This is a genomic window from Pseudomonas sp. LFS074, assembly GCF_047978165.1.
Taxonomy (GTDB): Bacteria; Pseudomonadota; Gammaproteobacteria; order Pseudomonadales; family Pseudomonadaceae; genus Aquipseudomonas; species Aquipseudomonas putida_P.
The window spans coordinates 1,088,925-1,144,866 of record NZ_JBFPFV010000002.1 but is presented as its reverse complement, the minus strand read 5'-3'; the positions used below and the strand labels follow the sequence as shown (position 1 = coordinate 1,144,866).

51 protein-coding genes and 1 tRNA gene (2 of these 52 only partly in view) are annotated in these 55,942 nt (G+C 62.3%); 23 read left to right on the top strand and 29 right to left on the bottom strand.

Translation table 11 applies throughout. From position 1 onward, the window contains the following. The 7 genes from ACNQP3_RS23435 to ACNQP3_RS23405 all read right to left on the bottom strand — a co-directional run. Positions 1-746: the 5' portion of a DUF4917 family protein gene (locus ACNQP3_RS23435; RefSeq protein WP_264316512.1), read on the bottom strand. The gene continues 265 nt to the left of window position 1, outside the view; only the first 746 of its 1,011 coding nucleotides appear in the window; the start codon lies at positions 744-746; the stop codon falls past the left edge of the window. A gap of 83 nt (positions 747-829) precedes the next feature. Then, a complete protein-coding gene (locus ACNQP3_RS23430; RefSeq protein WP_060494229.1) occupies positions 830-2,536 on the bottom strand; it encodes a SulP family inorganic anion transporter in 1,707 nt (568 codons plus the stop codon). Positions 2,537-2,748: 212 nt separating this feature from the next. Further along, a tRNA-Gly gene (locus ACNQP3_RS23425) sits at positions 2,749-2,822 on the bottom strand. Between the two features lie 111 nt (positions 2,823-2,933). Next, positions 2,934-3,821: a (R)-3-hydroxydecanoyl-ACP:CoA transacylase gene (gene phaG, locus ACNQP3_RS23420; RefSeq protein ID WP_012273953.1), complete on the bottom strand. Its 888-nt coding sequence runs from the start codon at positions 3,819-3,821 to the stop codon at positions 2,934-2,936. Positions 3,822-4,269: 448 nt separating this feature from the next. Then, positions 4,270-4,962, bottom strand: coding sequence for a pseudouridine synthase (locus ACNQP3_RS23415; protein ID WP_060514031.1), 693 nt, complete (start codon positions 4,960-4,962; stop codon positions 4,270-4,272). A gap of 8 nt (positions 4,963-4,970) precedes the next feature. Then, a complete protein-coding gene (locus ACNQP3_RS23410; RefSeq protein WP_012273951.1) occupies positions 4,971-5,183 on the bottom strand; it encodes a cysteine-rich CWC family protein in 213 nt (70 codons plus the stop codon). Next, positions 5,176-6,657: a sensor domain-containing diguanylate cyclase gene (locus ACNQP3_RS23405; RefSeq protein WP_264316511.1), complete on the bottom strand. Its 1,482-nt coding sequence runs from the start codon at positions 6,655-6,657 to the stop codon at positions 5,176-5,178. Before ACNQP3_RS23405 ends, ACNQP3_RS23410 begins: the two co-directional genes overlap by 8 nt. Positions 6,658-6,869: 212 nt before the next feature. On the opposite strand from ACNQP3_RS23405, the gene ACNQP3_RS23400 reads away from it, so the two are divergent. Then, positions 6,870-7,319 carry a hypothetical protein gene (locus tag ACNQP3_RS23400; protein WP_012273949.1) on the top strand — a complete coding sequence of 150 codons (450 nt, stop codon included), beginning with the start codon at positions 6,870-6,872 and terminating at the stop codon, positions 7,317-7,319. A 45-nt stretch (positions 7,320-7,364) separates the two neighbouring features. Here ACNQP3_RS23400 and ACNQP3_RS23395 read toward each other — a convergent pair whose 3' ends face one another. Beyond that, the gene (locus ACNQP3_RS23395; protein ID WP_012273948.1) at positions 7,365-8,471 is read right to left on the bottom strand and encodes an enoyl-CoA hydratase/isomerase family protein; all 1,107 of its coding nucleotides are present in this window, start codon (positions 8,469-8,471) and stop codon (positions 7,365-7,367) included. A gap of 126 nt (positions 8,472-8,597) precedes the next feature. Between ACNQP3_RS23395 and ung the strand changes: the two genes are divergently transcribed. Then, positions 8,598-9,290, top strand: coding sequence for a uracil-DNA glycosylase (gene ung / locus ACNQP3_RS23390; protein ID WP_012273947.1), 693 nt, complete (start codon positions 8,598-8,600; stop codon positions 9,288-9,290). Between the two features lie 58 nt (positions 9,291-9,348). Here ung and ACNQP3_RS23385 read toward each other — a convergent pair whose 3' ends face one another. The 5 genes from ACNQP3_RS23385 to ACNQP3_RS23365 form a co-directional block, all read right to left on the bottom strand. Continuing rightward, the gene (locus tag ACNQP3_RS23385) at positions 9,349-10,380 is read right to left on the bottom strand and encodes an AbrB family transcriptional regulator (protein ID WP_012273946.1); all 1,032 of its coding nucleotides are present in this window, start codon (positions 10,378-10,380) and stop codon (positions 9,349-9,351) included. Continuing rightward, positions 10,373-11,887, bottom strand: coding sequence for a tripartite tricarboxylate transporter permease (locus tag ACNQP3_RS23380; RefSeq protein ID WP_012273945.1), 1,515 nt, complete (start codon positions 11,885-11,887; stop codon positions 10,373-10,375). Before ACNQP3_RS23380 ends, ACNQP3_RS23385 begins: the two co-directional genes overlap by 8 nt. Positions 11,888-11,890: 3 nt before the next feature. Next, on the bottom strand, positions 11,891-12,349 hold the full coding sequence (locus tag ACNQP3_RS23375) for a tripartite tricarboxylate transporter TctB family protein (RefSeq protein WP_012273944.1): 459 nt from the start codon (positions 12,347-12,349) through the stop codon (positions 11,891-11,893). 184 nt (positions 12,350-12,533) lie between these two features. Further along, positions 12,534-13,514 carry a Bug family tripartite tricarboxylate transporter substrate binding protein gene (locus tag ACNQP3_RS23370; RefSeq protein WP_012273943.1) on the bottom strand — a complete coding sequence of 327 codons (981 nt, stop codon included), beginning with the start codon at positions 13,512-13,514 and terminating at the stop codon, positions 12,534-12,536. A 46-nt stretch (positions 13,515-13,560) separates the two neighbouring features. Continuing rightward, positions 13,561-14,850, bottom strand: a complete 1,290-nt coding sequence (locus ACNQP3_RS23365; RefSeq protein ID WP_012273942.1) for an OprD family porin — start codon at positions 14,848-14,850, stop codon at positions 13,561-13,563. Positions 14,851-15,050: 200 nt separating this feature from the next. Here ACNQP3_RS23365 and ACNQP3_RS23360 point away from each other — a divergent pair, with 200 nt between their 5' ends. Continuing rightward, positions 15,051-15,722: a response regulator gene (locus ACNQP3_RS23360; RefSeq protein WP_012273941.1), complete on the top strand. Its 672-nt coding sequence runs from the start codon at positions 15,051-15,053 to the stop codon at positions 15,720-15,722. Next, the gene (locus tag ACNQP3_RS23355; protein WP_060514034.1) at positions 15,715-17,094 is read left to right on the top strand and encodes a sensor histidine kinase; all 1,380 of its coding nucleotides are present in this window, start codon (positions 15,715-15,717) and stop codon (positions 17,092-17,094) included. Before ACNQP3_RS23360 ends, ACNQP3_RS23355 begins: the two co-directional genes overlap by 8 nt. 25 nt (positions 17,095-17,119) lie before the next feature. Here the strand turns inward: ACNQP3_RS23355 and ACNQP3_RS23350 are convergent, their stop codons facing one another. Together ACNQP3_RS23350 and ACNQP3_RS23345 are read right to left on the bottom strand one after the other, a co-directional pair. Then, entirely contained in the window at positions 17,120-17,926 is an 807-nt protein-coding gene (locus ACNQP3_RS23350) for an HDOD domain-containing protein (RefSeq protein WP_041166581.1), read from the bottom strand. A gap of 55 nt (positions 17,927-17,981) precedes the next feature. Then, a complete protein-coding gene (locus tag ACNQP3_RS23345; protein WP_179027028.1) occupies positions 17,982-18,923 on the bottom strand; it encodes a YgfZ/GcvT domain-containing protein in 942 nt (313 codons plus the stop codon). Positions 18,924-19,056: 133 nt separating this feature from the next. Here ACNQP3_RS23345 and ACNQP3_RS23340 point away from each other — a divergent pair, with 133 nt between their 5' ends. Beyond that, positions 19,057-19,311 (top strand): succinate dehydrogenase assembly factor 2, encoded by a 255-nt coding sequence (locus ACNQP3_RS23340; protein WP_003252043.1) that lies wholly within the window; start codon positions 19,057-19,059, stop codon positions 19,309-19,311. Beyond that, the gene (locus ACNQP3_RS23335) at positions 19,295-19,759 is read left to right on the top strand and encodes a protein YgfX (RefSeq protein WP_264316510.1); all 465 of its coding nucleotides are present in this window, start codon (positions 19,295-19,297) and stop codon (positions 19,757-19,759) included. Before ACNQP3_RS23340 ends, ACNQP3_RS23335 begins: the two co-directional genes overlap by 17 nt. A gap of 82 nt (positions 19,760-19,841) precedes the next feature. Here ACNQP3_RS23335 and nadB read toward each other — a convergent pair whose 3' ends face one another. After that, positions 19,842-21,446 (bottom strand): L-aspartate oxidase, encoded by a 1,605-nt coding sequence (gene nadB, locus ACNQP3_RS23330; RefSeq protein WP_264316509.1) that lies wholly within the window; start codon positions 21,444-21,446, stop codon positions 19,842-19,844. A 435-nt stretch (positions 21,447-21,881) separates the two neighbouring features. On the opposite strand from nadB, the gene rpoE reads away from it, so the two are divergent. From rpoE to pdxJ, 10 genes are all read left to right on the top strand, one after another. Continuing rightward, the gene (gene rpoE / locus ACNQP3_RS23325; protein ID WP_003252049.1) at positions 21,882-22,463 is read left to right on the top strand and encodes an RNA polymerase sigma factor RpoE; all 582 of its coding nucleotides are present in this window, start codon (positions 21,882-21,884) and stop codon (positions 22,461-22,463) included. 31 nt (positions 22,464-22,494) lie between these two features. Then, positions 22,495-23,085: a sigma-E factor negative regulatory protein gene (locus tag ACNQP3_RS23320; RefSeq protein ID WP_003252050.1), complete on the top strand. Its 591-nt coding sequence runs from the start codon at positions 22,495-22,497 to the stop codon at positions 23,083-23,085. A 12-nt stretch (positions 23,086-23,097) separates the two neighbouring features. Beyond that, complete coding sequence (locus ACNQP3_RS23315; RefSeq protein WP_012273931.1) at positions 23,098-24,063, top strand: MucB/RseB C-terminal domain-containing protein; 966 nt, start codon at positions 23,098-23,100, stop codon at positions 24,061-24,063. 209 nt (positions 24,064-24,272) lie between these two features. After that, positions 24,273-25,673 carry a DegQ family serine endoprotease gene (locus tag ACNQP3_RS23310; protein ID WP_375774327.1) on the top strand — a complete coding sequence of 467 codons (1,401 nt, stop codon included), beginning with the start codon at positions 24,273-24,275 and terminating at the stop codon, positions 25,671-25,673. A gap of 181 nt (positions 25,674-25,854) precedes the next feature. After that, entirely contained in the window at positions 25,855-27,654 is a 1,800-nt protein-coding gene (gene lepA, locus ACNQP3_RS23305) for a translation elongation factor 4 (protein WP_041166580.1), read from the top strand. A gap of 5 nt (positions 27,655-27,659) precedes the next feature. Then, entirely contained in the window at positions 27,660-28,514 is an 855-nt protein-coding gene (gene lepB, locus ACNQP3_RS23300; RefSeq protein ID WP_012273928.1) for a signal peptidase I, read from the top strand. 163 nt (positions 28,515-28,677) lie between these two features. Then, the gene (rnc, locus tag ACNQP3_RS23295) at positions 28,678-29,367 is read left to right on the top strand and encodes a ribonuclease III (protein ID WP_060514037.1); all 690 of its coding nucleotides are present in this window, start codon (positions 28,678-28,680) and stop codon (positions 29,365-29,367) included. Continuing rightward, positions 29,360-30,262, top strand: coding sequence for a GTPase Era (era, locus tag ACNQP3_RS23290; RefSeq protein WP_012273926.1), 903 nt, complete (start codon positions 29,360-29,362; stop codon positions 30,260-30,262). The genes rnc and era overlap by 8 nt, the downstream gene beginning before the upstream one ends. Before the next feature lie 124 nt (positions 30,263-30,386). Further along, on the top strand, positions 30,387-31,070 hold the full coding sequence (gene recO, locus ACNQP3_RS23285) for a DNA repair protein RecO (RefSeq protein ID WP_071984657.1): 684 nt from the start codon (positions 30,387-30,389) through the stop codon (positions 31,068-31,070). 61 nt (positions 31,071-31,131) lie between these two features. After that, the gene (pdxJ, locus tag ACNQP3_RS23280; RefSeq protein WP_218580762.1) at positions 31,132-31,854 is read left to right on the top strand and encodes a pyridoxine 5'-phosphate synthase; all 723 of its coding nucleotides are present in this window, start codon (positions 31,132-31,134) and stop codon (positions 31,852-31,854) included. Positions 31,855-31,900: 46 nt separating this feature from the next. Here pdxJ and ACNQP3_RS23275 read toward each other — a convergent pair whose 3' ends face one another. Beyond that, positions 31,901-33,283 (bottom strand): heavy metal sensor histidine kinase, encoded by a 1,383-nt coding sequence (locus tag ACNQP3_RS23275; RefSeq protein ID WP_264316507.1) that lies wholly within the window; start codon positions 33,281-33,283, stop codon positions 31,901-31,903. Further along, a complete protein-coding gene (locus ACNQP3_RS23270; RefSeq protein ID WP_060514040.1) occupies positions 33,280-33,954 on the bottom strand; it encodes a heavy metal response regulator transcription factor in 675 nt (224 codons plus the stop codon). Before ACNQP3_RS23270 ends, ACNQP3_RS23275 begins: the two co-directional genes overlap by 4 nt. A gap of 239 nt (positions 33,955-34,193) precedes the next feature. Between ACNQP3_RS23270 and ACNQP3_RS23265 the strand changes: the two genes are divergently transcribed. Beyond that, positions 34,194-34,397, top strand: coding sequence for a hypothetical protein (locus ACNQP3_RS23265; protein WP_003252072.1), 204 nt, complete (start codon positions 34,194-34,196; stop codon positions 34,395-34,397). Between the two features lie 69 nt (positions 34,398-34,466). Here ACNQP3_RS23265 and cmoB read toward each other — a convergent pair whose 3' ends face one another. Together cmoB and cmoA are read right to left on the bottom strand one after the other, a co-directional pair. Next, a complete protein-coding gene (cmoB, locus tag ACNQP3_RS23260) occupies positions 34,467-35,423 on the bottom strand; it encodes a tRNA 5-methoxyuridine(34)/uridine 5-oxyacetic acid(34) synthase CmoB (RefSeq protein ID WP_264316506.1) in 957 nt (318 codons plus the stop codon). Continuing rightward, on the bottom strand, positions 35,420-36,163 hold the full coding sequence (gene cmoA, locus ACNQP3_RS23255; protein ID WP_264316505.1) for a carboxy-S-adenosyl-L-methionine synthase CmoA: 744 nt from the start codon (positions 36,161-36,163) through the stop codon (positions 35,420-35,422). Before cmoA ends, cmoB begins: the two co-directional genes overlap by 4 nt. 202 nt (positions 36,164-36,365) lie before the next feature. Here cmoA and ACNQP3_RS23250 point away from each other — a divergent pair, with 202 nt between their 5' ends. From ACNQP3_RS23250 to ACNQP3_RS23240, 3 genes are read left to right on the top strand one after another with little or no spacing between them, the layout of a single operon-like run. After that, positions 36,366-36,809 (top strand): hypothetical protein, encoded by a 444-nt coding sequence (locus ACNQP3_RS23250; RefSeq protein ID WP_264316504.1) that lies wholly within the window; start codon positions 36,366-36,368, stop codon positions 36,807-36,809. After that, positions 36,763-37,557: an alpha-xenorhabdolysin family binary toxin subunit A gene (locus ACNQP3_RS23245; protein WP_264316503.1), complete on the top strand. Its 795-nt coding sequence runs from the start codon at positions 36,763-36,765 to the stop codon at positions 37,555-37,557. Before ACNQP3_RS23250 ends, ACNQP3_RS23245 begins: the two co-directional genes overlap by 47 nt. 1 nt (position 37,558) lies before the next feature. After that, positions 37,559-38,494 carry an alpha-xenorhabdolysin family binary toxin subunit B gene (locus tag ACNQP3_RS23240; RefSeq protein ID WP_264316502.1) on the top strand — a complete coding sequence of 312 codons (936 nt, stop codon included), beginning with the start codon at positions 37,559-37,561 and terminating at the stop codon, positions 38,492-38,494. A gap of 6 nt (positions 38,495-38,500) precedes the next feature. Here ACNQP3_RS23240 and ACNQP3_RS23235 read toward each other — a convergent pair whose 3' ends face one another. The 5 genes from ACNQP3_RS23235 to ACNQP3_RS23215 all read right to left on the bottom strand — a co-directional run bounded on the left by ACNQP3_RS23235 (position 38,501) and on the right by ACNQP3_RS23215 (position 47,672). After that, on the bottom strand, positions 38,501-38,893 hold the full coding sequence (locus tag ACNQP3_RS23235; protein WP_069942734.1) for a protease inhibitor I42 family protein: 393 nt from the start codon (positions 38,891-38,893) through the stop codon (positions 38,501-38,503). A gap of 108 nt (positions 38,894-39,001) precedes the next feature. Then, a complete protein-coding gene (lon, locus tag ACNQP3_RS23230) occupies positions 39,002-41,419 on the bottom strand; it encodes an endopeptidase La (protein WP_069942735.1) in 2,418 nt (805 codons plus the stop codon). A 210-nt stretch (positions 41,420-41,629) separates the two neighbouring features. Continuing rightward, a complete protein-coding gene (locus ACNQP3_RS23225) occupies positions 41,630-44,041 on the bottom strand; it encodes a glucose/quinate/shikimate family membrane-bound PQQ-dependent dehydrogenase (RefSeq protein WP_060493342.1) in 2,412 nt (803 codons plus the stop codon). Positions 44,042-44,070: 29 nt separating this feature from the next. Beyond that, positions 44,071-45,405 carry a carbohydrate porin gene (locus ACNQP3_RS23220; protein ID WP_012273914.1) on the bottom strand — a complete coding sequence of 445 codons (1,335 nt, stop codon included), beginning with the start codon at positions 45,403-45,405 and terminating at the stop codon, positions 44,071-44,073. A 218-nt stretch (positions 45,406-45,623) separates the two neighbouring features. Then, positions 45,624-47,672, bottom strand: coding sequence for a TonB-dependent receptor (locus ACNQP3_RS23215; protein ID WP_264316501.1), 2,049 nt, complete (start codon positions 47,670-47,672; stop codon positions 45,624-45,626). Positions 47,673-47,836: 164 nt separating this feature from the next. Here ACNQP3_RS23215 and ACNQP3_RS23210 point away from each other — a divergent pair, with 164 nt between their 5' ends. Next, the gene (locus ACNQP3_RS23210; protein WP_003252112.1) at positions 47,837-48,058 is read left to right on the top strand and encodes a VF530 family DNA-binding protein; all 222 of its coding nucleotides are present in this window, start codon (positions 47,837-47,839) and stop codon (positions 48,056-48,058) included. Between the two features lies 1 nt (position 48,059). Beyond that, positions 48,060-48,695, top strand: a complete 636-nt coding sequence (locus ACNQP3_RS23205) for a Pr6Pr family membrane protein (protein WP_264316500.1) — start codon at positions 48,060-48,062, stop codon at positions 48,693-48,695. Positions 48,696-48,752: 57 nt separating this feature from the next. Here the strand turns inward: ACNQP3_RS23205 and ACNQP3_RS23200 are convergent, their stop codons facing one another. From ACNQP3_RS23200 to ACNQP3_RS23190, 3 genes are all read right to left on the bottom strand, one after another. Further along, a complete protein-coding gene (locus ACNQP3_RS23200) occupies positions 48,753-49,514 on the bottom strand; it encodes a siderophore-interacting protein (RefSeq protein WP_012273911.1) in 762 nt (253 codons plus the stop codon). Further along, a complete protein-coding gene (locus ACNQP3_RS23195) occupies positions 49,507-50,052 on the bottom strand; it encodes a PadR family transcriptional regulator (RefSeq protein WP_012273910.1) in 546 nt (181 codons plus the stop codon). Before ACNQP3_RS23195 ends, ACNQP3_RS23200 begins: the two co-directional genes overlap by 8 nt. An 89-nt stretch (positions 50,053-50,141) precedes the next feature. After that, on the bottom strand, positions 50,142-53,291 hold the full coding sequence (locus ACNQP3_RS23190) for a transglycosylase domain-containing protein (RefSeq protein ID WP_264316499.1): 3,150 nt from the start codon (positions 53,289-53,291) through the stop codon (positions 50,142-50,144). A gap of 420 nt (positions 53,292-53,711) precedes the next feature. On the opposite strand from ACNQP3_RS23190, the gene ACNQP3_RS23185 reads away from it, so the two are divergent. Beyond that, positions 53,712-55,130 carry an amino acid permease gene (locus tag ACNQP3_RS23185; protein ID WP_012273908.1) on the top strand — a complete coding sequence of 473 codons (1,419 nt, stop codon included), beginning with the start codon at positions 53,712-53,714 and terminating at the stop codon, positions 55,128-55,130. 40 nt (positions 55,131-55,170) lie between these two features. On the opposite strand, the gene ACNQP3_RS23180 is transcribed toward ACNQP3_RS23185, so the two are convergent. Further along, positions 55,171-55,942: the end of an FMN-binding glutamate synthase family protein gene (locus ACNQP3_RS23180; protein WP_060493338.1), read on the bottom strand. The gene runs 848 nt beyond the window's last position; the window shows 772 of its 1,620 coding nt (coding positions 849-1,620); its start codon lies off the right edge, out of view — the gene reads right to left on this strand; the stop codon is at positions 55,171-55,173.

Genomic DNA, 55,942 nt, shown 5'->3' with positions numbered 1-55,942 from the left:
GCCAGCTGCCCCAGGCACCAGCTCAGGTAGTCCGAGTGGCGGATGGCACGCAGTTTCTCGTCGCTGCGGTCTTCGTTGACGAACAGCGGTACTTCACCTGGGATGTTCACGGCAAACCCATCGAGCAGCTCGGCGCTTTCGGCGCTGCGTTGGCGGGTGGTGCCGTCGGGCAGCTTGAGCAGGTGCAGGCCGCCATGCAGGTGCAGCACGCGGGTGCCTTCGCTGCGGGTGCGGCGCACGTCGAAGTAGCCTTGCTCGTCGAACAGTTCGGCGAAGCCCTGCGGGGCGTATTGCACGGCCCACGGCAGCAGCAGGTCGTAGTTGCTGGTGTAGACGCAGCGGTAGCCGCGCAGGGCCTGGTTGAGCGCGGCCAGGGTGGTGGCAGGCATCAGTGGCCAGGGCAGGTGCACGGTACGCACGGCGTGGATCAGCGCTTCCTTGATCGAGTAGTAGCGGTTCAGCGGCGCGGTGGAGTTGATGGCCAGTGCGGCGTTGGCGCGTACTGTGATGTTGAGGGTGCTGAGTACGGGCTCGAACAGCTCCGTGCCCAAGGATTTGAACAATGCCTGGTCGCTGACCGCCAGGCCTTTCTTGCGGCCGGCGCGTTGCGCTTCCTCGAACAGCGAGAAGTAGCCGAACGGTTTCCACACTGCGCGGCTGGCGCCGTTGCCCAGCAGCAGGGCGTCGCAGGGGTGGCGGGCGGCGAGTGCTGGCCAGGAGGTGAGGGTGGCGTCGAGTGCAGGCATGCTGGGGTCCGTTGGGTGGAGCGGGGAACGGGGCGACTTTAGCATGTCGAGCGAGGTTCTCGAGAGCCGCTGTCCAGTTCCCGTCAGCGCTGTTCAGCTGTTTGCACACTTCGATTTCTGTTGCGCCAAACCCGATACGCCCGAATGCCTGCCCGCACCGAGCCGAACAGCAGTTTGTCTTCCATCTCCCGCGCCATCCCCGAGCGCACCAGCATGCGCAGGAAGGTACCCCGCGCGCGCGCGATGGCGAAGAAAATGCCCTGGGCGGCCAAGGTGTCGCGCACTTCGCGCAGGGCGGCGATGCCGCTGACATCGATGCTGGTGACGGCTTCGGCATCGAACAGCACGGCCTTTGGCTGGTTTTGGCTTTGCACGGCTTCTAGCAGGCGCATCTTGAAGTAGTCGGCGTTGAAGAACAGGATGGCGTCGTCGAAGCGGTACACCACCAGGCCAGGCACGGTGCGCGCGTCCTTGAATTTGCGGATGTCGACCTGGCCTTCGGTGCCCGGCAGCCAGCCCAGCACGGCATCGGTGGGCTGATAGATGCTGTAGAGCAGGCGCAGGATCGCCAGGGTCACGGCAAACACGATGCCGGGCAGCACGCCCAGGCCCAGCACTCCCGCCGTGGTCAGCAGGCACAGCCAGAACTCGAAGCGGCTTAGGCGTCGGATACGCCCCAGCGACTTGATGTCGATCAGCCCCCAGCCGGCCATCAGCAGCACGGCGCCCAGCGCCGCTTGCGGGATCCACGCCATGGGCGCGGTGAAGAACAGCAGGATCAGGGCAATCACCAGTGCAGCGATGATGCCCACCAGCTGGCTTTTGCCACCGACCATGTCGTTGACCGCCGTGCGCGAGTCGGCGCCGCTGATGGCAAAGCCCTGGGAAATACCGGCCGCCAGGTTACTCACACCCAGGGCGACGAATTCGTGGTTGGCATTGATCGCATAGCCATGCCGGGCGGCAAAGCTGCGTGCAGTGAGCATGGCGCTGCAGAAACTGACGGTTGCGATACCCAAGGCATCGCGCAGCAGGCTTTTCATTTCCGCCAGGTTGCTGTGCGGCCAGGCCAGTTTCGGGATGCCGGCAGGCACCGGACCGAGGATGGCAACGCCAAGGCGGTCAAGGCCGAACAGGCCGACCAGCAGCATGAACAGCGCCACCACCGTGAGGGCTGCAGGCAGGCGCGGGTAGCGACGTGGCAGCCAGATCAGCAAGCCCAGGGCGGCCAGGCCGATGATCAATGTTACCCAGTGGATTTCGCCCAGGCGCTGGAAGAAGTTGATCAGGCTGAGGATGAAGCCGTCGCCCTCGATCTTGAACCCCACTACCTTGGACAACTGGCCGGCGATCAGGCTGAGGCCGATACCGTTGAGGTACCCGATCAGGATTGGCCGCGAGAAGAAGCTGGCGATGAAACCGGCCCGCGCCAAGCCTGCGGCGATCAACATCACCCCGACCAGCACCGTGACGATAACTGACAGCTCGGCAATCCGCTGCGGATCGCCCATGGCCAGCGGCGCCACGGCGCCGGCAATCATCGCGCAGGTAGCGGCGTCGGGGCCGACCATCAATTGGCGTGAGCTGCCGATCAGCGCGTAGACCATCATCGGCAGCACACAGGCGTAAAGGCCATATTGCGGTGGCAGGCCGACGATCTGTGCGTAGGCGATGGCAATGGGGATCTGGATCGCGGCTACCGACAGGCCAGCTTGCATGTCGGCGTGGAACCACTCGCGGCGGTAATGCAGCAAGTTGGCAAGGCCTGGTAACCAGCGGGAGAGAAACATGCGTTGTCCTTTCGAAATGTTTCACGAATCCATTGAGCATATCCGCCAAAAGCCGTTTCGCTTGCACGCGCATACGCCCGCTGCGCATTGAAGCGGATCGGCGGGTAAATGGCCATGGGCCAGATCAAAGCAGAGGGGGAGAAACGAAAAAAGGAGCCATGGCTCCTTTTGACTGCGATGACGTTGCTGGAACGCCATGCGGGAATGCGATGTGGAGCGGGTAGAGGGAATCGAACCCTCAACTAAAGCTTGGGAAGCTTTCGTTTTGCCACTAAACTATACCCGCATCTGAGCTCGACTTTTTACCAGAACCCTCAACGAATTAGAAGCCCAAGTTATAAAAAAGCTTGTCGGCGCCCCATGGCTTGCGGGTGTCAGCTACAGGACGCCGAGCTGCTCAGATGGCCAATGCATGCTGCCCCTGTTGAACAGGCTGGTAACGTTGACGGGGTTCACGCACGGCTGGCTTGAGGAACCCCAGCATCACACTGCGGGTATCCTCGCAGGCGACCTTGTTCTCCATATCCAGGAAGTGGCCCGCATCGCGGATCACGCTGAACTGGCTTCTGCCCACGTGTTTGCTGAACTGCCGTGCATCTTCCACCGTGGTGTATTCGTCGCGTTCGCCGTTGATGAACAATACCGGGATGTTGATATTGCGCGCGCCATCCAGTGCACGTTCCAGGTCGTGATGCAGCACCTGGTTGATGTGGAAGTGCATCTGCGCGTACTCGTGGCTGTCCAGGCTGCTGACGTGGCGGTAGTTGAAGCGCTTGAACAGTGACGGCAGGTGCTTGCCGATGGTGTCGTTGACCAGGTTGCCGACCTGATAGCGGTCGCAAGCGGCCAGGTACTGGCAGCCACGGTCCAGGTAGTCGCGCATCGGCTCGTTGATCACGGGCGAGAACGAACTCACCACGGCCTTCTTCACGTACCGCGGCTGGTGCGCCAGCGCCAGCAGCGTACTTGCACCTCCCCACGAGAAGGACATCACGTGGTCCGCCTGGAAGTGCTCGATCAGCTCCAGGAGGATATGCGCCTCGGTCTCCTTGCTGATCAGCCGTTCCTGACGGTTGTGTGGTTTGGACTTGCCGGCATACGGCTGGTCGAACAGTACTACGTTGAACTGCGGGTGCAGGTTACGTACCGTTTGGGCGAACGAGGCCGTGGTGGCCAGCGAGCCGTTGATCAGGATGATCGTATTCTCGGCCGCATCCGCGCGATAGAACTCCGTGTAAACCCGATACTGACCTTGGATATCAAGTACAGCGATTTCTGGCCTCATGTCATCGACTCCTGGCGCAAAAAGGGTATTCGCGTCACCTAGGGTGCACGTTCTTTATGACAGGTAGGCATTTGCCTGAAGAGAAACCGGGGGCCCTGTGTCGATCCTTGGCACGTGCGTCGACGGTATTGTTTTTGGCGGGCAATTCGCCGTGCCCCAAGGCATCGAGGCCTTGGGTGGCCGGCAAAAAGGTGTCTTCGACTGCGGTCGTGACTTGGTAGTCACATGCAGACTGACGATTTGGATTCAAGCAGTGGGTCGTGGATCGCGCAAGTGCCGTTCGGGGAGAAATGTGACTTTTGTCGCTGAGCGGTCGTATGACGACTCCGCGCCGTCTGTTCCGGCCTCTTCGCGGGTAAACCCGCTCCCACAGGTATTGCACTGTACCCAATGACAGTGGACCTCCTGTGGGAGCGGGTTTACCCGCGAAGAGGCCAGAACAGGCAGTCTAGACAGTGGCTATTTCATCAGCCGTCAGTTCACGAAACTCCCCGGGCGCCAAACCAGGGTCCAGACAGATTGCCCCCATGCTTTCCCGGTGCAACCCCACCACCTTGTTGTTGAAGTGCCCGAACATGCGCTTGACCTGGTGATAACGCCCTTCGACGATCGCCAGCCGGGCCTGGCGCGGGCCGAGGATGTCCAGCTGGGCAGGTTGGGTGGTGAGGTTTTCGAAGGCGAAATAGAACCCCTCGCGAAACCTGGCCACATAGTGCTCGCCAATTTCGTCCTCGGTGTCCACCAGGTAATGCTTGGGCAGCTTGGTGGCAGGCTGGGTCAGGCGCCTTGACCACTGGCCATCGTTGGTCAGGATCATTAGGCCGGTGGTGTTGAAGTCCAGGCGCCCGGCTATGTGCAGGTCATCCCGCAACGCTGCAGGCAGCAGGTCGAGCACGGTCGGGTGCTGTGGGTCTTGGGTGGCGCTGACGCAGCCAGTGGGCTTGTGCAGCATCAGGTAGCGGGCCGGGCGGCCGGCCTGCAGCAGTTGCTCGTCCAGCTCCACGCGGCTGAATTCACGCACTTCGGCCAGTGGGTCGCTGACAATCTGGCCGTCCACCCGCACGCGGCGTTGCGCCAGCATCAGTCGGGCTTGCTGGCGGTTGTGGCTGGGCAGGTTGGCGAGAAAACGGTCAAGGCGCATGGAAACAGTCAGTGGTCAGCGGGTGAGCGGAGCTGGTCTTCGACAGCGGCGCAGCGCGGGCACAGGCAAGCCTTGTTGCGCAATGCGTCAGGCAGGGCCTGGATCACGGCCGGGTCGATGCTTACGCTGTAACACCAGCAGGCCTGTGTGGCGCGGCGCGGGTCGGCCAGGGCACATTGGTTGAGAGCGCCGCAAGCGGGGCAGTGTAGGCTGTCATTCATGGTTGGCATCACTGCAGACACGGTTGCGGCCTGCCTGCTTGGCACGATAAAGCGCACGGTCGGCGCGGGTCAGCAGGGTGTGCAGGGTATCCTCCGGTTGCAGGCTGCTCAGCCCGATGCTGGTAGTCAGGCGCAACGGCTGGTCGTCGTAGCTGAAGGTCAGTTGTTCGGTGCGCCGGCGGATCTTTTCCGCCACCTCGACCGCCTGCCGGCCTTCGGCTTCACGCAGCAGTACGATGAATTCCTCACCGCCCCAGCGGCACAGTATATCCGACTGGCGCAGGCTGCCTTGCAGCACATTGGCGAATTGGCGCAGCACTTCGTCGCCTGCCAGGTGGCCGTGGGTGTCGTTCAGTGCCTTGAAGTGGTCCAGGTCGATCAGCAAGGCCACCAGCGGGCCACTGTCGCGCTGGGCTTCGTGCAGTGCCTGGGCGGCGAGCAGGTCGAAGCTGCGCCGGTTGGGCAGGCCGGTGAGGCTGTCGAGGGTAGCCAAGGCTTCGGTGCTGGCCTGGTGGCGGCGGACCATGGCATGCACCAGCGCCAGCACCACCAAGGTGATCATGGCGCAGATCGCCAGGTTCAGGTACAGGGAGTGACGAATGCGGTCGAGGGCGCCGGTTTCGCGTTTGTCCACCAGCAGGTACCAGTCCAGTTCGGGCAGGTGGCGCACGTTGAGAAAGTGGCTTTGGGTTTCGCTGTCACGGTACTCGTGGCTGCCTTCGCCTGGCACTCGCTGCTCGGCCAGCACGTCATTCAGTTCGGGGTTGTCGCGCAGTGACTGGCCGACCCGCAAGCCATGCGGGCCACCTTCGGAGCCGGTCAGCAGCACCTTGCCTTTGGCATCGGTGAACAGCACCGCCCGCTGGTAGCGGCGTTGATACTGGTCGATCAGCTTGACCACCGACGATACGCTCAGCCCTACGCCTGCGGCGCCGATGAAGCGCTGTTGGTAGTCATGCACCTGGTAGTTGATGAACACGGTCAAGCTGTCGTGGTTGGCCATGTCCAGGTCGACATTGATCTCATAGGGGGCCTTGAGGTCACGCAGGCGGAAATACCAGGCATCGCGCCAGGTGCCCGGCTCGACATGTTTGAGTACGCCCTTGGCCTGGTAATAGGTCAGCGTGCGGTCGGACACGAAAAATGAGGTGAAGGTGTCCTGCTTGCCCATGACTTCGCCCAGGTAGCGGGTCATGCGCCCGGTATCCTGCTCGCCGGACAGCACCCAGTCGCGCAGGAAGGTGTCCTGGGCCATCATCGAGGCAATCAGCACCGGGCGAATCAGGTCTTTCTGGATTTCCGAGTAGACCGTGTCGGAGGTCAGTGGCAATTCGGTATTGACGATGCCGTCGCGGATGGCGCTGCGCGAGGCGAAGTAGCTGAGCAGTGAAGTGGCGAGGAAGCCGCAGGCAAGCAGCAGCAACAGGGTAAAGATCAGCGAGCGCTGCGAGAACAGAGCGGAACGTAATGGCATGATCTTCCCGTGATGTGTGCCCAGCCGCCCATTCTAGTGAGATGACCGGCAAATGACTGCAAGTTTTTCAGGGGTATTGCACCTGTATCAAATTGTTGCAGAAATGGCACTGCACCTTGGCGCCACTGTCTTATTCAGTGTCGATGAACGCATTTCGCATCGACGCTCGCCAGCGCCGCTGTTCGGGCACTCCAGCGGTCCAGGAGGCCGCCATGTCCTATCGAATTCTGTTGATCGCCCTGCTGGGGCTGATGACTTCTGCCTGCGCCCCTTATTACGAGAGCGGGGGCTATTACCGTTCGGACTACTACTCCACCGATCGCTATGTAGCGCCGGGGTATTACCGCTACGACCGCTACTACGTGACGCCACAGCCGCGCTACTACTACCAGCCGGCACCACGTTATTACTATCGGACGGCACCGGCGCCTTATTATCGACCGCATCCGCAGCCAGGGATGAACCAGTGGCACGGTAACCCGCGTTATGACTATGGCAACCGCCAGCGGCAAGACTACGGTCAGGACCGCGATCGCCATGACTATCGCAATAACAGCCAGCGTTACCAGCATGGCGACTGGCACTCCAATGGGCAGAGAAATGACGGCGGGCGCTGGGAGGGTCAGCGGGGGCAGGGCCGGGGAGGAAACTGGCAGCGGTAGGTAAATCGAAGCGGGGGCGCCTAGCGCCCCTGTCGCGACACAAGGCTATGCCAGGTCTGCCAACGGGTGCCGCCCCTCCCACGCCTTGGCAAAATGCGCCTCGACCACCGCTGCCGGCACCTGCGCCACATCCGGCCAGTGCCAGCGCGGCTGGTTGTCCTTGTCCAGCAGGCGGGCGCGCACGCCTTCGCTGAATTCAGGGTGGCGGCAACAGTTCAGGCTCATGCGGTATTCCATCTGGAACACTTGCGCCAACGACAGGTACCGCGCCCGGCGGATCTGCTCCCACACCAGGTGTGCCGTCAGCGGGCAGCCTTCGTGCAGGCGTTGGCCGGCAGTTGCCAACAAGGGGTCGTCATGCTGCTTGAGCCTTTCCAGCGCACACCAGGCCGAGGCCGCATCGGGCACGTCGAGCAACTGATCGATCTCCTGCCGTCGCGGCAGCCACTGGGCCTCTGGCAGCTCGGCGCAAGCTCGATGCTGCTCGGCCTTGAGCAGGCTGTACAGTTGCACGGCAGTCTGTTCTTGCCAGTTAAGTTGCAGTAATTCCTCGATCAGGGCTTCCTGCTGGTGCTCACCCAAAAAACGGTCGGCCAGGCCCAGATCCAGGGCGTCGCGCGCATTGATCGGCGCACCGGTCAGGCCGAGGAACAAGCCCAGCTTGCCTGGCAGCCGGGCCAGGAACCAGCTGGCACCGACGTCCGGGTACAGGCCGATGCTGATTTCCGGCATGGCCAAGCGGCTACTGGGTGTGACGATACGCACATTGGCGCCCTGCAGCAGCCCCATGCCACCGCCCAGCACATGCCCATGGCCCCAGCACAGCAATGGTTTGGGGTAGGTGTGCAGGGCAAAGTCCAGGCGGTATTCGGCGGCGAAGAAAGAGGCCGCCAGCGGTGGCACGCTGCCGGGGTGGTCGCGGCAGGCTTGCACCAGCGCCCGTACATCGCCACCCGCGCAAAAGGCTTTGGCACCGTTGCCGCGCAGCAGCACGCAGACGACGCCCGGGTCGCGGGCCCAGGCATGCAGTTGTTCGCCCAGTACTTCGATCATCGGCAGGTTCAGGGCATTGAGCGCCTTGGGCGCATCCAGGGTGGCAATGCCGATGCGGGCGCCATCGACGCCGGTAAGTACCTCGCAATGAATGGCCATGGACTACCTCTCGCAAGTCATCGCTCAAGTATGGCTGGCCTGGCCGATCATGCCGGTCGTCGGTCGGATCGTTTGACAAGCGGGAAGGGCTTACCTAGTGTCGCGCCATTGTTTACGGAAGGCCCCATGACTGACGACGATCGCATCAAACTCGAACCCAGCTGGAAGGCCGCATTGCGCGGCGAATTCGACCAACCCTACATGCATCAGCTGCGCGAGTTCTTGCGGGGTGAGTATGCTGCCGGCAAGGAGATCTACCCACCAGGGCCGCTGATCTTCAACGCGCTCAACTCGACGCCGCTGGACCAGGTGAAGGTGGTGATCCTCGGTCAGGACCCTTACCACGGGCCGGGCCAGGCACATGGCTTGTGCTTCTCGGTGCAACCGGGCGTGGCCACGCCACCGTCGCTGGTCAATATCTACAAAGAGCTGCAGCGCGACCTGAACATCCCGATTGCCAGCCACGGCTACCTGCAGAGCTGGGCTGAGCAGGGCGTGCTGCTGCTCAACACCACCATGACCGTGGAGCGTGCCAATGCGGCATCGCATGCCAAGAAGGGGTGGGAGTTCTTCACCGATCGCGTCATTCAGGTGGTCAGCGAGCAGTGCCCGAATGTCGTGTTCCTGCTGTGGGGCGCGCATGCGCAGAGCAAGCAGAAGCTGATCGACGGGACCAAGCACCTGGTGCTGAAGTCGGTGCATCCTTCGCCGTTGTCGGCTTACCGTGGGTTCCTCGGCTGTGGGCATTTCAGCCGGACCAACAGCTTCCTCGAACAACGGGGCATGGCGCCGATCAACTGGGCATTGCCACCGCTGTGATCACCTGAACTACCGCGTTGCTTTCTGAGCGGGCAAGCCCGCACAGAAGGCAACGTGATTATTGCGGGTTCGCATTCCACAAGCGGAACAAAGGCTCCGCCAGAAACAGCACGAACAGCAAGCGCATCACCTGCAGTGCCGTCACCAAAGGCACCGACAACTGCAGTGTCTCCGCCGTCAGGCTCATCTCGGCAATCCCACCCGGCATCATCCCCAGTGTCAGCGAACGCAAGTCCAGCGCAGTCATCACGCTCAGCACCCATGCGGCGCTGGCGGCAATCGCCATGCACAATGCCGTGGCCACCAGGGTGCGCCCGAGGAACGACGGTGCGCGGCGGAAGAACGCGCGGTTGAAGTGACAGGCCAGGCCACTGCCTATCAGCCACTGGCCGATTTGGCTGGCGCCATTGGGCAGGGCGATCTGCAGGTTACCGGCCAGGCTGACCGTGGCCGCCACCAGCAATGGCCCGAACAGCCACGGGTTAGGCTGGCGCAAACGCTGCCAGAGCAACGCAACGGCAACGCCCAGCGGGGCAATCAAGGCCAACCAACCCCAGCTCACGCTACCGGTGTGGTTCAGCGGCACCCCGTCACCCAGCAAAAACTTGAACAGCGCAGGCACGCACAGCACCACAGCCAGCACGCGCAAGCTCTGCGCTGCCGCGACCTGGCTGAGCACCGCACCATTGCGCGCGCCAAGGTTGACCATCTCCCCCGAACCGCCGGGCATGCTGGCGAAGAACGCCGTGGCGCGGTCTTCGCCGGTTCGCCGCAGCAACCATACGCTGATCACACTGGACAGGGTGGTGAACAACGCGCCGAAAAAGATCAGCGCGAAATGACTGGCCACCTGCTCGATCACCGCCGGCGTGAAATGCAGGCCAATGCCGATACCGATGATCCACTGCCCGCACTTGCGGCCATTGGGTATTTCCGACAGCTGCCAGGGGGTCAGGCAGCGCACCAGGATGATCGCCAGCAATGAGCCGACCATCCACGGCAAAGGCCAGCCGACCTTGCTGGCGGCAAAACCGCCAGCAAGGCCGACCAGCCCGGTCGCGACAAACAACGGCAACGAACGATCAGGCATCAGCCAGGGCCCGGCGCTGCTGGCTACGTTTGCGCCAGATGCGCAGCAGCGGCAGGGCGAACATGACCATGACCAGTGCCCAGACGCCCATGCTGATCGGGCTCGACCAGAGGATGCCCAGTTCACCGTTGGAGATCGACAGCGCCCGGCGCAGGTTCTGCTCCATCAACCCGCCGAGGATGAAGCCGAGCAGGATTGGCGACAGCGGGAAGTCCAGCTTGCGCAGGATGTAACCCATGATGCCGATACCGACCATCAGGAACAGGTCGAAGGTGGTGGCATGCACGGCATACACGCCGATCGCGGTGATGATGGCGATTACCGGCACCAGCGCCCAGTTCGGCACGGCGAGGATGCGGGTAAAGATGCGGATCATCGGGATGTTGAGGATCACCAGCATGATGTTGGCGATGAACAGCGAGGCGATCAGGCCCCAGACGATGTCCGGCTGCTGTTCGAACAGCAGTGGGCCGGGGGTGATGTTGTACAGGGTCAGGGCGCCGATCATCACGGCGGTGGTGCCGGAACCTGGTACACCCAGGGTCAGCATCGGTACCAGGGCGCCACAGCAGGACGCACCAATGGCGGTTTCCGGCGCGGCCAGGCCACGGGCATCGCCCTTGCCGAACTTGCCGCTTTCACCCGCCAGGCGCTTCTCGGTCATGTAGGCCACGGCGCTGGCCAACGTCGCGCCGGCGCCCGGCAGCACGCCCATGATGAAACCGAGCAGGCCGCAACGGATGTTGACCACGAACACCGAGGCCGCTTCCTTGAAGTTGAACAGCATGCGGCCGGTAGCCTTGACCGCCTGGTGGCCATGGTGGGTCTTTTCCAGCAGCAGGAGGATTTCGCTGATGGAGAACAGACCCAGCACCAGGACCACGAACTGAATACCGTCGGCCAGGTGCACGCTGTCACCGGTGAAGCGGTACACGCCGCTGTTGGCGTCGATACCGACCGCCGACAGGAACAGGCCGATCAGTGCGGCAATGAAAGTTTTCAGGGGTTTGTCACCGGCCATGCCGCCAAGCGCGACAATGGCGAAGACCATCAGCACGAAGTACTCCGCCGGGCCGAAGGCGATGGCCCATTTCGCCAGCAGCGGGGCGAATAGCACCATGCCGCAGGTGGCGATGAAGGCGCCGATGAACGAACTCCAGGCCGACAGCGACAGGGCCACGCCGGCCAGGCCCTGGCGGGCCATCGGGTAACCGTCGAGGGTGGTCATCACGGTCGAGGCTTCGCCCGGGATATTCAGCAGGATCGAGCTGATGCGCCCGCCGTACTCACAGCCCAGGTACACCGCGGCCAGCAGGATCAGTGCCGACTCTGGCGGCAGGCCGAGGGCAAAGGCGATGGGGATCAGCAGGGCCACGCCGTTGATTGGCCCCAGGCCCGGCAACAGGCCGACCACGGTACCGATCAGGGTGCCGGAGAGGGCGGTGACCAGGTTGTAGGGGGTCAGGGCAACGCCGAAGCCCTGGCCCAGGTAGCTCAAGGTATCCATGTGTCAGTTCTCCAGTACGCTCAGCAGGCCAAGGGGCAGGGGCACATCCATCACGCGGTCGAACAGCCAGTAGAGGAAGACGCTCATGCCGACCACCACGATGGCGCTGTACAGCCAGCGGCCGCCATACAGGCGGGCCATGGGCAGGCCAACGAGGATGGCGCTGAGGATGAAGCCCAGGGTCTCGAAGGTGGCGGCGAAGACGATCAGCAGGCCTACGCAGGCGGCGATCTTGGTCAGGGTCTCGCGGTCCAGCTCCGGCTCGTCGTCCTTGCGCACGATGGGGGTGGGGCGGAACACCAGATACAGCAGGCCCAGGCTCATCAGGCCGAGCATCAGCAGCGGGTAGGCGCGCGGGCCTACCGGTTCATAGGAAAACGCTGCCTGGTAGGGCCAGGCCATCACGGCCAGGGCGGCGCACACCGCCAGCAGGGCCAGGGCGAAGATGCGTTGCAGGATCATTGGGGAATCCTCGTTGGGATTGCTCAAGTGAGATGCAAATCCTGTGGGAGCGGCCTTGCGTCGCGATCGGGCGCGAAGCGGCCGCAAAACCTGCCACTGCGATGTGTCCGAAGCATTGCATCGGCTGTGCGGCCCATCGCGACACTAGGCCGCTCCCACAGGGGTGGTGGTGAGTCCGACAGGCTTACTGAATCAGGCCAAATTCCTTGGCCAGTGCCTTGTAGTCGGCCACTTGCTTTTTCACATAGCCGTCCAGCTCTTCACCGGTCATGGCGAACGGGAACAGCTCACGTTGATCACGCAGCTGGGCGAAGTCTTCCGAGGCCAGCATCTTGTCGAACGAAGCCTTCCACCAGGCGTAGTCTTCGTCGCTCACTTTCGGCCCCAGGTAGAAGCCGCGCACCACCGGCCAGACGATGTCGTAGCCTTGCTCCTTGGCGGTAGGGATGTTTTTCATTTCCGGCTCGTCCAGGCGGTTTTCCGAGAACACCGCGAGGATGCGCATGTTGCCGCTTTGGATGTGCGGCATGGAGTCGGAGATGTCGGTAGAGCCGACCTGGATATGGCCGCCCAGCAGCGCCGTGGCAATTTCGCCACCGCCTTCCAGGGCCACGTAGCGCAGGTCACGCGGGTTGATGCCGGCCGCCTTGGCGATAAGCGCAGTCTGCATCCAGTCCTGGCTGCCGACCGTACCGCCCGAGCCGATCACCACCTTGCTTGGGTCTTTCTTCAGTGCCGCGACCAGGTCATCGAGGGTTTTGTAAGGCGAATCGCTTTTCACCGCAATGGCACCGTAGCTGGTGCCGACAGCAGCCAACCATTTCACCGCGTTTTCGTCGAAGCGGCCGAACTTGCCTTGGGCCAGGTTCAGCAGCGAGCCGCTGGACCAGGCCACCAAAGTGCCTGCATCGGCTGGGCGCTGGGCGACCACGGCGTTGTAGGCCACCGCGCCGACACCGCCGGGCATGTAGGTGACGCGCATGGGCTTGCTGAGGATCTTTTCCTGCACCAGGGCGCTTTGCACCAGTTTGCAGGTCAGGTCGAAGCCTCCGCCGGGTGAGGCGGGGGCGATGCATTCGGGGCGTTTGGGTTCTGCAGCGAGGGCGTTGCCGGCCAACAGCAGGCAACCGGTTGCGAGGACGAGGCGGCGCAGTGAAAAGGTCATCGTCTATCTCCGTGAGCGTTGTTGTTATTGGATTACCGCTATGGGGTTACCACAGCGCCACGCTGTAGCTGACCAACAGCCTCACTTCGTCGGCGTCGCGGGCGAAGTTGGAGCGGAAGGTGGCGTTGCGCAGGCGCACGGCGACGTTCTTCAACGGGCCGCTTTGTACCACGTACTTAAGTTCCGTGTTGCGTTCCCACTCTTTGCCTTCACCGCCGGCCGCACGGCTGACGTTGTCACCGCTGATGTAGCGGGTCATGAAGGTCAGGCCGGGCACGCCGAGCGCGGCGAAGTTGTAGTCGTAGCGCGCCTGCCAGGAGCGTTCGTCGGCACCGGCGAAGTCGTTGATCTGGACGAAGTTGACCAGGTACGGGTCGGCGCCATCGACATAGGGGAAGGCGCTGTCGCCAGACAGCTGCTGCCAGGCGGCGCTGACCTTGTGCCCGCCCAAGGCGTAGCTGAGCATGCCGTTGAAGGTGGTGTTGTCGATGTTGCCGGCCTTGGCGGCGCCGGCGTCGTCGCTCACCGCCAGGCGCAGGTCGGCGCCCAAGGTGCCTGGGCCCCATGGCTGGGTGGCGACCATGCCGATGAAGTGCTGGCGGTAGATATCGTCGAGCTGGGCGAAGTGGTAGCTGCCGGTGATACGGTCGGTGAACTGGTAGTCGAGCCCGCCCAGGGCCAGGTTGTCGGCGCTGAAGGTGCCACCGAAGCGGCCGTTCTTGTTGTTCAGCGCCAAGTCTTCCCAGTTGGTGTCGTTGCGGTCCTTGGCCTTGTCCAGGCGGCCACCGGTGAAGGTCAGGCCCTTGATCTCCTTGGAAGTAAGCAGGCCGCCCTCGAAGGTTTGCGGCAGGATACGCCCGTCGTTGGGCTGCAGCGTTGGCAGCTCGGGGATCAGGGTGCCGATCTTGAGCTCGGTTTGGGAGATCTTCACCTTGCCGGTCAGGCCCAGCTTGGAATACTCATCGGCAGCCTTGCCGTCATCGTGGGTCGGCAGCAGGCCAGTGTCGGTACGGTCGGGGCTGGAGTCGAGCTTGATGCCGAGCATGCCCAATGCGTCCAGGCCAAAGCCCACGGTGCCATCGGTGTAGCCGGACTCGAAGTTGAGGATGAAGCCCTGGGCCCATTCGTCGCGCTTGGACTGCTGCGCGCTGGTGCCGTCGCGGAAGTCGCGGTTGAAGTACATGTTGCGGGTTTCGAAGGTGGCCGTGCTGTCTTCGAAGAAGGCGGCCTGGCTCATCGGGGCGACACCGGCAAGCGCGAGGGCGCTGGCGATGGCAGAGGGGCGTGCGGCAAAGGAACGGGTAGGCGCGAACGCCTGCGGCTGCGATGACAGCATCGTCGATGACTCCGTTTATTGTTCTTATTCGTTGCACCTTGCTGGTGCTTTTTTCGGCGCGAAGGGCGACCGTGGTGCGATGCTAGGCAACGAACCTTTCGCTAACCTTTCAGCGAGAAAGGTTTGTTACAAGGGGCTTCACAGGCGGGGTGACAGCGGTACACTCCGCGCCACTGCCCCACCCGAGCAGGGAGAATCCGATGCGTGTACTGCTGGTCGAAGACCACCTGCAACTGGCCGAAAGCGTGGCCCTGGCCTTGAAAAGCCACGGCCTGACCGTGGATGTGCTGCATGATGGCGTGGCTGCCGACCTGGCCCTGGCCAGCGAGGAATACGCTGTGGCCGTGCTGGATGTCGGCTTGCCGCGCATGGACGGCTTCGAGGTGCTGGCGCGTCTGCGCGGCCGTGGCAAGACCTTGCCAGTGCTGATGCTGACCGCGCGCAGCGACGTCAAGGACCGTGTTCATGGCCTGAACCTTGGCGCCGACGATTACCTGGCCAAGCCGTTCGAGCTCACTGAGCTGGAAGCAAGGGTCAAGGCCTTGCTGCGCCGCAGCGTGCTCGGTGGCGAGCGCCAGCAGCGTTGCGGGCCGCTGGTCTATGACCTGGACACCCGGCGCTTTACCCTCGGTGCAGATAACCTGACCCTCACCTCGCGCGAGCAAAGCGTGCTGGAAGCGCTGATCGCCCGGCCGGGCCGGGTGATGAGCAAGGAGCAACTGGCTGCCCAGGTGTTCGGCCTGGACGAAGAGGCCAGCCCCGACGCCATCGAAATCTACATCCACCGGCTGCGCAAGAAGCTCGACGGCCACCCGGTGGCTATCGTTACTTTCCGTGGCCTTGGCTACCTGCTCGAGCACCGCGATGCGTGACAACGGTAGCCTGCGCGGGCGCTTGCTGGGCAACCTGGCGTTGCTGCTGGTGGTACTGATGCTGGCCAGCGGCCTGAGTGCCTACTGGAACGGCCGCGAAGCCGCCGACACCGCCTACGACCGCACCTTGCTGGCCTCGGCACGAACCATCGCCGCAGGCCTGTCGCAACGCGATGGCTCGTTGAGCGCGGATGTGCCCTACGTAGCCTTGGACACATTCGCCTACGACAGTGCCGGCCGCATTTACTACCAGGTACTGGACATCAAGCAGCGGCTGATTTCCGGCTACGAGAACCTTCCGCCGCCACCGCCCGGCACGCCGCGCACCGACGACTACCCGGCCTTGGCGCGGTTCTACAACGCCACTTACCTGGGCCAGGACGTGCGCGTGGTGAGCCTGCTGAAGCCGGTAAGTGAGCCGAACATGAACGGCATGGCGGAAATCCGCGTGGCCGAAACCGAGGAAGCGCGGGTGCGCATGGCCCGTGGATTGATGGCCGATACCCTGCTGCGCCTGGGCATGCTGGCGTTGGCTGCGCTGGTGATGGTGTGGTTTGCCGTGAGTGCCGCGTTGCGGCCGTTGGAGCGCCTGCGCACAGCGGTAGAAGAGCGCCAGCCTGACGACTTGCGGGCCTTGCCGGTGGTGCAGGTGCAGCGCGAGCTGAGCCCGCTGGTGCGGGCCTTGAACCACTTTACCGAGCGCTTGCGTGGCCAGTTCGAGCGCCAGGCGCAGTTCATTGCCGACGCCGCCCACGAACTGCGTACGCCGCTGGCAGCGCTGAAGGCGCGGGTCGAGTTGGGTTTGCGCTCGTCCGAGCCGCAGGAGTGGCGACAGACCTTGGAGTCAGCGGCCCAGGGCACCGACAGGTTGACCCATCTGGCCAACCAGTTGCTGTCGTTGGCGCGGGTCGAGAATGGCGCACGGGCAATTGCCGAAGGTGGCGCGCAGCGCCTGGACCTGAGCCAGTTGGCGCGCGAGCTGGGCATGGCCATGGCGCCCCTGGCGCACAAGCGTGGAGTGGCGCTGGCGCTGGAAGCCGAGGCACCCGTGTGGCTCAAGGGTGAGCCGACACTGTTGAACGAGCTGTTGAGCAACCTGGTGGACAACGCCTTGGCGCATACGCCAGCGGGAGGCAACGTGATTTTGCGGGTCGTTGCGCCGGCGGTGCTGGAAGTGGAGGACGACGGGCCCGGTATTCCCGAGGCTGAGCGCGAGCGGGTGTTCGAGCGGTTCTACCGCCGCAGTGCCCAGGGCAGTGGGCTTGGGTTGGCGATTGTTGGCGAAATCTGCCGGGCGCATCTGGCGCAGGTGAGCCTGCATGATGGCGAGAAGGGCGGGTTGCGGGTGCGGGTAAGTTTTATCGCAGATTGATGGCCCTGCCAGGGCTTCGCACCGGTCAGCGCAACATGCTCCGCGCCTCAAGCAGTTCGTCCACCTCCAGCTCGGTGCCAAACGGCAGCCCCAGATGGCGGTACGCCGGCAGTGCCGCCAACGGCCGGTGGCGGCCGCGCTGGCTGATGCAGCGGGCGATCTGCACGATGTCGATGTAGTCGATCTTGTCGGTCTGCCGGTCCAGGTCCTGAACCTGGCTCGGCAGGTTGACAAGTTGTTCCGGAAACTCCCAAGCCTTGAGGATCTTGTCCCCCAGCACCGGCTGAATCTGCTCGATCACGTAATGCAGGCAAACCGGGTCGGACAACAGCTCGTTGTGTTCTTCGGCATAGATCAGTACCGGCAGTGCGCCAATCTGGTTGACCAGGCCGCCCAAGGTCGCCTGGTCGGGCTTGAGTTGCGTGTATCGGCGGCACACTTCGTAGCTGATGCCCGCCACCTCCAGGCTGTTAGCCCATATGTCTCGCAGCTTTTGCTCAACCGCCGGCGAGCGGGCATGGAAAATCTGCTCGATCACCAGGCCGATGGCCAGGTTGCAGCTGTAGTTGATGCCCAGCCGTGTGATGGCGGTGTGCAGGTCGGTAACCTCGACCGCCGCGCGCAGCAGCGGGCTGTTGACGACCTTGATCAGGCGCGCTGAAAGGGCCGCGTCACGACCGATCACCTTGCTCAGGGCCGCTACGCTGATCTCGCTGTCTTCCGCTGCCTCGCGGATGCTCAAGGCAACCTCGGGCAGGGTGGGCAGGACCAGGTCATCCTTTTCGATGGCGTCGAGCAATTGTGCTTGAACCATCTCGGCCAGCTTGTTCATGGGCATGTCTACCGCAGTGGTGGTGCGGCCCCGCCACAGGGACGGGGCAGGCTGGTCAGCGTTGGATTTCCCGGTCGCGGTCCAGTTCGTAAGGCAGGGTCAGCACTTGCAGGCGCGGGCCTTCGAGGCTGCCCAGGTGCAGGTTGTCGTCTGCCACCGCATCGGCGCTGAGCACCGCGAGCAGTTCGCAGCCCGGACCGTTGCTGGCCGCAATGACCACTTCACCGACCGACGAACCATGGGTGGGCGAGAAAATCTCGGCACCCGGGGCCGGAATGGCCTGCTGGTCCAGTGCCAGGCGGTACTGACGGCGTTTGAGCTTGCCCAGGTACTGCATGCGGGCGACGATTTCCTGGCCGGTGTAGCAGCCTTTCTTGAAGCTGACGCCATCGACAGCCTGCAGGTTGATCATCTGTGGGATGAACAGTTCACGGGTCGGCCCCATGACCTGGCCGATACCGGCGCGAATCTGCCCCAGCAGCCAATCGTTGACACTGCCCTCGGGCAGGGCTGCGGCGAGGGCCTGGCGTACAGGCTCGGCGTCGGCCGCAGGTACCCACAGCTCCACGCGGCCAGCGGATACCGCAACAGCGATCAGCCCGGCATGGCGCACAGTACTGCCGGCGGCCGCGGGCACATCGAGCCCCAGCGCCTGCAGCGCAGCGTCTCCACCCTGCAGGCCGAAGCGTGCCCAGGCGCTGCTTTCGTCGGTCAGCGTGGCCTTGGAGAACACAGCGTACTTCTTAAGGTCCGCCAGTTGTGCGTCGAGCAGTTCGCTGGCCATGGCCAGCAGGTAGCCGTTGCCTTCAGGCACGATGCGGAAGCTCGACTGCATGCGCCCCTTGACCATGCAGCGGGCACCGAGGCTGGCGTGCTCCTGGCTGAGGTAGTTGATATTGCAGGTCAGCTGGCCTTGCAGGAACTTGCCTGCATCGGAGCCGCGGACAGCGAGGATGCCCTCGTGGGACAGGGGGCAGAAGAAAGCGGAATCGGCCATGGGTCATCGCGGTGGCTAAAGACTGGCGGCCATCATAGAACGCCGGTAACAAAATAGGTAGGTGACTAGACCAACGCCCGGTGTCGCCTGGCGCGCCTGGCTGTATACTGGCGGGCCATTCGAGGAGGGCCCCATGGTCGAACAAACTGAACTCAACCGGCTTTTCTGGCACAGCCGCCGCGGCATGCTGGAACTGGACGTGCTGCTGGTGCCTTTCACCCAGGAAGTCTACCCCACCCTCAACGAGACTGATCGTGAGCTTTATGTGCGTCTGTTGAGCTGTGAGGATCAGGACATGTTCGGCTGGTTCATGGAGCGCACCGAGTCGGAAGACCCGGAGCTGCAGCGCATGGTCCGCATCATTCTGGACCGTGTCCAGCCCAAGTGAGTGCTTCGAGTGCCGTTGGCAAGGCTCGCGCCTGCTGCTGACGGCCTACTTGGCCTGCCAGGCAGTGGCGTGGCTTGCCGTGTGGGCGAGCGCGCTGCCTGGGTGGTTGGCTTTTTTTGTTGTCGCTGCCTGTCTTGCCCACGCTAGCTGGGCCATTCCTCGTCGTATCTTGTTGACCCATGAGCATGCCGTTGTCGGCCTGCGGCGTGATGCGCGCGGCTGGCAGGTGTTCAGCCGTGCCTGCGGGTGGCAGCCGGTGCGGCTGTGTCGGGATAGCGTGGCGTTGCCGGGGTTGGTGGTGGTGCGCTTCGAGCGGGCGGGGCGATGGTGGGGGGAGAGCCAGTGCATACCGCGGGATGCGCTGGGGGCTGATGAGCATCGGCGCTTGCGGGTGCGGTTGAAGTTCAGTCGGCGGCGCTGGGCTGAGGTGGGAATGGGGCAGGGCTGAGAAGTGTTCGACATAGCGGGGGCAGCGCCTGTGAGATCGAGGGCCGCCCGCGCGGCGCTCGATCTCACAGGCGCTGCAAATGTCAGACCGGACTGAGAACGGTATCCTTGGCCTCGTCCAACATCCCCGGGTAATTCAGGGTGTAATGCAACCCACGGCTCTCCTTGCGCTGCATCGCCGACAAGATCATCAGCTCGGCGACCTGCGCCAGGTTGCGCAATTCGATCAGATCACGGCTGACCTTGTAGTTGCTGTAGAACTCGTCGATTTCATCCAGCAGCAGCCGAATGCGGTGCTGGGCCCGCTGCAGGCGCTTGCTGGTGCGCACAATGCCCACGTAGTCCCACATGAACCGCCGCAATTCGTCCCAGTTGTGCGCAATGATCACGTCTTCGTCCGAGTCGGTGACCTGGCTGGCATCCCAACCGGGCAGGGCTTTGGGCATGGGCACTTGCTCCAGATTTGCCTGGATGTCAGCGGCGGCAGCGCGGCCATAGACGAAGCATTCCAGCAGCGAGTTGCTCGCCATGCGGTTGGCGCCGTGAAGGCCGGTGAAGCTGGTTTCACCGATGGCATACAAACCTGGCACGTCGGTATGGCCGCGGTCGTCGACCATCACCCCGCCGCAGGTGTAGTGCGCAGCAGGTACCACCGGGATGGGCTGACGAGTGATGTCGATGCCAAAGGCCAGGCAGCGCTCGTATACGGTAGGGAAGTGGCTCTTGATGAAATCGGCTGGCTTGTGAGTGATGTCCAGGTAGACGCAGTCCACGCCCAGGCGCTTCATTTCGTGGTCAATGGCGCGGGCCACGATGTCGCGGGGGGCCAGCTCTTCGCGTGGGTCGAAGCGTGGCATGAAGCGTTCGCCGTTGGGCAGGCGCAACAGGGCGCCCTCGCCGCGCAGGGCTTCGGTGACCAGGAAGCTCTTGGCCTGTGGGTGGTACAGGCAGGTCGGGTGGAACTGGTTGAATTCCAGGTTCGCCACCCGACAACCGGCCCGCCAGGCCATGGCGATGCCGTCGCCACAGGCGCCGTCGGGGTTGCTGGTATAGAGATAGACCTTGGCCGCACCGCCAGTGGCCAGCACGGTGAAGCGCGCACCAAAGGTGTCTACCTCACCGGTGTTGCGGTCGAGCACGTAGGCGCCAAGGCAGCGTTCGCCGGGCAGGCCCAGGCGACGTTCGGTAATCAGGTCGACCGCCACGCGCTGCTCCAGCAGCTGGATATTCGGGCGCTGGCGAGCCTGCTCCAGCAGCGTGGTGAAAATGGCCGCGCCAGTGGCGTCGGCGGCATGGATGATGCGCCGGTGACTATGGCCGCCTTCACGGGTGAGGTGGAACTCGAAGCCGCCATCATCGACGCTGTAGTGCTCGTCGCGGGTGAAGGGCACGCCTTGCTCGATCAACCACTGGATGGCTTCACGGCTGTGCTCGACGGTAAAACGCACCGCTTCTTCATGGCAAAGGCCGCCGCCAGCATTGAGGGTGTCTTCGACATGCGACTGGACGGTGTCAGTGTTGTCCAGCACCGCCGCGACGCCGCCTTGGGCCCAGAAGGTCGAGCCGTTGGCCAGGTCGCCCTTGCTGAGCACGGCAACGCGCAGGTGGCTGGGGAGGTTAAGTGCCAGGCTGAGACCGGCGGCACCGCTGCCGATCACCAGGACATCATGTTGGAATTGTTGGCTCATGTCGGGACACTAGTAATCTTTGGAAGGGGCGCGGCACAATAGTCACGCGCAGATGGCATTGTGAAACTATCGTTAAACTTGGCCGGGATGCCTTTATAGCAGCCCCGGGTGGCCAATTTCCATGCCACTTGCCAGGTTGCGGCAACCTTTGTGGGAACTTTCCGGCATGGCCGGAAATCCTATGAAGGCTGCCCGTACGCCACAATTTGCCGCGGCGACGCAGGGCGGCAGGCCTGTCCGGGCTGCTCCTGCGTATTCGAAACCTGATTATCGACGTTAGCCGGCCGTGACCGCGCAGCGTCTTCCGTGCAAGCCGACCAAGGGCTGCAGGAAACTTGCTTGGAGGGGAGAACTTTTGCGCAAAGCCCGAGTCTATGGTTGCAAGCCTGAACGATGGCTGTTGCAGCGCTCCTTCGAGTTCACTGAGGAGTGTTCATGCTAACCCAGGAAGAGGATCAGCAGCTTGTCGAGCGCGTTCAGCGCGGCGACAGGCGAGCGTTCGATCTGTTGGTGCTGAAGTATCAGCACAAGATTCTCGGGTTGATCGTGCGGTTCGTTCACGACACCCACGAGGCCCAGGATGTAGCACAGGAAGCCTTTATCAAGGCCTACCGTGCGCTTGGCAACTTTCGCGGCGACAGTGCGTTTTATACGTGGCTGTACCGCATCGCCATCAACACGGCGAAGAACTACCTGGTGTCCCGTGGAAGACGGCCGCCAGACAGCGATGTGAGCTCCGAGGATGCGGAGTTTTACGACGGCGATCATGGTCTCAAGGATCTCGAGTCCCCAGAGCGCTCGTTGTTGCGGGATGAAATCGAAGGCACTGTCCATCGCACCATCCAGCAGCTGCCCGAAGACCTGCGTACGGCATTGACCCTGCGCGAGTTCGACGGACTGAGTTACGAAGACATTGCCAGTGTCATGCAATGTCCGGTGGGTACCGTGCGCTCTCGAATCTTCCGCGCTCGGGAGGCCATAGACAAAGCCCTGCAGCCGTTGTTGCAGGAAACCTGAGACAGCGGCGACAGCCAAGAGAGGAACCGCCATGAGTCGTGAAGCTTTGCAGGAATCGCTGTCCGCGGTGATGGATAACGAAGCGGACGAACTGGAACTGCGTCGGGTGTTGAACGCCGTCGACGATGCCGAAACCCGTGCCACCTGGTCGCGTTACCAGGTCGCCCGTGCAGCCATGCACAAGGAGTTGCTGCTGCCCAACCTGGATATCGCCTCGGCGGTGTCTGCTGCGCTGGCCGACGAAGCCGTGCCCGCCAAGGTCAAGAAAGGCCCGTGGCGCAGCATTGGGCGCCTTGCGGTAGCCGCCTCGGTGACCGTAGCGGTGCTGGCCGGTGTACGCATGTACAACCAGGACGAAATCACGGGTGCCGAGCTGGCTGCCCAGCAACCTGTCCAGCAAGGTCTGAGCGTGCCACAAGCACAGGGCCCGGCTGTTTTGGCAGGCTATAGTGAGAGCAGTGAGCAACCGACCGGGCCAATGGCCAATGGCGTGCTGCAGAACCAGGCCGGCTGGGATCAGCGTCTGCCAGGTTACCTGCGCCAGCATGCCCAGGAATCCGCGCTCAAAGGCACTGAAACGGCATTGCCGTATGCCCGCGCCGCCAGCCTGGAAAACCGTTAAGTAAGGAGGATCATGCGCGCGCTACCTCTCCTGTCGCTGCTGATTGGCAGCTGCATGACGGTGCCAGCATTGGCGGCCAACTCCTCGCCCGAGGCGAGTGAATGGCTGAACAAGCTGGCACAGGCCGAGCAAAAACAGAGCTATCAAGGCTCTTTCGTCTACGAACGCAACGGCAGCTTCTCTTCCCACGATATCTGGCACAGGGTCGAGGACGGCAAGGTCAGCGAGCGGCTGTTGCAGCTCGATGGCGCCGCCCAGGAAATCGTGCGCGTGGATGGCAAGGTGGCGTGTGTCAGCGGGGCCTTGGTCAGCGGTGTTACGACGCCGCCGGATACCGCGCCACGTGTACTTGATCCGCTGAAACTGATGGGCTGGTACGATTTGAGTGTGGCAGGCAAGTCACGGGTCGCCGGGCGCGACGCCGTGATCGTCACGCTCACGCCACGCGACCAGCACCGCTATGCGTTCGAATTGCATCTGGACCGTAACACTGGCCTGCCGCTGCGCTCGTTGATGCTCAACGACAAGGGGCAGTTGCTGGAGCGCTTCCAGATGACTCGCCTCGATACCGACGAATTACCCAGTGATGCTGACCTGCGCCCCAGTGCCGCGTGCAAACCGGTGCAGCATGTGGCGTCCGGCAGCAATGACACGGTCGCCGGCTGGCGTTCGGACTGGTTGCCACCTGGTTTCGAACTGGTCAACAGTTCGGTGCGCCAGGACTCCAAACGCAACAGCTCGGTCAGCAGCCTTATGTATGACGATGGCCTGGCGCGTTTCTCAGTGTTCCTCGAACAAGTGAACGATGATGGCGGTACGGACATGCGCACCCAGCTGGGCCCGACTTCCGCTGTCTCGCGCCGTCTGAACACGCCCAAAGGCAAAGTGATGGTGACCGTGGTTGGCGAAATACCACTGGGTACGGCAGAACGTGTCGCCTTGTCGATGCGCCCACAGGATGCCCAGGCACGTCAGTAATGGCGTGCTTTTGCGGGCCATGCCAAGGCAGGTGGACATACGGCTGAAATGAAATTAAAGCATTGTCATTTGCAATCCTTCGGCAAATTTTCTATAGGTCAGGCTTCTTGGAGCCTGGCCTTTCCTGCTTTGTGCAGGGGTCTTTCTAAACTACCGCTCGTTGTGACGGGAGCCGTATGTCAATACCACGCTTGAAATCCTACCTAACGATGTTCGCCGCCGTGCTCATGCTCGGCCAGGTGCTCACCGCCCAGGCCGAGGAAGCCCTGCCGGACTTCACCACCCTGGTCGAGCAGGCCTCGCCGGCGGTGGTCAACATCAGTACCAAGCAGAAGCTGCCGGATCGCCGCATCGCTGCAGGGCAGATGCCGGACCTGGAAGGCCTGCCGCCGATGTTCCGCGAGTTCTTCGAACGCAACATGCCGCAACAACCGCGCTCGCCACGCGGTGACCGCCAGCGCGAGGCGCAGTCGCTGGGCTCGGGCTTCATCATTTCCAGTGATGGCTACGTGCTCACCAACAACCACGTGGTCGCCGACGCCGACGAGATCATCGTCCGCCTGTCGGACCGCAGCGAGCTGCAGGCCAAATTGGTCGGCACCGACCCGCGTACCGACGTGGCCCTGCTGAAGGTCGAGGGCAAGAACCTGCCGATCGTGAAGCTGGGTGATTCCGAGAAGCTCAAGGTGGGTGAGTGGGTACTGGCCATCGGTTCGCCGTTCGGCTTCGACCATTCGGTGACCAAAGGTATCGTCAGCGCCAAGGGCCGGACCCTGCCCAATGACACCTACGTACCGTTCATCCAGACCGACGTGGCCATCAACCCGGGTAACTCCGGTGGTCCGCTGTTCAACATGAAGGGCGAAGTGGTGGGTATCAACTCGCAGATCTTCACCCGTTCTGGCGGTTTCATGGGCTTGTCGTTCGCCATCCCGATCGATGTGGCGATCGATGTCTCCAACCAGCTGAAAAAAGACGGCAAGGTCAGCCGTGGCTGGCTGGGTGTAGTGATTCAGGAGGTCAACAAGGACCTGGCTGAATCCTTCGGCCTGGACAAGCCTGCGGGTGCCCTGGTGGCCCAGGTATTGGAAAACGGCCCGGCTGCCAAGGGCGGCCTGCAGGTGGGTGACGTGATCCTCAGCATGAACGGCCAGCCTATCGTCATGTCGGCCGACCTGCCGCACCTGGTTGGCGGCCTCAAGGATGGCGAGAAGGCCAAGCTGGAAATCATCCGCAACGGCAAGCGTCAGAACCTGGACATCAGCGTGGGCGCACTGCCGGACGACGATGTCGACATTGGCACTGGCGCCGAAGGCAGCGCCGAGCGCAGCAGCAACCGCCTGGGCGTATCGGTGGCCGACCTGACCGCCGAGCAGAAGAAATCCCTGGAACTCAAGGGAGGCGTGGTCATCAAGGAAGTGCAGGATGGCCCCGCAGCCATGATTGGCCTGCGCCCGGGTGATGTCATCAGCCACCTGAACAACCAGGCCATCGGTTCGGCCAAGGAATTCACCGAAATCGCCAAGGAGCTGCCGAAGAACCGTTCGGTATCGATGCGCGTCCTGCGTCAGGGGCGCGCCAGCTTCATCACCTTCAAGCTTGCTGAATAAGCGGTTTCGCAAGGCGAAAAGGGCAGCTTCGGCTGCCCTTTTTCATGAATCTTCACAATTGCGGGGGTGATTGCTGTGTACAGTCGGACAGAGGAATCTCCCATATCCCAGCAGCTTAAGGTACAATTCCCGGCTATTTTTCGGCGGGCGTCCGGCTCGCAGCCTTTTCGAGTGTTGACCTGTGAGTGATTTGAGTCATATCCGCAATTTCTCCATCATCGCCCACATCGACCATGGCAAGTCGACGCTGGCCGACCGTTTCATCCAGATGTGCGGTGGCCTGTCGGCACGCGAAATGGAAGCCCAGGTGCTCGATTCCATGGACCTGGAGCGTGAGCGCGGTATCACCATCAAGGCCCACAGCGTCACGCTTCACTACAAGGCGCAGGACGGCAAAACCTACCAGCTGAACTTCATCGACACCCCCGGTCACGTCGACTTCACCTACGAAGTCTCGCGCTCGCTGGCGGCCTGTGAAGGTGCACTGCTGGTGGTCGATGCTGGCCAGGGCGTTGAAGCCCAGTCCGTGGCCAACTGCTACACCGCCATCGAGCAGGGCCTGGAAGTCATGCCGGTCCTGAACAAGATGGACCTGCCCCAGGCCGACCCGGACCGCGTCAAGGACGAGATCGAGAAGATCATCGGTATCGACGCTACCGACGCCGTGGCCTGCAGCGCCAAGAGCGGCATGGGCGTGGACGAGGTGCTCGAGCGCCTGGTGCACACCATCCCAGCGCCGGAAGGCGAAATCGATGCACCGCTGCAAGCGCTGATCATCGACTCCTGGTTCGACAACTACCTGGGCGTGGTCTCGCTGGTGCGCGTGCGCCATGGCCGTGTAAAGAAAGGCGACAAGATTCTGGTCAAGTCCACCGGCAAGGTGCACCTGGTCGACAGCGTCGGTGTATTCACCCCGAAACACACCCAGACCGCAGATCTGAAAGCCGGTGAAGTGGGCTTCATCATCGCCAGCATCAAGGACATTCATGGTGCGCCGGTGGGTGACACCCTGACCCTGTCGTCGACCCCTGAGGTCGAAGTGCTGGCTGGTTTCAAGAAAATCCAGCCACAGGTTTATGCCGGCCTGTTCCCGGTCAGCTCCGACGACTTCGAGGACTTCCGCGATGCACTGCAGAAGCTGACCCTGAACGACTCGTCCTTGCAGTACATGCCGGAAAGCTCCGACGCACTGGGCTTCGGCTTCCGTTGCGGCTTCCTGGGCATGCTGCACATGGAGATCATCCAGGAGCGCCTGGAGCGCGAATACGACCTGGACCTGATCACCACGGCGCCGAGCGTGATCTACGAGCTCGAGCTCAAGACCGGCGAAACCATCGTCGTCGACAACCCGTCGAAGCTGCCGGATGTCTCGTCCGTCACCGACTTCCGCGAGCCGATCGTCACCGCGACCATCCTGGTGCCGCAGGAGCACCTGGGCAACGTCATCACCCTGTGCATCGAGAAGCGTGGCGTTCAGCGCGACATGCAGTTCCTCGGCAGCCAGGTGCAGGTGCGTTACGACATGCCGATGAACGAAGTGGTGCTCGACTTCTTCGACCGTCTCAAGTCCACCAGCCGCGGCTATGCTTCGCTGGACTATCATTTCGATCGCTACCAGTCGGCCAACCTGGTCAAGCTGGACGTACTGATCAACGGCGACAAGGTCGATGCCTTGGCATTGATCGTGCACCGTGACAACGCGGCCTACAAAGGCCGAGCGTTGACCGAGAAGATGAAGGAACTGATCCCTCGGCAGATGTTCGACGTGGCGATCCAGGCAGCCATTGGCGGCCAGATCATTGCGCGGACAACCGTCAAGGCGCTCAGAAAGAACGTACTGGCCAAGTGCTACGGCGGTGACGTCAGCCGTAAGAAGAAACTGCTGGAGAAGCAGAAGGCCGGTAAGAAACGCATGAAACAGGTGGGCAACGTGGAGATTCCACAAGAAGCCTTCCTCGCCGTGCTCAGGTTGGATAGCTAGGTCCTATGTCGCTAAATTTCCCGCTGTTGCTAGTCATCGCCGTCTTCGTCTGCGGTCTGCTGGGCTTGATCGACCTGCTGTTCCTGGCCCCGCGCCGGCGTGCGGCAATCGCCAACTATCAGGGCAGCGTCAGCCAGCCCGAGATGGCGGTGGTCGAACGCCTGAACAAGGAGCCGTTGCTGGTCGAGTACGGCAAGTCGTTCTTCCCGGTGCTGTTCATCGTGCTGGTGCTGCGTTCGTTCCTGGTCGAGCCGTTCCAGATCCCGTCGGGTTCGATGAAACCAACGCTGGAAGTGGGCGACTTCATCCTGGTGAACAAGTTCTCGTACGGCATTCGTCTGCCGGTGATCGACAAGAAGGTCATCGAGGTCGGTGATCCGCAACGCGGTGATGTGATGGTGTTCCGTTACCCGAGCGACCCGAACGTCAACTACATCAAGCGTGTAGTAGGCCTGCCGGGCGACGTGGTCCGCTACACCAACGACAAGCGGTTGTTCGTCAACGGCCAGCCGATTGCCGAACAACTGGTGGGCAGCGAACCGGGCACCTTGGGCAGCGCGCAGCTGTACAAGGAAAAGCTCGGCGAGGCCGAACACCTGATCCGCAAGGAGATGAGCCGTTATCGCATGCCACCGGACCAGCAGTGGACCGTGCCGGCAGGCCATTACTTCATGATGGGCGACAACCGCGACAACTCCAACGACAGCCGTTTCTGGGATGACCCGAACATTCCCAAGGAACTGCACGGCATGGTTCCGGACAGGAACATTGTCGGCAAGGCCTTCGCGGTGTGGATGAGCTGGCCAGAGCCCAAACTCAGCCATCTGCCCAACCTGTCGCGGGTCGGTCTGATCCATTGATACCCATCGGCGCTGTCCAGCAGACAGCGCCGAATGCATTTCTGACATAGGCTGTGTTCTCAGGGATCGGGAGATTCGCCGCACATCGCGCGGCGCACCACAGCCAAACAGTCTTTCAGGATGTTGATTTGAACAACGCGTTGAACAACCAACGGGTGGCCGCATGAGTGCTTCCCTTGCCCGTCTGGAGCGAAAGCTCGGTTACACCTTCAAGAACCAGGACCAGATGCTCCTGGCGCTGACCCATCGCAGTTACGCCGGGCGCAACAATGAGCGCCTGGAGTTTCTCGGCGATGCCATTCTCAACTTCGTCGCCGGCGAAGCGCTGTTCGAGCGCTTCCCGCAGGCCCGCGAAGGCCAGCTTTCGCGCCTGCGCGCGCGCTTGGTCAAGGGCGAGACCCTGGCCCGCCTGGCCCGTGGTTTCGACCTGGGCGAATACCTGCGCCTGGGTTCGGGTGAGCTCAAAAGTGGCGGTTTCCGTCGCGAGTCGATCCTGGCCGACGCCCTGGAGGCACTGATTGGTGCCATCTACCTGGACGCTGACATGGACACTGCCCGGGAACGCGTCCTGGCCTGGCTGGCCGACGAGTTCGAGGGCCTGACCCTGGTCGACACCAACAAGGACCCGAAAACCCGCCTGCAAGAGTTCCTGCAGTCGCGCAGCTGTGAGCTGCCGCGTTACGAAGTAGTGGATATCCAGGGTGAACCGCACTGCCGCACCTTCTTCGTCGAATGCGAAGTGGTACTGCTGAACAACAAGAGCCGTGGTCAGGGCGTTAGCCGGCGTATCGCCGAGCAAGTCGCCGCCGCGTCTGCACTGATCGCCCTGGGCGTGGAGAATGGCAATGACTGATAACAACCCGACTCGCTGCGGCTACGTGGCCATTGTCGGCCGCCCCAACGTGGGCAAGTCGACCCTGCTCAACCACATCCTGGGCCAGAAGCTCGCGATCACTTCGCGCAAGCCGCAGACCACCCGCCACAACATGCTCGGCATCAAGACCGAGGGTGATGTACAGGCGATCTACGTTGATACCCCTGGTATGCACAAGGCCAACGACAAGGCCTTGAACCGCTACATGAACCGCAACGCCTCGGCGGCCCTGAAGGACGTCGACGTGGTGATCTTCGTGGTCGACCGCACCAAGTGGACCGACGAGGATCAACTGGTGCTGGAGCGTGTGCAGTACGTGACCGGCCCGTTGATCATTGCGGTCAACAAGACCGACCGCATGGAAGAGAAGGCCGAGTTGATCCCGCACCTGCAGTGGCTGCAGGAGCAACTGCCGAACGCCGAAGTCATGCCGATTTCCGCGCAGCAGGGGCACAACCTCGACGCGCTGGAAGCACAGATCGCCAAGCACCTCCCCGAGAACGATCACTTCTTCCCGGAAGACCAGATCACCGACCGCAGCAGCCGCTTCCTGGCTGCCGAGCTGGTGCGCGAGAAAATCATGCGCCAGTTGGGTGCGGAGCTGCCTTACCAGATCACCGTGGAGATCGAGGAGTTCAAGCAGCAGGGCCATGTGCTGCACATTCACGCGCTGATCCTGGTTGAACGCGACGGCCAGAAGAAAATCATCATTGGCGACAAGGGCGAGCGTATCAAGCGTATCGGCTCTGAGGCGCGCAAGGACATGGAGGTGCTGTTCGACTCCAAGGTCATGCTCAACCTGTGGGTCAAGGTGAAAGGCGGCTGGTCCGACGACGAGCGCGCCCTGCGTTCTCTGGGCTACGGCGACCTGTAAGTTACCTCAGCGCACGGGTCGTCCTGTGGGAGCGGGCCTGCCCGCGAATGCGATAGTGGACTCACTGGCGCTTTCGCGGGCAAGCCCGCTCCCACAATTACATCTGGCCCCCCAGAGATAGTGCATGGACCAACCCACCCCCCAGCCAGCCTATGTGCTGCACAGCCGAGCCTACAAGGAAACCAGCGCGCTGGTGGACTTCTTCACCCCCCAGGGCCGCGTGCGCGCCGTGTTGCGCCGCGCGCGCAGCAAAGGGGGCAGCCTGGTGCGGCCGTTCGTGCCGCTGGAGGTGGAGCTGCGTGGACGTGGTGAGCTGAAGAATGTCGGGCGTATGGACAGCGCTGGTACCGCCGCCTGGCTGCACGGCGATGCCCTGTTCAGCGGGTTGTACCTCAACGAATTGCTGATGCGCCTGCTGCCCGCCGAGGCGCCGTTCCCGACCCTTTTCGAGCACTACACCTTGACCTTGCAGGCCTTGGGCGCCGGGCGCCCGCTGGAGCCGCTGCTGCGTTCTTTCGAATGGCGGCTGCTGGACGAGCTCGGTTATGCGTTTTCCTTGCAACAGGACGTTAATGACCAACCTGTCGCTGCCGACGGCCTGTACCGTTTGCGCGTGGATGCCGGCTTGGAGCGGGTCGAGTTGGCACAACCCGGCTTGTTCCGTGGTACTGAACTGCTGGCTTTGGCCGAAGCCAACTGGGAGGCCCCAGGTGCCTTGCTGGCTGCCAAGCGCCTGATGCGCCAGGCACTGGCGGTTCACCTGGGGGCAAAACCGCTGGTCAGCCGGGAACTGTTTCGCAAGCGCTGATCACGACGTATGCTGTGGGGCTCAATCTTCAGGAGAGCCTTTCGTGACTCACAGCAACCGCATGCTTCTTGGCGTAAACATCGACCACGTGGCGACCCTGCGCCAGGCCCGTGGCACGCGTTACCCTGACCCGGTCAAGGCTGCCCTGGACGCCGAGGAAGCGGGCGCCGATGGCATCACTGTGCACCTGCGCGAAGACCGCCGGCACATCCAGGAGCGGGATGTGGTGGTGCTCAAGGATGTGCTGCAGACGCGCATGAACTTCGAGATGGGCGTTACCGAAGAGATGATGGCGTTTGCCGAGAAGATTCGCCCGGCACACATCTGCCTGGTACCCGAAACCCGTCAGGAGCTGACCACCGAAGGTGGCCTGGACGTGGCAGGGCAGGAAGCTCGGATCAAGGCTGCCGTGGAGCGCCTGGCGCGTACCGGTGCCGAGGTGTCGCTGTTCATCGATGCCGATGAGCGGCAGATCGAGGCCTCGCGTCGGGTTGGCGCGCCGGCGATCGAGCTGCACACCGGGCGTTATGCCGATGCCCAAACCCCAACCGAAGTGGCTGAAGAGCTCAAGCGTATCGTCGATGGTGTGGCGTTTGGTGTGGGGCAGGGGCTGATCGTCAATGCTGGCCATGGGCTGCATTACCACAACGTCGAGGCAGTGGCGGCAATCAAAGGCATCAATGAACTGAACATCGGCCATGCGCTGGTGGCACATGCCTTGTTCGTTGGCTTCAAAGCTGCTGTGGCGGAGATGAAAGCCCTGATCGTAGCGGCTTCGCGCTGATTTGTTGGTTGCCTGTACCGGCTTTGTCGCAGGTACAGGCAGCTGATCATTCGCCAGGAAACACCAGGGTAAAGCGGGTAGGCCCCAAGGGGCTGCTGCGCACTTCGACCCGACCGCCATGCAACTGCATGATCGATTTGACGATTGCCAACCCTAAACCGGTCCCGCCCTCCAGCCGCGAACGCCCCGCGCCCACCCGGTAGAACCGCTCGAACAAGCGTGACTGGTGCTCTGCAGCAATACCAGGCCCTCGGTTCTCCACCGCTAGCCGTACTTCGTTGCCCGCACGCTCGATACGCAGTTCGACGGGCTCACCTTCCGGGCTGTGCCGAATGGCATTGCTCAACAGGTTTGACAGTGCTCGCTGGAACATCAGCCGGTCACCCTGTGCAGTCCCCCAGCCCTGAACGCGTAGCTCAACTGCCTTCAGCTCGGCACTGAAAGTAAACAGCTCGACAACCCGCGCTGTCTCGTCAGCCAGCGCCAAGGGTTTTAACGCGACTTGTGCTTGCGGCTGGTTGACCTGGGCGAGAAACAGCATGTCGTTGATGATGCGGTTGAGCCGGGTCAGCTCTTCGATGCTGTCTTCCAGCACTTCCCGATAGTTCGCATTGTCCCGCTCACGGGCCAGTGTCACCTGCGTCTTGCCCATCAGGTTGCTCAACGGCGTACGCAGTTCATGGGCCAAATCGTCAGAGAACTGCGACAGCTGGCTGACACCCTGATCCAGGCGGTCGAGCATCACGTTAATGCTGCTGGCCAGTTCCGCCAGCTCTTGCGGCAAGCCGGTAGAGGGCAGGCGGTGTTGCAAGTCTTGGGCGGACACCTGCCCGGCAATGCGCCGGAAGTGCCGCAACGGCTTCAAGCCACGTTGCATCAGCCACCAGGCACCCGCACCAATCAGGACCAACAGCAGCGGCAACGCCAGCAAGGTGGAGTGCAGGTAGGCCTGCAGCAGGGCGTTGTCGTCGGCGCGGTTGAGCGACATCATCACCTTGACCGGCGTGTTGTCGCGCAAGCGCATCTGCCGGGTAACGGTGAGCATCTGGTTGCCGCTGCTGTCGCGCCATTCGTGAAAGGCCAGGCGAGCATCGGTGTGCAGTTCGCCGACTCGCGCTTCCAGGGCTGGGCCGAGGCTGAGCAGGTGCGGGTGGCGGCCGTCCAGCGCCAGCACGCTGAGGCTCAGGTTGTCATGCCCCATCACCAGGTCGAGCAGTGGATGGGCGCGGGTGCCCAGGTCTTCGCTGCGCAGGTCGACGCGCAGGTTGTGCTCGACCTGCAACATTTTGCGCGCCAGATCCTTGCGCGCGCGGCTGTCCAGTTCGTGATCCAAGGCGAACACGGCCAGGCAGGCCAGCAGCATTACCAGGGCGGCGCCCATCAGTGTCACGCTCAGGCCCAGGCGCAGTGACAGGCTGGGGTTTCTCAAAAGCGCGCCTCAAGTACATAGCCCACGCCACGCAGGGTGTGAATCAGCTTGCTATCGAACGGGTCGTCGATCTTGGCCCGCAGGCGCCGGATCGAGACCTCGACCACGTTGGTGTCGCAGTCGAAGTTCATGTCCCACACCAGCGAAATGATCTGCGTGCGCGACAGCACTTCGCCTGTCTGGCGCATTAGCAGGTGCAGCAGGGCGAACTCCTTGGCGGTCAGGTCGATGCGCTGTCCGGCGCGGTAAGCGCGGTGGCGGCCGGGATCCAGTTCCAGGTCGGCGACCCGCAGGGTGCTGGGCTGCAGTTGCTGGTCGTTGCGGCGCAGCAGGCTGCGGATGCGCGCCAACAGCTCAGGAAACTCGAAGGGTTTGAGCAGGTAGTCGTCGGCGCCCAGGTCCAGGCCTTTGACCCGGTCGGCCAGGCGGCCGTGGGCGGTAAGCATCATGATGCGCGTTGCCGACTCGGCGCGCAGGCGTTGCAGCACGGTCCAGCCATCGAGTTCAGGCAGGTTGACGTCGAGAATGACCAGCTCATAGGGCTGTTGACGGGCCAGGTGCAGGCCATCGGTGCCAGTGTGGGCGCAGTCGACCACATAGCCGTTCTCGCGCAGGCCTTGTTGCAAATAGTCGGCGGTTCGCAGCTCGTCCTCGATGATCAGTAGGCGCATGGGTTGCTCGGTGTGATGAAAGGGGGGCGATTCTCGACCCTGTAGTGACATCAGGGTCAAGCTGCAGGATGTTACGGCATGCAAATGGCGCTGCGGCGCAGATAACCGATTTGTAATCCTGGCGTAATCTGGCTGCCTGCCAGGGCCACATTGCAGGACTGTAATCCCCGCCTCACCTTGTCGTTAGCTAGCCCTCGCTAGGATGGCCGTGTCTGATCGGTTATCACGAGGCAACCACGATGAACCTGACCAAATACCTGCTGTTGGCCACCCTTGCCCTGGGCAGCGCCAGTGTCTATGCCGAGGGCGGTGCGGAGCGCTCGAAGCAGTTCTGGCAAGCCTTCCGCGAAGACCAGCAGCGCCTGCATGGCGACAAGCAACAGGCTGTTGCGGAGCGCGAGCGCAAGGCGCAAGAGAAGGCCCGCGAGGTGGCCAAGGACTGAGGTAACAACACCTGCGCCGCGACAGCTCCTCGCCGCAGGTGTATTCAGGCGCCCAGATGGGCGCCTTTTTTATTTGCGCGCCAGCAAGGTGGCGCGGCGGGGGGCTGGCAGGCCTTCGATGGTCTTGCTGTGGTCGTCAGGGTCGAGGAAGTCACCCAGCGACTGGTAGCGCATCCATTCGGTGCTGCGTTGCTCCTCGACGCTGGTCACGCTCACGTCGACGCAGCGCACATCGCTGAAGCCGGCACGGCGCAACCAGCGGGCCAGGGCCGGTACCGATGGCAGGTACCAGACGTTGCGCATCTGTGCGTAACGGTCCTCTGGCACCAGCACCTGGTTTTCGTCGCCTTCGATCACCAGGGTTTCCAGCACCAGCTCGCCACCTTTGACCAGGCAGTCCTTGAGCGCCAGCAGGTGCTCGATGGGCGAGCGGCGGTGGTAGAACACACCCATGGAAAATACCGTGTCGAAACCTTCCAGGTTGGCGGGCAGGTCCTCCAGGGCGAACGGCAGGTGCCAGGCTGGCAGCTCCGGCAGGTACTGTTGCACGGCCTGGAACTGGCAGAAGAACAGCCAGTTGGGGTCGACGCCAATCACCATGTCGGCACCGGCACCGAGCATGCGCCACTGGTAGTAGCCATTGCCACAGCCAACGTCGAGCACGCGCTTGCCCTTGAGGTTCAGGTGCGGGCTTACCCGCGACCATTTCCAGTCCGAATGCCACTCGGTGTCCACATGCACGCCAAACAGGTCGAACGGCCCTTTGCGCCAAGGCGACAGGCCCATCAGTGCCTGGCGCATCTGCGCGCGGGTGGCGTCGTCGCAGTCGCAGTCCAGGCGTAGCCCGTTGACCAGGTCTATTTCGCTGGGTTGCAGGGTGGGCAGGGCTTGGAGTGCACCGCGCCAGCGGTCGAGGTCACCGTGGCCCTTTTCCAGCTTGGCTTCCAGTTGCGCTTGCAGGCCTTGCGACCAGGAAGCCAGGGGCGTACCCGCCAGACGGCGGACGAGAGGGGACAGATCGATCATGGCAGGGCTATCAACGAGGCGAAGTTAAGGCATTGGAACCAGGGCACCACTTCCGAGAAGCCGGCAGCGCGCAGGCGCTCCTGATGGGCTTCGAGCGTATCGGGCCTCATCACGTTTTCAATGGCGCTGCGCTTCTGGGCAATTTCCAGTTCGCTGTAGCCATTGGCCCGCTTGAAGTCCAGGTGCAGTTCATTGAGCAGGTCCTGCTCTTGCTCATCAGCGAAGCGCAGTTTCTCCGAAAGGATCAGTGCGCCACCCGGCAGCAGCGCCTGGCGGATACGCCCGAGCAGTTCCAGGCGTTGGTCGGGGGCGATGAACTGCAGGGTGAAGTTCATCGCCACCACCGAGGCGGGCTCGAAGGGCAGGGCAAGGATATCGGCTTCCAGTACTTGCACCGGCAGCAACTCCTGGAACATCGAGTCCTGGGCGGTGAGGTACTGGCGGCAGCGCTCGACCATGGCGGCGGAGTTGTCCACCGCGATCACCCTGCAGCCATCGCTGCGTACATGGCGACGCAGCGACTGGGTGACGGCACCCAGTGAGGCACCCAAGTCGTACAACGCGGTGTTTGGCTGGGCGAATCGTGCGGCCAGCACGCCGAGGTTCTCGACGATGGTGGGGTAACCGGGCACCGAGCGCTTGATCATGTCCGGGAACACGCGCACCACGTCTTCGTTGAACACGAAGTCGGGCACCTGCTCCAGGGGTTGGGCGAAAAGGCGGTCGGGTTGTTTGCTCACGGCGGGCTCGATACAGGGTGAAACGGGGGCGCATTTTATCCCAATGGCCACGCATCTTGCCATGGTAATGCTCAGGGACGGAAGGTTCATGCCGAGGTTAAAGAACTTTCCCACAGCGTTAAGTTACAGCGCTTAATGAATTGAGTACGGTTCAAGTGGAAGCTTTGAGTGCAATTAATTTATTGGCCTTATGGATTGAACTATGAATGTGACGACTGGGTGGGAAGCGCTGCCCGTAGATGAACTTGACCCCATGGCCAAGGTGAAAATGCTGCCGGAGCGCTACTTTTCATTTCTTGGAAATCGGATGGGCAACAGTCAGCAAATCGGAAGTTTACTGACGGCCGAGAACCTTAAAGCTATCAAGAAATACGTCAATGTCGTCAATCAGCTACCCCGTACGCAGGCAGAGATTGAACGGGAGGTCGACTACGGTGCTCTAGGGGTTGATGTGACGATGGTCAATGACCTTTATGTTGCGTTGCACCGGCATGTCTATGAATGGGACATACTGGAGCGCAGTATCAAGCAGTTAGGTCCTGAAATTGAATTGTTTGCTGAAAGCCTGGTGCAGCGCGGCGGTAACTTGCTGGATAACCTTGAAAATAGCGAGGTTTTCGCAGCACTCAAAAAAGCGCAAGGCTGAGCAAGGGGGTAATGTCTACACGCAGGAGTTCAGTGAAGAAGAGCAAGCTCAGATCACAAACCTGCTCACACCTGGCATCACTGAACTGGTCAGAGAAATCGAAAGCACTCAGCGGCGAATCGATGATGTCGATGCGCGTGCCAACTGGTTCAACAATGAAATAAAACGTGAGCTCAAACCGCGCATGGGGCGCTTGCTGAAGCACTTCGATGAGAAGGTGTCCCATGAGGGAACCCTGGAGAAACGCAGGCAGCTCGATCAATGGGATGAGCAGATCGATCAATTGAAGTCCGAGTACGATGCCAATGTGGGTTATGCGTTCACCGGTATGGTGTTAGGGCCGATTGGTCTGGTTATCACCGGGGGCGTTTTCGGCAGCCAGGCGGAACGCATCAGGGCCACGAAGAATGCGTTGATTGAACAGCGCGATGAGCTGGCGCGTGCGTTGGCCATGGTGGCGCCTGCCTTGAAAGACTTCGAGCGCGTTTCGACGCTGGTCAGGGACTTGCAGTTCAGATGCAAAGATCTTTCGGCGGCGACCAAGCGCTTGGCCGATGTCTGGTTGTTCCTTGCCTCGTATGCCAGTACCTCGGTCAGTGAAGCCAAGGAACTGGGTACGATCACCCAGCTCGAGTCCTTCGTGCATGATTTTTCCGAAGTCATAAAACCGTGGGCCAAGATAGGAAATATCTGCCACACGCTGTCCCAACTGTTCAATGAGCTGGTTGACGAATATGAGGAAGCTTGACATGGATGTTGCCAATATTGAAAACGTCATGCCTGATTTTGTGCGAATGCATAAAGCACAGGGCCAAATATTTCAGCGCCTGGAAAGGTGGGAGATGAACGTGCTTCCAGGGGCACGCGAGCAATTGGATGAATTGCGTGTGCTGTTGCTGGCTGTAGAGCGTGCATTCAAGGAGAGTTTGATAGGGGGTATCACGTTACTGGAGGACCGTGATTTCATTCCGGGTAAGGGAGGAACCGATAATCACCAACGGCTGGCCAGTGTTCTGGACCGCCTGAGCCAGTATCAGGCGCGGCTGGTCGGGAAAAATCTGCGGTTGGAACTTTTTTCATTATCGGCGATGGTCGACTCTTTGGAGGCGTTGGCAGAAAAAACGGCCACCCTTGAAGCCCAGTCTGCTTTGTTCGAACAACGGTTGGTACAACTGCGACAACAACGGGCGGATATCGTCCAGGCTGTCGAGTTGTTCGAAAAACCTTCGGTTGCCAGTGCACTGAAGGGGCTCATCCCAAGTGATGAAGAAATTGACCAGATAATGGGGTTGATCACAGACCCTAAGTTCGACGCCAATTTGTTCAAGGCGGTGGCGCAAAAGCTTGCCAGCCACGCTGATGCGCTGGAAGGGGCCAGGACATTCAGCGATCTGGGCGAGGCCCGTGCTCGCCTTGATAAAAAAATCGAGGAAGCACTGGGTGACCAACGGCAGGTGCAGCGCCCCCTGCAAACGGCGCGGGATGAGTTGGAAGCGGTCAAGGCTTTGTCAGGTGTCGAACCACTGAAGAATGACTGGCTGCACGAGCTTCGCAAGGTGGAGCTGGAGTGGCAGGCTCGGGCCGTAAAACTCAGCGCGACGATGGACTTGGACACCGCCACGGTCGCGCTGAAAGAGCTCTGCGAATACCTGAAAGCGGTGCAACTGATGTATGACCGCAGTTGATCGCCCTTAGCGGACGATAATCTTGCAGTCGAAGGTCTGCACGGGTGCGACATCAGCAGCCCAAGGCTGCTGGTAGGTCAGAACCAGTTGGGCATCCCCGCTGTTGCTGGCTTGGAAGCGCCAGGTGGAGACACCGGCGCTGCCGACCACACCCTCTTCTTCCGGGGCACTGTACACCTCTGAGCCGACGCTGTGCAGCACGCTTGAGGCTGCATCCTGAACACGCCAGCGGTAGCCGGTGGAGGGGTTGCTGGGCAGGGTCAGGGTCAGGATCTGGCCGACTTGCAGGCGCTTGGGGCACTCGCTTTCCGCGTCCAGATCGACGGGCTGCGAAGGTTGATGTGTGCAGGCAGAAAGCAGGGCGAAGCTCAGGGGAACGAGCAGACGAGGGGCGGTCATGTTGGCTCCGGGGACTGACGATGCCCTGAGGATAACCGATGACCGATAGGTTTTGTGTTGTCAGTGCCGGCCTCATCGCGGGCTTGGTCGCGATGAGGCCGGCGCAGGTCAGAACAGGACTTTGGCCACGTCGGCGAAACGCTTGGCGAAATGCACTGTCAGGCCTTCACGCAGGTAGTCCGGCAGTTCTTCGAAGTCGCCGCGGTTAGGCTCCGGAAGAATCAGTTCGAAAATCTTCTGCCGCCGCGCCGCAATCACCTTCTCGCGCACACCGCCAATTGGCAGCACCTGGCCGGTAAGTGTCAGCTCGCCGGTCATGGCCACACCTTTTTTCGGAGACTGGTCGCGGGCTAGTGAAAGCAAAGCACTGGCCATGGTGATGCCTGCACTCGGGCCGTCCTTGGGCGTAGCACCTTCGGGGACGTGCAAATGGATGAACGCTTCGTTGAAGAAGCTTGGGTCACCCCCAAACTGCTTGAGGTTGGAACTGACGTAGCTGTAGGCAATTTCGGCAGATTCCTTCATCACGTCCCCCAGCTTGCCGGTCAGCTTGAAGCCCCGGTTGAGGGTGTGGATGCGGGTCGCTTCGATCGGCAGTGTGGCGCCGCCCATGCTGGTCCAGGCCAGGCCGGTGATCACGCCTTTGCCAGCCAGTACCTGTTCGCTGCGGAACACCGGTTTACCCAGTGCTGCCTCCAGGTCCTTGGTGCCAATCTTCAGCTTGGTTTCGGGGGCTTCCAGCAGCTTGACCACGGCCTTGCGCACCAGCTTGCCCAATTGCTTCTCCAACTGGCGAACGCCGGCCTCGCGGGCATAGCCGTCGATCACCAGGCGCAGGGCGCTGTCATTGATGCTGAGGCTGGTCTTGGAAACGCCAGCCTTTTCCAGCTGTTTGGGCCACAGGTGGCGTTTGGCGATGGCCAGCTTTTCTTCGGTGATGTAGCCGGACAGGCGGATCACTTCCATGCGGTCGAGCAACGGCCCGGGGATCGAGTCGAGGGTGTTGGCGGTGCACACGAACAGCACCTTGGACAGGTCCAGGCGCAGGTCGAGATAGTGGTCGAGGAAGTCGACGTTCTGCTCCGGGTCGAGGGTTTCCAACAATGCCGAAGCCGGGTCGCCCTGGTAGCTCTGGCCCATCTTGTCGATCTCGTCGAGCATGATCACCGGGTTCATCACTTCGACGTCTTTCAGGGCCTGCACCAGCTTGCCGGGCTGGGCGCCGATGTAGGTGCGGCGATGGCCCTTGATTTCGGCTTCGTCACGCATGCCGCCAACGCTGAAACGGTAGAACGGCCGCCCGAGCGACTCGGCGATGGATTTGCCGATACTGGTCTTGCCCACACCGGGCGGGCCCACCAGCAGCACGATCGAGCCGCTGATTTCGCCTTTCCAGGCGCCCACGGCGAGGAACTCGAGGATGCGCTCCTTGATGTCGTCCAGGCCGGCGTGGTACTGGTCGAGCACTTTACGCGCATGCTTGAGGTCGAGCTTGTCCTTGCCGTACACGCCCCACGGCAGGGCGGTGGCCCACTCGAGGTAGTTGCGGGTGACGGCGTATTCGGGCGAGCCGGTTTCGAGGATGGCCAGTTTGCCCATCTCTTCGTCGATGCGCTTGCGCGCCTGGGCCGGCAGTGTCTTGCCCTCCAGGCGTTGCTCGAACTGTTCGAGGTCGGCGCTGCGGTCGTCCTTGGTCAGGCCCAGTTCCTGCTGGATGACTTTGAGCTGTTCCTTGAGGAAGAATTCGCGCTGGTGCTCGCCGATCTGCCGATTGACCTCGGCCGAGATCTCGTTCTGCAGGCGTGCGACTTCCACTTCCTTGCGCAACATCGGCAGGACCTTTTCCATGCGTTTGAGCATGGGCACACAGTCGAGCACTTCTTGCAGCTGGCTGCCAGTGGCAGAGGTCAGTGCCGCGGCGAAGTCGGTGAGGGGTGAGGGGTCATTGGGGCTGAAGCGGTTGAGGTAGTTCTTGAGCTCTTCGCTGTAGAGCGGATTGAGCGGTAGCAATTCTTTGATCGCATTGATCAGTGCCATACCGTAGGCCTTGACCTCGTCGGTCGGCTCGGTGGGCTGGCGTGGGTATTCGACTTCGACCAGGTAGGGCGGGCGATGGTGCTTGAGCCAGGTGCGGATGCGTACCCGCGTCAGGCCCTGGGCGACGAACTGCAGCTTGCCGTTTTCGCGGCTGGCATGGTGCACCTTGACCAGCGTGCCGTACTGCGGCAGCGCCGAGGTGTCGAAGTGACGGTGGTCTTCTGGCGGGGTGTCCATGAAGAACAGCGCCAGGCAGTGGTCCGGTGACTTGGCGACCAGGTCGAGGGTTTCGGCCCAGGGTTCTTCGTTGACGATGACCGGCAGTACCTGGGCCGGGAAGAACGGGCGGTTGTGGATCGGGATCACATAGACCTTGTCCGGCAGTTGCTGGCCGGGCAGGGCGAGGGCGTGGCTGGTATCGGCCTGGGTGGTGTGTTCGACTTCGCTGTGTTCGTCGGGGTGTTCCGGGAAATCCTGCTGGTCGCTCATGGGGCACCTGCGTAAATGACTATGGTGCTTAGATGGGGCGGGGGGGGATGGGTTTCAATGGTAGACGAAGGCAGCGGGGGAGGGGTTTCATCTTGGCTGGCCTGTGCCGGCCTCTTCGCGGGCAAGCCCGCCCCCACAGGTAGAGCACGGTATCTGTAGGAGCGGGCTTGCCCGCGAATGCGGCAGTGCGTTCACTGCCGCAACAAAGGTTTACTCAGCGAGTTTGTAAGCGATGATGTAATCGCCCATTTTGGTACCCAGCGAGCCATGGCCGCCGGCGGTCACCAGCACATACTGCTTGCCATCCTTGCCGGTGTAGCTCATCGGAGTGGCCTGGCCACCCGCTGGCAGGCGGGCACTCCACAGTTCCTTGCCGTTGTTCACGTCATAGGCACGCAGGTACTGGTCGAGGGTGCCGCTGAGGAAGCCGACGCCACCAGCAGTGACGATCGAACCGCCCATGCTCGGCACGCCAACCGGCAGGCCGATCGGTACCGGGGTGCTGTCGCGGGTGGTGCCGTTCTTGTGCTTCCACACCACCTTGTTGGTGAACAGGTCGATGGCGGCGACATAGCCCCAGGCCGGGGCTTGGCACGGTACGCCCAGCGGCGACATGAACGGGTGCATGGTCACCGCGTACGGCGCGCCGGTATTGGGCTGCACGCCGCTGGTCTCGCTTTCGCGCTTGCTGCCTTCGGCTACCTGCTCGCGGGGGACCATCTTCGACACGAATGCCATGTAGTTGGGCGAGGTGAACAGCAACTGGCGCACCGGGTCGACCGACACGCTGCCCCAGTTGAATACACCCACGTTGCCCGGATAAATCAGCGAACCCTGTTCGGATGGCGGGGTGTACTGGCCTTCGTAGCGCAGTTCGCGGAACTGGATGCGGCACAGCATCTGGTCGAACGGCGTAGCGCCCCACATGGCCTGTTCGGTCAGCTCTGGGCCGAGCAGGTTGAGGTCGGAGCGGGCTTGAGTCGGCGAGGTGTGGTCGCCTTTCACCGCACCCTGTGGGGTAGGGATTTCGCGGATCGGCACAATCGGCGTACCGTCGCGGCGGTCGAGCACGTACAGGCTGCCTTGCTTGGTCGGTACGATGATCGCCGGTTTCACGCCATCGTCGGTCTTCAGGTGCACCAGGGTCGGCTGGCTGCCGACGTCCATGTCCCACAGGTCGTGATGGGTGAACTGGTAGTTCCAGCGCGCCTTGCCGGTGGCCAGGTCAAGGGCGACTACGCCGGCGCTGTACTTCTCGGCACCTGGAGTGCGGTTGGCGCCCCACTGGTCCGGGGTCTGGTTGCCCAGCGGCAGGTAGATCATGCCAAGGTCTTCGTCGACGCTGGCGATTGACCACATGTTGGCCGAGTTGCGGCTGTACATTTTGCCGGCAGCCAATGGCTTGGTGTCGTCCGGGTTGTTGCTGTCCCAGTTCCACACCAGGTGGCCATCGTGCACGTCGTAGGCGCGGATCACCCCGGACGGCTCGTTGGTCGACTCGTTGTCGGTGACGTGGCCTCCGATGATTACCAGGTCACGGGTGACCGCGGCAGGCGAGGTGGAGTAATAGCCGCCGGCAGTGAACGGCCCGATGCCGGTGGTGAGATCGATCACACCCTGGTTGGCGAAGCCTTCGCAGACCTTGCCGTTGTCGGCGTTGATGGCGATCAGGCGGGCATCTGCGGTAGGCAGGTACAGGCGGCGCGGGCAGGCCTGGGCCACGGCTTGGCCGGCCTCGGTAATTTTCGGCGCTGGGCTGCCGTCGCGACTGACGTAGCGGTTTTCGTCATAGTACGAAACACCACGGCAGGTCATGTGGGCAAAGCCCTTGAACGTGCCGGTCGGGCTCTTGACCTGTGGGTCGTAGCGCCAGATTTCCGCGCCGGTGTCCGGGTCCAGGGCCAGCAGGCGGCTGTGCGCGGTGCAGGCGTAGAGCATGCCGTTGACCTTCAGCGGGGTGTTCTGGTTGGTCAGCTCCACCGGGTCGTTTTCGGTCGGCAGGTCGCCGGTGCGAATACGCCAGGCTTCTTCCAGGCGGTAGGCGTTCTGCGGGGTGATCTGGCGCAGTGGCGAGTAGCGGTCGCCATGTTCGGTGCGGCCATAGGCCTGCCATTCGCCGTCGGGCATCGCCGGGGCGGCGCTGGCCATTTCGCTGCTTTCGCGGCCCAGTTCGCCGAACACTTCACCGGGGTGGGTGAACTGGCTGCCCAGCGCGCAAGCGCCCGAAGCGACCACTGCCACGCTGAGCAGTGCTGTATTGGCTTTGCTGGCTGGGCCGATCAGCGGGCGACGTGCCCACGGCAGCAGCAGCACCACGCCGATGGCGAACCAGATAGCCAGGCGCGGTACCAGTTGCCACCAGTCCAGGCCTACCTCGAGCAGGGCCCACACGGTGCTGCCCAACAGCACCAGGCCATACAGGCCCAGGGCGATGCGGCGCTGGGCCAGCAGCAGGATGCCCGAAAGGGCAAAGCCGATACCGGCGATCAGGTAGTACAGCGATCCGCCCAGCTGGCTCAGCTTGATACCGCCAGCCAGCAGGGCCAGGCCCATCAGCAACAGCAGCGCGCCAATCAGGCGCGGTAGCCAGCGGCTTCCTTGGTTGGCACCTTCAGTGCTCATCGTAGGTTCTCCGTCAGGTCAAGAAAGGGTTAGAAACTGCTTTGGATCTTCAGGCCGCCGATCAGGGCGCCATCGACCTGCGACACCCCGCCCGGGTGGCGGATGTACTGCAGGTTGGGGCGTACCGTGAGCCAGTCGGCCAAATGGATGCCGTAATACAGCTCGGCGCTGTATTCGGTGTCCTGCACGGGCAGGAAGCCGGGGTTGTCGTAGTCGTCGAGGCCGGCAGCCTGGTTGGCCAGGCGGGCGTTCTTGCGGTAGGCAGGGTTGACGTGCACACGGGCCAGGGCGAAACCGATGTCGTCCTTGGCGCGGGCGTCGAAGGGCCCTTTGTATACCAGCCCTGTCTGTACATAGTTGTCGATGGCATTGGTCTTCTTGTCGTGCACCGTGGCGTTGGCGAACAGGCTCAGCCCACGCGACTGGTCGGACGCCAGCGAGGTCACCTGCTGCTGGGCGCCGAGCCACAAGCCGTGCTTGCTCGAGCTGCTGCGGTAGGCGGCGCCGCTGAGGGCTGCCGGCTGACCGTTGCTGTCCTTGAGAACATCTTGTGCCTTGGCATTACTGTAGTAGTAGCCGGCGCGATATTCCCCTTTCAGGCCTTGGATACGCGGGCTCCATACCAGTTCGACCGGCATTACCGCGCCCTGGGTGCCGCTGCCGCTGAGCTTGAAGCCATTGCCCGATTCGAGGTTGGAGGGGTTTTGCTCGAATACGCCGACCTGGGCGTACAGCTCAGGGGTGAGGTTGTAGCGCACGCGCAAGGCCCACTGGCTGACTGGCCAGTTGTACCAGATGCCACCCACCCAGTTGCCCACCTGCGAGCCGCAGAAGGCCAGGTTCTGGAAGTCGCAAGGGAAGCTGTTGAAGTCCTCGCCTTCACCGAAGCGGCCGAATTTCACATCCAGCGCGCCATCGAAGTACTTCTGCTTGATCCACATCTGCGTCAGCCGCCAGGTTTCACCGCGGCCCCAGACTTCCTGGGCCGAGGTGAAACCGCCAACGCGCGGGTCGTTGATGCGGTCGTTGCTGATGTTGTCGCCGTGGCGTTCGGTGACGGTCAGCTGGAATTCGGTGGCGTGCCAGCCGAGGATCTTTTCCAGGTCCAGGTGGCTGCCAAAGGTGAACTGGTCGCTGTAGCGCGCGGTACGGTCGTGGTCGTAACCGCCGTGCAGGTTGCTGCCCATCTCGCCGGTATAGCCGAGGGTAAAGTCGTAGCCCTGTTCCAGTAATTGGCTACGGGTGCCGCCCCAGTCTCCGAGCATCCACGGGGAGTCGCTGGCGAACATTTCGCTGGCGCTGGCGGGTGTCGCCAAGGCGCCAAGGGCAAGGCCGATGTAACAGGTTTTGGGCAGTTGAAACATGAGATAGCGCTATCTTTTGATTATTGAAAAAACGGCAAGCGCATCGAAGGGCCAGGCCTTCAATGGATATGGCGACAAGATGGTTTCGGTGAAGCGATTCAGCTTTAGGCGGGGAGGATATAGCGGAAGTTGTAAGAAAAAAAGACAATTTGTCGCAGTTGATTGTTGCCCATTGGGTAACAGTCTTGAAAAAAGGGCTGCAGCGCAGCCCCATGATTTCAGAAGGTGGTACGCAACCCGACCTCCACACTCCGCCCCGGCGCCGGCGCGATATCGCGCAGGATCGAGCTGGCGTAGCGCACGGTCTGGTCGGTCAGGTTTTCACCGCGTACAAATGCCAGCCACTGGCTCTGGCCAACTTCGAAGCGGTAGCCAACGCTGGCCCCCAGTGTGGTGTAGCCCTCGGTGCTGGTTTCGTTGGCCGGCTTGCGATGTTGCGATGCCGCATGCTGCACATCTACCCGCGCTTGCCAGCGGTCGAGCTCCCAGACCAGGCCGCTGTTCAGGCGCAGTGGGGCGATACGGGGCAGCGGCTCGCCACTGTCGAGGTTCTTGGCCCGGGTGTAGTCACCGGACAACTCCAGGGCGAAGCTGCCGTAACGGTTCTCGACCAGTTGCCAGCGGTCCTGGGCCTCGATGCCGTAGAAGCGTGCCCGCACGCCTTGGTACCGGTATTCCGGGAAGCCCTCATGGCCATGATCGTGGTCGTGGTCATCCTCGTCGTGGTCGTGGTCATGCCCGCCCTCGCGGGTGTTGCCGGTGCCGATCAGGCCGATGTAGTTGCGAAAGTGGCTATAGAACACCCCGACACTGCCTTTATGGGTGCCATTGTCGAAGCGCAGCGCCAGGTCAGCGGAAATGGCCTTTTCCTTGTTCAAGCTGGCATCGCCGACTTCAAAGGCGCCGGTGGCCACGTGCGCACCATTGGCGTACAGCTCGTAGAAGGTCGGCGCGCGCTCGGTGTAGCCGAGGTTGGCGGCCAGCGACCAGATCGGGTCGAGCTGGTACACCGCCCCCGAAGACAGGCTGAACGCGTTGAAGCTGCTGGCACTGTCGGCGTCGACGAAGTTTTCGTTACCTTTGGCGTCCGGGTCGACCCGGGTGTGCTCCATGCGTGCGCCCAGGCTCAGGTTCAGGCGTTCCGTGGCCTGCCACTGCTCGAGCATGAACAGCGCCAGGCTGTCGGTATTGGTGTGCGGGACGAAGGCCTCCTCGCCCAGGGCGGAGAACTCGTTGCGGCTGACCTGAGCACCCACCACACCCTCCACCGGCCCGAGTGGTTGGTGGCGGGCTTCGATGCGCGCTTCGTAGCCTTTGTTCTTGAAGGTGGTGTGGACTTCGCCTTCTTCGATTTCGCTGTGTTCGTAGTCGGTGTAGCCGGCATCGACCTTGACCGAGCTGAACGGGCCGTCAAGGTCGCGCAGCTCGGAGGCGAAGGCGTAGTGGTCCTGCTGCATGTCCAGGCGCACACCGGGTTCGGCCACCGAGCCGTAGTTGCTGTCGTAACGGCTGTACGACAGGCCGGCGTAACCGTGGTCCCAGTGATAGGCACCGCCTACCGCGCCACCGTCCTGGCGGCCGTCGCTGTTTTCCAGGCGGTGCTTGCTGCCCGGCTCATCGGCATCGCGCACCTTGGCACTGCGGGCGTAGCCGGGAATACGCAGGTCATTGAACTGGCGGCTGTTGGCGTCCAGGTGCAGGGCGAAGGCACCGTTGCCGGCCTCCAGCTTGCCGGCGCTGCTGCGGGTAGTATCGGCGCCGCCATAGCGCAGTTCACCGGCACCGTGGATGCCTTCGATCGGCGAATCCGGGATGCGGTTGTCGAACGTGTTGACTACCCCGCCAATGGCGTTGCCGCCGTAGAGCAAGGCGGCGGGGCCGCGGACGATCTCGACGCGGTCAACGGTGACCGGGTCCAGCGGTACAGCGTGGTCATAGGACAGCGATGAGGCATCCAGGGCACCGACGCCATTGCGCAGGATGCGAATGCGGTCGCCGTCCAGGCCGCGGATCACCGGGCGGCTGGCGCCAGGGCCGAACCAGGTAGAGGCGACACCGGGCTGCTTGTTCAGGGTTTCACCGAGGCTGCCGTGCTGTTGTTGCAGCAGGTTTTCGCCTTCGAGCACGGTGCTGGGGGCGGCCAGCTGGCGGTTGCCCAACGGGTTGGCGGTGATGACCTGGGGTTCGAGTTCCACGGCCTGGCTGGGCGGCGCAGCCAGCCAGAGCGCGACGGCAAGGGGGGAGAGGCGAAGCGGTGAGTACAGCATGGGGATGGGGCGTTCCTTGGCAGATGCTTTATTAGTGTTACAACATAACATAACTATTTCAGCACAGTGGTTTTGCCCCTGGCCAGCATTTTTTCTGTCGACTCGACGGATCCCACCCACCACTACACTCGTGTAAGGTGCGCATCTTTCCTACGGAGCACAGCATGAGCACGGCCCAACATAACGCGCTGCACGGCAAGACCCTCGAACAGATCCTCACCGAGCTGGTGGCGCACTACCAATGGCAGGGCCTGGCCGAGCGCATTGATGTGCGCTGCTTCAAGAGCAACCCGACCATCAAGTCGAGCCTGACCTTTCTGCGCAAGACACCGTGGGCGCGGGAAAAGGTCGAGCAGCTGTATGTGAAGCTGCAGCGTCAGGCCTGACATGCTGCGTCGTCCTTGGCTGACCGGCATGGCGGTGCTGGGCTGGTTCGGTCTGGCCGTGCAGGTGTACCTGGTACTGTTGGCGCGCTGGCAAGAACAGGCCAGCCTGATTGGCGGCCTGATCAATGTGTTCGGCTACTTCACCGTGCTGACCAACACGTTGGTGGCAACGGTGCTCAGCTATGCGGCGTTCGGCCACGAAGGCCGTGGCAAGCGGTTTTTCCTGTCACCCTCGGTGAGCTCCGCAGTGGCCGCCAGCATCGTGCTGGTGGCGCTGGCCTACAGCGTGTTGCTGCGCCACTTGTGGCAACCGCAGGGCTGGCAATGGCTGGCGGACGAGTTGCTGCACGACGTGATGCCGGTGCTGTATGCCTTGTACTGGTGGCGCGAGGTGCCCAAGGGCAGGCTGCGGCTAGGGCACCTGGCACTGTGGGCGGTGTACCCGACGGTTTATTTCGGCTATGCGTTGTGGCGTGGAAGCGAGATTGGCGTGTATGCCTACCCGTTCATCGATGTGGCGAGCCTTGGGTATGGGCAGGTGATGCTCAATGCCCTGGGGGTGCTGGTGGGGTTCTGGGGAATCGGGCTGGTATTGCTGGGGGTGGATCGGTGGCGTGGGTTGCGCAAATTTGCTTAGCCTGTGCTGGCCTTTTCGCGGGTGAACCCGCGAAGAGGCCGTAGCAGGCGATAACCATTACTCGTCGTCCGCAGTCCCGTCGGCACGCCAGTAGGCCGCAGCTTTCAGCGCATCTTCCGGCACCCCTTTCTCCAGCAGCAGCACCTTGGCCTGGCGGGTCAGGGCCTTTTCCAACGCCACCCAGCCATACAACCGGCCTTGCGGCAAGGTCAGGTTCCGCACCAGGGCCAGCAAGTCTTCCTGCTGGCGGCGCACCCAGATGACTTCGACCTGTGCCTTGCTCGGCAACGGCTGGCGCTCCTGCTCGTCTTCGATCTGGATCACCGCCAGCACCTGGCGGCCCGCCGGCAATTCCTCCAGGCGGCGACCAATCGCCGGGATGGCGGTTTCATCACCGATCAACAGGTAGCTGTCGAAAATATCCGGCACCACCAGTGACGCCCGTGGCCCGGCGATGCTCAGGGTTTGCCCAGGCGCCGCCTGTGCCGCCCAGGTAGAGGCAGGGCCGTCGCCGTGCAGCACGAAGTCGATGTCCAGCTCGTTGGTCACCAGGTCGATGCGCCGTGGCGTGTATTCGCGCATGGTTGGTCGCGCGCCACCGTCCCGACCCAGATTACGGGCGTCGATGGCCTGTTGTTGCTCCGGCGTTTCGGCAAACAACAACTTGATATGGTCGTCGCTGCCCACGCTGGTGAAGCCTTGCAGTTCGGCACCACCCAGGGTGATGCGGCGCATGCGTGGGGTCAGCTCGGTGACCCGCAATACTTGCAGGCGACGCTGGCGGATCTCGTGGTTGACGCGGTGAATGGTGTCACTCATGGGCAGTCTCCCTGACAGGTTCGGCCGGCCCGGAGGCGATGGCCTTGGCGGTATGGTTGAGCAAGTCGCGGACCCGTTCGATTTCTTCCGGTGTCCAGCGACCGCTGTGCATATGCAGTGCGTGGCGCAGGTTGCCGACCGCTTCATGGATCTCTGGCGGGCGGTCGTGACCGCGCAGGGCGCGTTTGCTGACTTCGATGCGCATGCGCACGCCATCCAAGGCGACAGCCTGTTCGACCAGGGCGCTGCGGCCGGCATCGGTGATGGCGTAGAGGCGCTTGCTACCTTGCACTTGGCCGCTGATCAGCTCGGCTTCTTCAAGAAAGTTCAGCGTTGGGTAGATCACCCCGGGGCTTGGGCTGTAGCTGCCGTCGAACAGGTTTTCGATCTGGCGGATCAGGTCGTAACCGTGGCCGGGCTGTTCGGCCAGCAGGTCCAGCATCAGCAGCTTGAGGTCACCGGGGGCGAAAACGCGTGGGCCGCGCTCACCACGGCCAGGGCGCCGCTCGAAGGGGTCATGGGGGGTGTGTTCGCGCATAAGGATGGGGCTCCGTCGTTTGCGATATATCGTAAGATATTACTCAAGATATATCTAAAGACAAGCCCCCGAATGCAGATGATTATCATCTAGTTCGTCGATGTGTTCCCTGTCGGCGGTGGCGTGTGCATGGCAACCTGCGGTGGCTTGCATTCGTTCGGATTGCCCGGCTGCAGGTACGGCATCAGTATCGGTGCCATGCCCTTGAGCACCTGCACCGGCAGTGCCGAGGTAAATTTGAAGGCCTCCGCCGAGCGCCCAGGTACGAAGGCGGTCAATGTGCCGAAGTGGTTGTCGCCCAGGAAGAACACGAAAGTGGCAGTACGGTTCAACGAGCGCGAGCCGATCAGCCGACCGCCGGCACCAAAGCTCTCGATGCGGTTGTCGCCAGTACCGGTCTTGCCGCCCATCACCAGTGGCGTGCCGTCCTGCAGCTTGAAACTGCCAGAAATACGCCGCGCGGTACCTGCATCGACCACCTGCGACATGGCGCCTTTGAGCGCACGCGCCACTTCAACCGGCAGAATCCGCACGCCCCGGTCCGGGTCGGTGACCAGTTTGGTCTCGTAAGGTGTGTTGGCCGCGAAGTGCAGGGTGTCTATGCGCAGGGTTGGCAGGCGAATGCCGTCGTTCTGGATGATCCCGACCAGTTCGGAGAGCGCGGCGGGGCGGTCGCCCGAACTGCCGATGGCGGTGGCCAGCGAGGGCACCAGGTGGTCGAATGGATAGCCCACGCGCTTCCAGCGCTGGTGGATATCGAGGAAGGCTTCAATCTCGACCATGGTGCGGATACGGCTGTCACGGGCGCCCTGGTAGCGGCTCTTGAACAGCCAGCCATACACCTCCTGGCGTTCGAAACGGCTGGCGTTGATCATTTCGGTCAAGGTCGAGCTTGGGCTCTTCAGCAGGTAGCCGAGCAGCCACAAGTCCAGCGGGTGGACCTTGGCGATGTAACCCTGGTCGGGCAAGTCATACTTGCCTGGGCCGTAAGCCTCGTACATCTCTGACAGGCGGCCGTCGGTCAGCTTGCCCAGCACGATCTTGTCACCCTTCAGGTGGGCGCGCACGAAGGCGTTGAACGTTTCCTGGCCGGCCTCGGGGAACAGGTAGCGGTGCACCGCCGCCAACCGCTGCGGGGTCACGCGCATGCTGTCGAGGAAGGTGTCCAGGCGCTGCTGCGAGGTTTTGCGCTGGTACTTCTTCCAGAAACGCATCAGGTAGTTGGTGCCTTCCTTGTCGGCGAAGCGAGCCAGGTATTCTTGGCGGCGTGGGTCTGCGTCGTCCTTGAGCAGCGGCACACGGTTGTACGGCTGCTGGTAGGTCACGTAACGCACCAGGTCGCGCATCAGGCGGATGAACGGCAGGTTGATCGATTCGCGCAGCGCATCCTTGAGCGTCGGGTTGCGGTTGTTGTCTTCCTTACGGAAGTTGTTGAACACGTGCATGCCGCCGCCTGTGAAGAAGGCTTCACCGGTGTTGGCGGAGTATTTGCGCTCAAGCGCAGCGTCGAGCATGGCATCCAGGCTTTGGTTCTTGCTGTTCTGCGCCAGCCATTCCAGCGACCATTGAGTGATGCGGTCGAGTTCGGCCACGTCGACCTTCTTCAACTCGGCGGCAGGTTTGCCGGCGTATTTGTCGTGCAGCTCGGCGATGATTTCCAGGTAGGTGGTCAGTACCCGCAACTTGGCGGTGGAGCCCAGTTCCAACTTGCTGCCTTCGTTGATGTCGAAGGGCTGGTTGGTGCTGTCGGTCTGCACCCGCACCCGGGAGCCATCGGCGGTGCGCTCGAACAAGGTGAAGCTGTAGCTCACCTGGTCGGTGGTCTTGGCGGTGAGCAGGCGCTCGCCGATCAGGCCCATCTGCGCGGCAAACGCTGGGTCGGCAAGGTTTTTCAGGTACTGGCTGACCTGCAACTGCAGGTCAGCCTGCAAGGTACTGGTGGCCGACACGTCGAGGCGGTCGAGGTCGTACAGCGGGCGGTTGAGCATGGCTGCCAGGCGGTTGCGCGCCAGGCTGATGCCCTTGTTGGTAACGATCGGCACGATGGTCGGTTGCGCTACCCAGTCGCGGTACACCGCCTTGCTGGCCAGTGCGGCATCGGCCAGTGGTTGCTCGATGATTTTGTTGGCGGCGAGCACGCGAATGTGCGCGTCGGTCAGCTCTGCCAGCTCGACCCGGCCTTTGGACAAGTAATGCGAGGGACGGCGCTGGGCAATCATCAGCGACAGCACCTGGCGCAGGGCCAACCCGCGCGCGGCCATGCTTTCGGGGTCGGTGGAGGTGGCGTTCAGGGCCTGGTTGACCTGGTCGAAGTCGGCGCCGTACCACACCCGCAGGCCTTCGGCCATGCCATGTACTTCACCATGCCCAGGCACCGCCGACAGCGGCACGCTGTTGAGGTAGTCGCGCACGATGCGTTGACGTGCCTCGGTGGTGTCAGGGCCGCCCTGGTAGGCACGCACGCTGGCAGAAACCATCTGGCGGATCTTTTCCGCGCCCGACACCGTCAGGCCATCGGGTGAGTGGCGATACTTCTCCAGCTGTGTGGCCAGGGTGCTGCCACCGGCAGACTGGCCGGGCAGGGCCAGGTACTTGGCCACCTGGCTGTAGGCGGCCTTGGCGAAGCGTGGCCAGTCCACGGCCGGGTTGTTACGTGGGTCTTGGGTGTCCAGCAGGTCGCGGTTTTCGATGAACAGCAGGCTGTTCACCATCACCGGCGGGATCGCTGCAAAATCCGGGTACAGGTGCTGTGGGTAGTTGTACTGGTACAGCGTGTCGCCGCGGCAGTCGGTGATCGACAGGCCGGCCTGGATCTTCTCGATATAGGGGGCGAACAGCCCATGATCGACGTAGTTCATCAATGCCGGTGAGAACTTCACCTGTTCGCTGATCAGGTAGTCGCGCTTGAGCAGGCGCGGCAGGAATTCGCCCAGGGCGCTATAGCCAAGGCGTTTGTCGAACGGCCCATCACCTGGGTAGATGATGGCATCGCTGGGGCCGGGCTGCAGCGAGTAGGTCAGCGTACCGGCCAGTTTGCTGAACTCGCGCGATTGCAGCTCGGAGGTACGGAATTCGTCATACGCGGCCACACCGATGGCTACCAGTGCCACCAGCAGGATAAGGATGATCAGCCGCCACCATAGCCGACGCTGGCGGGGGGACTTGGGTTGTGGCGTCTCGGCCGGAGGTATCTCGGGTGCTTCCGTTCTGCTTGGTTCCGATTGCCACAGTGCGCCCATAGTCTTCTATCCGGCCAGGTGTTTTCGTCTTGCTTGTCTGAAGCTTAGACGTTGAGCGGGTGAGGTGAAAAATTTGTAGGAGGTGGAGAAAAGCGGCGTAGGGCTATACGGCTTTGGTGTGGGTTTCTACGTACGGCGATGTTGCTATGGTGCCGCGGAGGTTTTGCGGCCGCTGGACGCCTGATCGCAGGCAAGCCAGTGCACCCAGGCTCGAGAGAACTTGCTGATTATTCCTGTATATACAGCGAAAATCCCTACAAGGGTCTTCCTATACTGCTCGCCCCCTTCGCCTTGCCGGGCGCTCTACTCCGGCACACGGGCCGGCCCACGAGGCCAGCCTGGCAAGCCAACATCACGCCTATCGGCATGGTCGGTGCTGCACGAAGGTCAAATCCAATAACAAAATGAGGTTGTATTGCTATGCCAGTCGGCAACCACTCTGCCCACGGCCAGGCCACTGAAGGCGGCCCGCTCAAGCGCGAACTGGGCGAACGGCACATCCGCCTGATGGCGCTGGGCGCCTGTATCGGTGTCGGTCTTTTCCTCGGTTCGGCCAAGGCTATCGAAATGGCCGGCCCAGCCATCATGTTCTCCTACATCATCGGCGGCCTGGCCATCCTGGTGATCATGCGCGCCCTGGGTGAAATGGCCGTGCACAACCCTGTCGCCGGCTCCTTCAGCCGTTATGCACAGGACTACCTCGGCCCGTTGGCGGGCTTCCTCACCGGTTGGAACTACTGGTTCCTGTGGTTGGTGACCTGCGTTGCCGAAATCACCGCGGTGGCCATCTACATGGGCATCTGGTTCCCCGACGTACCACGCTGGATCTGGGCCCTGGCGGCGCTAGGCAGCATGGGCGCGGTCAACCTGGTGGCGGTGAAGGCCTTCGGTGAATTCGAGTTCTGGTTCGCCCTGATCAAGATCGTCACCATCATTGCCATGGTCATCGGCGGCATTGGCGTCATCGCCTTCGGTTTCGGCAACGACGGTGTGGCCGTCGGTATCTCCAATCTGTGGAGCAATGGTGGCTTCATGCCCAATGGCGTGACTGGCGTGCTGATGTCGTTGCAGATGGTGATGTTCGCCTACCTGGGCGTGGAAATGATCGGCTTGACCGCTGGTGAAGCACGCAACCCGCAAAAGACCATTCCGCAGGCCATCGGCTCGGTGTTCTGGCGCATCCTGCTGTTCTACGTCGGTGCGTTGTTCGTGATCCTGTCGATCTACCCATGGAACGAAATCGGCAGCCAAGGCAGCCCGTTCGTCATGACCTTCGAGCGCCTCGGGATCAAGACCGCTGCCGGCATCATCAACTTCGTGGTCATCACTGCGGCGCTGTCGTCGTGCAACGGCGGTATCTTCAGTACCGGGCGCATGCTCTACAGCCTGGCGCAGAATGGCCAGGCCCCGGCGGCCTTCGCCCGTACGTCGAAGAATGGCGTGCCACGTAATGCCCTGCTGCTGTCGATCGGCGCGTTGCTGCTGGGCGTGCTGGCCAACTACCTGGTGCCGGAAAAGGTCTTCGTCTGGGTGACTTCGATCGCCACCTTCGGTGCGATCTGGACCTGGGTGATGATCCTGCTGGCACAGCTGAAGTTCCGTGCTGGCCTGACTACCGCCGAACGCAAGGCGCTGAAGTACCGCATGTGGCTGTGGCCGCTGAGCTCGTACCTGGCACTGGCCTTCCTGGTGCTGGTGGTCGGCTTGATGGCCTACTTCGAGGATACCCGTGTGGCCCTGTACATCGGCCCGGCGTTCCTGGTGCTGCTGACGGTGTTGTATTACGCGTTCCGTCTGGCACCCAAAGAAGTACAAGGTGTAGCGAGTACCGCTTCCTGATTTGAAGTAGCTGGGGCCGCAAAGCGGCCCCATGGCCCTATCAGGCCGCCACTTCGCTGTGTGGCTCAAAGCTGTCCGCCCGCGCCAGTTGCCACATCCGCGAATAGAACTGCCCATTCACCTCGCCGGTCAGCAACTCACCTGGTTTCAAGAACACATGCATCTGCGAGAACAGCTTGATTTCGGTAGCCGAGATGCGCCGAACCAGGTGCTTGGCTTCCAATTGCGCCGGATGCTCCAGGCCTGCCGCCGCGAGCATTTCAGCCAAGGCACGCAAGGTATTGTGGTGGAAGTTCAGCACCCGCTGCGCCTTGTCCGGCACCACCAGGGCGCGCTGGCGCAGCGGGTCTTGCGTGGCCACGCCGGTCGGGCATTTGTTGGTGTGGCAGCTTTGCGACTGAATGCAGCCAATGGCGAACATGAAGCCACGTGCCGAGTTGGCCCAGTCGGCGCCAATGGCCAGCACGCTGGCGATGTCGAAGGCGCTGACGATCTTGCCGCTGGCACCCAGTTTGATCTTGTCACGCAGGTTCAGGCCGACCAGGGTGTTGTGCACGAACAGCAGGCCTTCACGCAGCGGCACGCCGATATGGTCGGTGAACTCCACGGGCGCCGCGCCGGTGCCACCTTCCTTGCCATCGACGACGATGAAGTCGGGCAGAATGCCGGTTTCCAGCATGGCCTTGGCAATGCCCATGAACTCCCACGGGTGGCCCAGGCAGAACTTGAAGCCCACTGGCTTGCCGCCGGACAGTTCACGCAGTTGGGCGATGAACTGCATCATCTCGATCGGGGTGGAGAACGCGCTGTGG

Excerpts from the sequence above, each read along its gene's own strand:
- ACNQP3_RS23210 (WP_003252112.1), top strand. The coding sequence starts at position 47,837 with ATGAGCACGGCCCAACATAACGCGCTGCACGGCAAGACCCTCGAACAG.
- ACNQP3_RS23395 (WP_012273948.1), bottom strand. The coding sequence starts at position 8,471 with ATGGCCATTCATTGCGAGGTACTTACCGGCGTCGATGGCGCCCGCATC.
- ACNQP3_RS23345 (WP_179027028.1), bottom strand. The coding sequence starts at position 18,923 with ATGGCCGATTCCGCTTTCTTCTGCCCCCTGTCCCACGAGGGCATCCTC.
- ACNQP3_RS23200 (WP_012273911.1), bottom strand. The coding sequence starts at position 49,514 with ATGAGTGACACCATTCACCGCGTCAACCACGAGATCCGCCAGCGTCGC.
- nadB (WP_264316509.1), bottom strand. The coding sequence starts at position 21,446 with ATGAGCCAACAATTCCAACATGATGTCCTGGTGATCGGCAGCGGTGCC.
- lepB (WP_012273928.1), top strand. The coding sequence starts at position 27,660 with ATGTCGCTAAATTTCCCGCTGTTGCTAGTCATCGCCGTCTTCGTCTGC.
- ACNQP3_RS23315 (WP_012273931.1), top strand. The coding sequence starts at position 23,098 with ATGCGCGCGCTACCTCTCCTGTCGCTGCTGATTGGCAGCTGCATGACG.
- recO (WP_071984657.1), top strand. The coding sequence starts at position 30,387 with ATGGACCAACCCACCCCCCAGCCAGCCTATGTGCTGCACAGCCGAGCC.
- ACNQP3_RS23220 (WP_012273914.1), bottom strand. The coding sequence starts at position 45,405 with ATGTTTCAACTGCCCAAAACCTGTTACATCGGCCTTGCCCTTGGCGCC.
- ung (WP_012273947.1), top strand. The coding sequence starts at position 8,598 with ATGACTGACGACGATCGCATCAAACTCGAACCCAGCTGGAAGGCCGCA.
- ACNQP3_RS23375 (WP_012273944.1), bottom strand. The coding sequence starts at position 12,349 with ATGATCCTGCAACGCATCTTCGCCCTGGCCCTGCTGGCGGTGTGCGCC.
- rpoE (WP_003252049.1), top strand. The coding sequence starts at position 21,882 with ATGCTAACCCAGGAAGAGGATCAGCAGCTTGTCGAGCGCGTTCAGCGC.
- ACNQP3_RS23215 (WP_264316501.1), bottom strand. The coding sequence starts at position 47,672 with ATGCTGTACTCACCGCTTCGCCTCTCCCCCCTTGCCGTCGCGCTCTGG.
- ACNQP3_RS23410 (WP_012273951.1), bottom strand. The coding sequence starts at position 5,183 with ATGAATGACAGCCTACACTGCCCCGCTTGCGGCGCTCTCAACCAATGT.
- ACNQP3_RS23310 (WP_375774327.1), top strand. The coding sequence starts at position 24,273 with ATGTTCGCCGCCGTGCTCATGCTCGGCCAGGTGCTCACCGCCCAGGCC.
- ACNQP3_RS23400 (WP_012273949.1), top strand. The coding sequence starts at position 6,870 with ATGTCCTATCGAATTCTGTTGATCGCCCTGCTGGGGCTGATGACTTCT.
- ACNQP3_RS23385 (WP_012273946.1), bottom strand. The coding sequence starts at position 10,380 with ATGCCTGATCGTTCGTTGCCGTTGTTTGTCGCGACCGGGCTGGTCGGC.
- era (WP_012273926.1), top strand. The coding sequence starts at position 29,360 with ATGACTGATAACAACCCGACTCGCTGCGGCTACGTGGCCATTGTCGGC.
- ACNQP3_RS23240 (WP_264316502.1), top strand. The coding sequence starts at position 37,559 with ATGGATGTTGCCAATATTGAAAACGTCATGCCTGATTTTGTGCGAATG.
- ACNQP3_RS23430 (WP_060494229.1), bottom strand. The coding sequence starts at position 2,536 with ATGTTTCTCTCCCGCTGGTTACCAGGCCTTGCCAACTTGCTGCATTAC.
- ACNQP3_RS23360 (WP_012273941.1), top strand. The coding sequence starts at position 15,051 with ATGCGTGTACTGCTGGTCGAAGACCACCTGCAACTGGCCGAAAGCGTG.
- ACNQP3_RS23405 (WP_264316511.1), bottom strand. The coding sequence starts at position 6,657 with ATGCCATTACGTTCCGCTCTGTTCTCGCAGCGCTCGCTGATCTTTACC.
- ACNQP3_RS23185 (WP_012273908.1), top strand. The coding sequence starts at position 53,712 with ATGCCAGTCGGCAACCACTCTGCCCACGGCCAGGCCACTGAAGGCGGC.
- rnc (WP_060514037.1), top strand. The coding sequence starts at position 28,678 with ATGAGTGCTTCCCTTGCCCGTCTGGAGCGAAAGCTCGGTTACACCTTC.
- ACNQP3_RS23340 (WP_003252043.1), top strand. The coding sequence starts at position 19,057 with ATGGTCGAACAAACTGAACTCAACCGGCTTTTCTGGCACAGCCGCCGC.
- ACNQP3_RS23195 (WP_012273910.1), bottom strand. The coding sequence starts at position 50,052 with ATGCGCGAACACACCCCCCATGACCCCTTCGAGCGGCGCCCTGGCCGT.
- ACNQP3_RS23350 (WP_041166581.1), bottom strand. The coding sequence starts at position 17,926 with ATGAACAAGCTGGCCGAGATGGTTCAAGCACAATTGCTCGACGCCATC.
- ACNQP3_RS23250 (WP_264316504.1), top strand. The coding sequence starts at position 36,366 with ATGAATGTGACGACTGGGTGGGAAGCGCTGCCCGTAGATGAACTTGAC.
- ACNQP3_RS23225 (WP_060493342.1), bottom strand. The coding sequence starts at position 44,041 with ATGAGCACTGAAGGTGCCAACCAAGGAAGCCGCTGGCTACCGCGCCTG.
- ACNQP3_RS23235 (WP_069942734.1), bottom strand. The coding sequence starts at position 38,893 with ATGACCGCCCCTCGTCTGCTCGTTCCCCTGAGCTTCGCCCTGCTTTCT.
- ACNQP3_RS23415 (WP_060514031.1), bottom strand. The coding sequence starts at position 4,962 with ATGCGCCTTGACCGTTTTCTCGCCAACCTGCCCAGCCACAACCGCCAG.
- lon (WP_069942735.1), bottom strand. The coding sequence starts at position 41,419 with ATGAGCGACCAGCAGGATTTCCCGGAACACCCCGACGAACACAGCGAA.
- ACNQP3_RS23265 (WP_003252072.1), top strand. The coding sequence starts at position 34,194 with ATGAACCTGACCAAATACCTGCTGTTGGCCACCCTTGCCCTGGGCAGC.
- ACNQP3_RS23380 (WP_012273945.1), bottom strand. The coding sequence starts at position 11,887 with ATGGATACCTTGAGCTACCTGGGCCAGGGCTTCGGCGTTGCCCTGACC.
- ACNQP3_RS23190 (WP_264316499.1), bottom strand. The coding sequence starts at position 53,291 with ATGGGCGCACTGTGGCAATCGGAACCAAGCAGAACGGAAGCACCCGAG.
- phaG (WP_012273953.1), bottom strand. The coding sequence starts at position 3,821 with ATGAGGCCAGAAATCGCTGTACTTGATATCCAAGGTCAGTATCGGGTT.
- ACNQP3_RS23205 (WP_264316500.1), top strand. The coding sequence starts at position 48,060 with ATGCTGCGTCGTCCTTGGCTGACCGGCATGGCGGTGCTGGGCTGGTTC.
- ACNQP3_RS23270 (WP_060514040.1), bottom strand. The coding sequence starts at position 33,954 with ATGCGCCTACTGATCATCGAGGACGAGCTGCGAACCGCCGACTATTTG.
- pdxJ (WP_218580762.1), top strand. The coding sequence starts at position 31,132 with ATGCTTCTTGGCGTAAACATCGACCACGTGGCGACCCTGCGCCAGGCC.
- ACNQP3_RS23355 (WP_060514034.1), top strand. The coding sequence starts at position 15,715 with ATGCGTGACAACGGTAGCCTGCGCGGGCGCTTGCTGGGCAACCTGGCG.
- ACNQP3_RS23320 (WP_003252050.1), top strand. The coding sequence starts at position 22,495 with ATGAGTCGTGAAGCTTTGCAGGAATCGCTGTCCGCGGTGATGGATAAC.
- ACNQP3_RS23370 (WP_012273943.1), bottom strand. The coding sequence starts at position 13,514 with ATGACCTTTTCACTGCGCCGCCTCGTCCTCGCAACCGGTTGCCTGCTG.
- ACNQP3_RS23365 (WP_012273942.1), bottom strand. The coding sequence starts at position 14,850 with ATGCTGTCATCGCAGCCGCAGGCGTTCGCGCCTACCCGTTCCTTTGCC.
- cmoB (WP_264316506.1), bottom strand. The coding sequence starts at position 35,423 with ATGATCGATCTGTCCCCTCTCGTCCGCCGTCTGGCGGGTACGCCCCTG.